Below are 57,671 nucleotides of genomic sequence, written 5' to 3'. Positions count from 1 at the left end.
CTCATCTTGCCGGTGGCTGGTCTTCTGGTGGGCTATCTTTCTGACAGAAACCGATTTGCCATTGCTTCGGTATTCTTCTTCTTTTCCCTCATGGCGCTCATTACCTTCGGTACGGACTTACTCCAGTTTTCCGCTGTACTCAATTTGTTTTTGGGAAGCGTAGCATTTTTATTCCTGGATGCTGCCTGTCTGGACAAATGGCTGGTTACCGACCTGCCTGACAGTTCAGATTCCACACAGCCCATCTCTTCCCGTTTGCAATATATGGCAAGTGCCATCCACAGTGTCCGGGAAGATACCAATGCCATTGCTGCACTGCTCCCCCAGGAAGAGCTAACACGAGACATTACCAGAGAAGTCTGCGAAACCGTCTGTGGCAGTTGCCGGAGCAAGCTGCGCTGCTGGGAATCGGAATATGAAGAGACCCTCGCCGGATTCCGAAAGATGGAATCCCACACCGGTGCGGATCTGCCTCCCGTTCCGCCAGAGCTCGCCCACTGCAGCCGCACAGAACGACTCCGTGCTCTATTCTCCCGGCATGCCGCAGACCACCGTAAGGCACGTTTTTTAGCAGCACGTACTGCCGAGAGCCGCACAGTACTTTTGGAACAGCTGGCTGCCGCTGAAGATCTGCTGACATCGACCAGCTGCCAGCTGCATGTTCGATACAGCAGTGAACTGAGCGAATCTGTCCGCCGCCGCCTCATACGCTATGGCTATCCCTGTGACTCCGCTGCTGTGTATTACACTAACTCAGAACGAATGATCATCGAAATGTGCTGCCAGAATCACGAACTGGACGGCTGTCTGCCTACCATCCGGCATATTCTCTCAGAATCCCTGAATCTGACCCTGGAAGAACTCGATCCCATTTATTCTGGAGACTGTGTCCGGTATCGGCTGTGTCAACGTCCGAAATACCGTCTGGAACACTATTCCTCTGCACTCCATGCCCACCAGGAGACGATCTCCGGCGATACTGCCATTGCATTTACGGACAATGCTGGAAATCCTTATCTGGTTCTGTCCGACGGCATGGGCACCGGAAAAAACGCTGCCGTGGAATCTCGCATGACAACAGAGATGTTTCGAAAATTTATCAGCGGCGGCGTTTCCGGCACAGCTGCTGTCCGGATGATGAACGGACTTCTGCTGACAAAATCCCCTCAGGAAACCTTTGCCACCTTAGATGTAGCACAGTTTGACCTGGATGCCGGCGAACTGACCATGATGAAATCCGGTGCTGCCGCCACACTCATTCGCCATGCTGGGAAGGTTTCTCGCATCAGTGCCCAGACCTTTCCCCTGGGATTGGAGCCGGAGGGAGAAACCGCTGTCCGCCATGTTTCCCTTTATCCAGATGATATCATTCTGATGCTGTCCGATGGAGTCAGCGAGGATGCCTACCCTCTGATCCGGCAGCTTTTGGAAAGTAGCAGTGACCTGGAGCAAATCGTTACTGAAATTTGCCAGAAAGCGGATATTTTTGCAGGCGGCAACCGGCGCGATGATGTCACTGTGTGCGCTGCAAGACTTTTACCATCATAAACAAAACCAGTATTTGCAAACCTATTCTTTCGATTTGTACATATTGCATAAATTCAAGATTGAAAACTGGGCGTTTATATAAATTTTACTGGATGGTACAAAAAAAACTTGCATTGTATTCCTATTTATGTTAAAATATGAATAGAAAACAAAAGGAGGGTATGCCATGCTTTCAACGCAGAAATCCACCGCAAATGATTTTCCGCTTTACCTATTCCACCAAGGAAAAAATTTTGAGGCACATAAATTCTTCGGTGCGCACCCGTTTCGGCGCGGCCGGGGACAGTTTTATCGCTTTCGTGTATGGGCACCCAAGGCAAAAAGCATCTCTGTCATCGGCTCATTCAACAACTGGGATCGCACCTGTAATCCCATGACGAAGATCTCGGATACCGTATGGGAAGCAGAAATACCGCGTCTGAAACAATTTGACAGCTATAAGTATAGTATTGAGACAGAAGAAGGACAAATTCTGGATAAGGCTGATCCTTACGCATCACACTATGAAAGACGTCCGGGAACAGCTTCTAAACTGTTTGAAAGTATGTACACGTGGCAGGATCAGGCGTGGTACGCTGAAAAAAAGAAACATAGTCCCTATAAGAGTCCCATGAACATCTATGAGGTCAATATCTCTTCCTGGAAGCGAGACCCGGAGGAAGAATTCCCTAGCTACATCGGCTTCGCACAGGAAATCATCCCTTACCTTAAAAAGATGTCTTATACACACATTGAATTCATGCCGCTGACGGAATATCCCTTTGACGGTTCCTGGGGATATCAGGTGACGGGTTATTTTGCGCCTACATCCAGACACGGCACACCGGATGATTTCCGCCAGATGATCGACATGTTCCATCAGGCAGGCATTGGTGTTATTCTCGACTGGGTACCAGCACACTTCCCCAAAGATCCTATGGGACTTTGTGAATTTGACGGATCCTATTGCTACGAATATGCCGATCCGCTGAAAATGGAACACAAGGGCTGGGGTACACGTGTCTTTGACTACGGAAAAGGTGAGGTCTGCTCGTTCCTGATCTCCAGTGCCTGCTGTTGGCTGGAAGACTTCCATCTGGATGGTCTCCGTGTGGATGCAGTAGCATCCATGCTCTATCTGGACTACGACCGGCGTGACGGCGAATGGCGTGCCAATGTCTATGGCGGTCACGAAAATCTGGAAGCAGTCGATTTCCTGCGGCATCTGAACGAGGCGGCATTCTCTCGTAATCCGGACATTCTTATGATTGCAGAAGAATCTACAGCATGGCCTCTCGTGACCAAGCCTACAGATATCGGCGGTCTGGGCTTCAACTTTAAATGGAACATGGGTTGGATGAACGACATGCTCAGTTATATTTCGCTGGATCCCATCTACCGTGCTTTCAACCATGACAAGTTGACGTTTTCCTTCTTCTATTGCTTCTCGGAGAATTACATACTGCCCATTTCGCATGACGAGATCGTCTATGGCAAATGCTCTATGCTCCAGAAAATGAGTGGTCAGAACGAACCGGAGAAATTCTCTTCTTACCGTGCATTCCTAGGCTATATGATGGCACATCCCGGAAAGAAACTGCTCTTTATGGGACAAGAATTTGCACAGAAAAATGAGTGGAATTTCGAAACACAGCTGGATTGGGAGCTCCTGGAACAACCAGCCCATCAGCAGATGGAACTGTTCTCCCAGGATCTGAACAAATTTTATCTGGAAAATTCGCCACTGTGGCAGGATGATGATTCGTGGCAGGGATTCAGCTGGATCTCTCACGATGACTATCAGCAGAGCGTCATCGCATTCCGCCGGATCGATGATGATGAAAATGAAATCATCGCTGTCTGCAACTTCTGCCCGGTACAGCGCAATGACTATAAGATCGGCGTTCCCAAAGAAGGACGCTATCAGGTGGTATTCAATACAGACGCAGCAAGCTATGGCGGCAGCGGCGTGACAGAAAAGAAATTTGAGTCACTCCCTATTGCAATGCACGGTTTCGAACAGTGCATCTCTATGACGCTGGCACCTCTGTCTGTCATCTACCTCAAATATGTTCCTGTGAAAAAGCATGCACCTCGCAAGGCAGCAGCTGCAAAAACAACGGAAAAGCCCAGAAAAACTGGAACAGCAAAAAAAGCAGCAGTTCGTCCTGCAAACGGCACTGCTTCATCATAATTCAGACTTTCTTATTCATCTGGAATGTGAATTTATTTTAGGAGGAGTATCATGAAGATCAAGAAAAAATGCGTCGCCATGCTGCTGGCGGGCGGTCAGGGCAGCCGTTTGTATGCACTGACACAAAAAGTAGCAAAGCCTGCAATCCCCTATGGCGGTAAAAATCGTTTCATCGACTTTCCGCTGTCCAACTGCATCAATTCCGGTATCGACACCGTCGGTGTACTGACACAGTACCAGCCTTTGGTGCTCAACGAGTATATCGGAAATGGTCAGCCCTGGGATCTGGACAAAATGCATGGCGGCGTCCACGTGCTTCCGCCTTATCAGACTGCTGCTGGTGCTTCCTGGTATGAAGGCACTGCGAATGCAATCTATCAGAACATGGCATTCATTGAGCGATATGATCCGGAATATGTCATTGTTCTAGGCGGCGACCATATCTACAAGATGGACTATTCCAAGATGCTGGATCATCACATTGCCAACGAAGCAGACAGCACCATTGCGGTGATTGATGTACCTCGTTCTGAGGCTTCCCGTTTCGGCATCATGACCTGTGATGAAAAGGGTCGAGTAGTCGACTTCACCGAAAAGCCGAAAGAACCCAAGTCTACGCTGGCTTCTATGGGCATCTATGTCTTTACCTGGAGCAAGCTCCGTAAATATCTTATCGAAAATGAAAATGCCAACACCGGCTCTAAGGATTTCGGTAAGGATATTATTCCTTCCATGCTGAGTAACAACGAGCGCCTTTTTGCCTACGAATTCGAAGGGTATTGGAGAGACGTCGGCACCTTAGACAGCTTGTGGGAAGCAAATATGGATCTGCTCAGTCCTAACGTTCCTTTAGATCTGTACGATCCGGATTGGAAGGTATACTCCCGTCACAACAACATGCCGCCCCAGTATATCGGTGAAAATGCCCATATCGAAAACTCCATGATCACAGAGGGCAGCGTGGTAGACGGAACAGTTGATTTCTCCGTCATTTCTTCTGGTGTCACCATTGAAGAAGGTGCATCTGTCAAGTACAGCATCATTATGCCCGGCACCATTATTAAAAAGGGCGCTGTGGTAGAATATGCCATCATCGGTGAAAACTGCGTCATCGAATCAGATGCAGTCATCGGCATGAGCCCGGAATCTGTTCCGAACCGTGACGATTGGGGCATCGCCGTTACTGGACACAACATCACCGTTTCTTCCGGCAAGCGTGTACTTCCGAAAGAAATTATTTCCGAAAATTTGTAAAGGCGGTGGCAACAATGAGTATCAATCAGAATGTATTAGGATTAATTTTCGCAAGTATCAACGATTCGGCAGTGATCGATTTAACGAAGCTGCGTACGATGGGTTCCATCCCCTATGGCGGTCGTTATCGTCTGGTAGACTTTCCGCTCTCCAATATGGTAAACTCCGGCATCTCTGAAGTAGGTGTCATTACAAAGTCCAATTACGGTTCTCTGCTGGATCATCTTGGCTCCGGCCGTGAGTGGGATCTGGCAAGAAAAAAAGGCGGTCTGCATCTGCTTCCACCTTTCAGCCAGTCCAACGGCGGTACATATCAGGGGCGTTTGGAAGCACTGAGCAATATCTGGAGCTTTGTGGAACATACTCGTGCAAAATATGTGGTTCTGGCAAACAGTGATGTGATCACAACGATAGATTTCAATGACGCTTTGAAACAGCACCAGGAAACGGATGCAGATATTACGGTCATCTATGCAAAGGGTCTGTACAACCGTGACAAGAGCACTAATGGCTGTATTCTTCAGATCGACGAAGAAAACACCATCAAGGAAGTGCTCACCAATCCTATGATGTCCGGTGAATGCAACATCTCCTTGGATATGTTCATCATGAACACAGAATTCCTGAAGCAGGTAGTTCTGGAAGCGATCAGCAAAAATCAGAAGAGTCTCATCCGCAATGTACTCCAGGCACGGAAGGATGAATTCCTGTTCAAGGCGTACGAGCATAAGGGCAGCTTCTACAAGATCGACAGCCTGGAGGCATATTATAAGGCAAATCTGGCACTGCTGGATACTAAGACAAGAAACAGTATTTTCTCCAGCGAAGCCCCCATTTATACCAAGGTTGGCGACAATGCACCGGTAAAATACGGCCTGGAATCCACTGTAAAGAATTCTCTGGTGGCTGACGGCTGTATGATCGAAGGCACAGTGGAAAACTGTGTTCTGTTCCGCGGCGTAAAGATCGGAAAGGGTGCTGTTGTCCGCAACTGTGTACTGATGCAGAGCACGGAGATCGGCGAAGACTGCAATATTGATTCCATTATAGCTGACAAAAATGTGACCATTTCTGACAATCGTGTACTGACCGGTTCTGCGGATTATCCGCTGTATCTCGGCAAGAAAGCAAAAATCTAAGATAATCTAAAAAAGTGTGCTGCCGTACAGAGCCGCTCTCCACAGATTCCAAACAATCTGTGCAACGGTTCTTGCGGCAGTTTGCTATGAAAGGAAGATCATACCATTGAAAATACTTTTCGCTGCCAGTGAGGCTCTCCCCTTTGCTGCTTCCGGCGGACTCGCTGATGTTGTGGGTTCTTTGCCGGCTGCCATCAGCCAGAATGAGGAAATGGATTGTCGGGTCGTTATGCCGCTTTACCGTTCCATCCAACCGGATGTACGCAACCAAATGACATTTCTGACCGATATTACCGTAGAGGTCGGTTGGCGGAAACAATATTGCGGCATCTATACCATAAAAGTCGGCAAGGTGACCTATTATCTGCTGGACAATCCCTATTATTATATGCGTGACGGCATGTATGGCTTCTACGACGACTGCGAACGGTTCGTCTTTTTCAGCCGTGCCATATTGGAGATCTTACCTGCCATTGATTTCAAACCGGATATCATCCACTGCAATGACTGGCAGACTGCTATGGTGCCGGTATTTTACCAGATACTGTACAAATATCACCAGGAATACGAAAATATCCGCATCATCTACACCATCCACAATATTCAGTATCAGGGTGTCTACGGCAAGGAAGTCATTACGGAGCTGATGGGCATCCCCACTTATCACACCAATCTGTTGGAATTTGACGGCATGGTGAATCTTATGAAGGGTGCATTTGAAACTGCGGATTGCATTACAACCGTCAGCCCCACATATGCAAAGGAGATACTCGACCCGTGGTACTCCTACGGCATGGATCGTGCGCTGGTACGGCGGCAGGATCCTATTGTGGGGATTCTCAATGGCATTGATGTGGAAGGATATAATCCAGAAACAGATCCGAATATTCCGAAAAACTACACCGTATCCAAAATGGCTGGCAAAAAGGAATGCTGCAAGAAGCTGCTGGCGGAATGCGGCCTTACAGCAGGTGACGCACCGGTCATTGGCATTGTGACACGATTTGTGGCACACAAGGGCATTCAGTTGGTACAACAAAGCTTCCAGGAAATGCTCCAGTTGGGCTGCCGCTTTGTGGTTCTGGGCAGCGGCGAAAAGTTATATGAGGATTTCTTCCGGGAAATGCAGGATGCCTATCCGGAACAGGTTCATGTGACCCTGGGATTTGTTCCGGCAATGGCACGGCGGATCTATGCCGGTGCAGACATGTTCCTCATGCCGTCTCAGAACGAGCCCTGCGGTCTGGCGCAGATGGTGGCAATGCGGTATGGGACTATTCCCATTGTCCGGGAAACCGGCGGTCTGAAGGATTCTGTCTTTGACGCAGGCGGCGAGGACGGTAATGGCTTTACCTTCAAGACATATGATGCCTACGACATGCTGGATGCCGTGAAGCGTGCTTGTGCGCTCTTTGAGGACAAGCGCAAGTGGAATGCCCTGGTGCGCCATGCTATGAAGTGTGATTACAGCTGGAATGTTTCGGCGAAGAAGTATATGGAGTTGTATCGGTCGTTGGTGTGAGTTTGCAGAATTGACACAAAAAGGAGTTTGCAATGTATCAGGAAAAATCAAGAAAATACGGTGTTATCGGCATGATATACTGGGTCATATACATGCTGGGACTGTTGGGATCGGGAATCTTATATTCACATGAACTGCCCTTTCAAGTTCCCTATATCACGCTGATCGTATTGGCAATCGGCATTGCATTTGTCATGGACAAAAAGAAAATGCTTTGCAGTCTGGGCTTTTCCAAAAAGCATATTAAAGCAGACAGTATCATTGCAGTTTCTGCCTGCGTTATCACATACATTTTCAGCGTTTTTGTAAGCGAATATTCCCCATGGACACTTTTGAAAACCTCTCTTTATTATCTGCTGTATATTGGTGCTGTGGAAGAAATTGCATTCAGAGGGTTGATTCAAAATTATCTATTCGGATGGAAATGTAACCGAACGGTACTGTTTCTCATTGGCGCAGCGTTTTTCTCGCTGAGTCACCTGCCTTTTCAGATGTTTGCCAATAACAATGTATCCCTTTCGTATCTAACAATTGCATGGCCTAATTTAATTTACACGTTTTTCTTTCATCTGCTGTTATGCTTTATTGCAAATAAGAGAAAAAATATTCTGATTCCCATTGCACTGCATTATATCTCTAATTATATTGACAGCACAATTCTCACTGTGCTTTTCTGCATTTGTTATACAGCGCTGGTTATCGGACATCTGATTTCTTTCATCTCTTCACGGAAGAATCAAAGAAAAAAGCGCCAAACGATTACCGAAACTCTCGGAAAATAACGCAAAAAACGGGACGAAAAACCATCGTCCCGTTTCCTGTATACATGATCATAAAATAGTTTACTGCTCCGCAGCAACCTTTTTCAGGGCTTTCGCCAGCTGATCCGGGCAGGATGTGGGGCGGCTGCCGCATTTGATATTTTCCAAACGCTTGATTACCTCGTCCACCGGCATCCCCTGCACCAATGCGCCGATGCCCTGGGTATTGCCGCTGCATCCGCCGATAAACTGTACTTTTTCCACAATGCCGTCCTCTACGTCGATCTGGATCATTCTGGAACAGACACCATGGGGTGTGTATGTATACTGCATGTCTTTCACGCTCCGTTTTTTGGATTTGCCGCCAGTGCGACTTTTCTATAGTATAACACAGTATGGCCGAAAAAGCAAGTGGGGAAATTCAGAACGAAAGGATGAAACCTATGAAACACAAAACGAAACAGAATCGATTCATGCTATGTCTTTGTGGAATACTGATGGCGTTTGGTGTATTCTGCTGGGTTTATTTCGGTGAAATACAACGTACGGCATCCTATACAGACCTGGTAACAACGTCTGGAACAATTACAGCAGTAGAACCTCTTTATCATGAAATCATTCCTTTCTTTCAAACACAGCCCTATGGGCACCGCATCACATTGGACAATGGCACATCCTACCGTGATATTCCCTTTGCCGAATGGCAGACCTCTGTAGCATACTTGCAAATCGGCGAAAAAGTAACGCTGCAATGTGCACCAGAGAAACAGAATCAGATCTATACAATGAAAAGTAATTCTGCCGTCTATTTCACATATGACAGCATTACAGCAGACTTTGCAGCCAATCGCAAAGACGGAATATGGCTGGGTATTGCTTTTGCTGCGGCGGGAACTCTATTGGCTTTCCTGTACTTCCTGCCGGAATGGCGTCGGCAAAAGCGGCAGCAAGAACGACATAACAGACGATATGCCATCTGGAGAGAAAAGCAGCGCAAAAGAAAATCATAGACAACACCGCACAAAGAGTGCCTAACGGTTTTGTGCGGTGTTGCCCATAAGAACCTGCTTGACAAGCACGGTAAATTTTGATAAAATAAAACAAGAACCGGAGCTGCATCTTGAGAGCCTTTTCAGCATCTTTTCGCACGACCAGATACTGAACAAAATTTGACAAATCGGACAGCTCGGAAAGGAACGAAACACTATGGCTTATGTAATTGGCGTTGACTGCGGTACTAGCGGTACCAAAACAGTATTATTCCGGGAGGATGGCACGGTAATGGCAAGTGCTACCGTGGAGTATCCCATGTATCAGCCCCAGAATGGCTATGCAGAACAAGATCCCATGGACTGGAAAAATGCCATGATCCAGACCATTCAGACAGTTGTCACAAAGAGCGGCGTACAGAAAGAAGATGTCAAGGGCATTGGTATTTCGGGACAGATGCATGGCCTGGTCATGCTGGACAGCGACAACAATGTCCTACGGAAATCCATTATCTGGTGTGACCAGCGTACCGCTGCGGAAGTAGACGAAATGAACCGTGTGGTCGGACAGGACAAACTTATGGAGATCACCGCAAATCCGGCCCTGACAGGCTGGACTGCTGCAAAGATTCTCTGGGTTCGCAACAATGAACCGGATATCTATGAGAAGTGCAGACATATTTTGTTGCCCAAGGACTATCTCCGTCTGATTCTCACCGGCGAGTATGCTACTGAGGTATCGGACGCATCCGGTATGCAGCTGCTGGACGTGGCAAACCGCTGCTGGTCAGATGAACTGTTGGGACTGCTGCAAATTGATAAAAGCCTGCTGGGCAAGGTTTATGAGTCCTGCGAAGTTACCGGCAAGCTGACAAAGGAAATGGCAGATCTGCTGGGTCTGTGCAAAGGTACTGTGGTTGTTGGCGGTGCTGGAGACAACGCGGCAGCGGCTGTGGGAACCGGCGTTGTCAAGGACGGCAAGGCATTCACCACCATCGGTACTTCCGGCGTCGTATTTGCACACACATCCGCAATGGCTATGGATCCCAAGGGGCGTGTACACACCTGCTGCGCAGCAGTTCCGGGCAGCTGGCATGTCATGGGCGTTACCCAGGGCGCTGGTCTGTCTCTGAAATGGTTTCGGGACAACTTCTGTGCAGCAGAAAAGCAGACTGCTTCTCTCATGGGTGTTGACGAGTATTATCTCATGGACAAGGAGGCAGAACAGGTACCGGTCGGCGCAAACCGTCTGCTCTATCTGCCATACCTCATGGGCGAGCGCACACCGCATCTAGATCCAAACGCACGCGGCGTATTCTTCGGTCTGTCAGCAATGCACACTAAGCGAGATATGCTCCGTGCAGTACTGGAAGGCGTTACTTATTCCCTGCGTGACTGCGTGGAAGTATTCCGGGAAATGGGCATCTCCGTGGACGATATGATGGCATGCGGCGGCGGCGGTACTTCTCCCCTGTGGCGCAGTATGCTGGCAGATCTGTACAACTGCCCAGTAAAGACCGTGGCTTCTAAGGAAGGTCCGTCTCTGGGTGTGGCAATCCTGGCTTCTGTGGGCGCTGGCATCTATGACAGTGTACCCCAGGCTTGCGAGGCAATTGTCAAAACAGACAAAACACAAAATCCTCAGGCGGAAAATGTACCGGTATATGAGTCGTACTATCAGCTGTATCGGGAAATCTATCCGGCACTCAAGGCGCAGTTCGGGAAACTGGCTGAGTTGGCGTAAAAATGTATCAGAAATTGAGTCGTACTTTTGCGCTTCCCCTGATTTTGAGTTACTTGATCCTGCTTTCGGCGTGCCACTCTCAAGCATCTGTTCCTGCAACAACACAAACTATGGAATCCACTACAGAACATGTGGTACAAGAATATACTGCTTCTCACCTTTCCAAAGAAGAAACGGAAGCATTTGCCAAGGAAGTAAAACAAGAACTGTTCAATGGAGACTGGAAAAACTTGTCACAAAAAATCAAGTATCCCATTTGCATTGACGATACTGTCTACAACAGCAGTGATGAACTTCTGGCAAATGCAGAACAGATTCAAACCAATTTTGTTCCAGAATTCTGGAACAATCTGGAGGAGGAAACCTGCGTAGATATGTTCAATAATTCAGAAGGAATTATGCTCGGACGTGGGCAGATATGGCTGGCATCAATCATACATGAAAATGGAACAAAGGAATTGCTCATTATTTCCATCAATAATGATGGGTTTTAAAAAAGAACAATAGTAAAAGACGATACCAGTGCACTATGCGCTGTATCGTCTTTTTCAAAGGAGGTATTCCCATGCAAAAAGTCATCTCCGTTGCAACCATGCGTGCCAGCGATGCCGCTGAAATTGCCAGCGGTACGGACAGCAAAATCCTTATGTACCGTGCCGGACTGGGATTATTCCGCAGCCACGACTGGCACGGCAGCATTGACATTGTGGCAGGCAGCGGCAACAACGCCGGAGACGGCTATGTGTTGGCGCTGCTGCTCCATGACGCCGGTATCCCCTGCCGGATCATACTGACCAGCGAAAAATTTTCCCCGGACGGCGCTTACTACTTTGAAAAGTGCCGGAGCGCTGATATTCCGGTCACAAGAGAAATTGATTTTTCCCACACAGATATTATCGTAGACTGCCTGCTGGGCACAGGATTTCAGGGGGAACTGCGTCCCAACCTGCGGCAGGTAGTGGAACAGATCAACGCTGCCCATGCTTTTGTCATCAGCGTGGACATCAACAGCGGTATGAACGGCGACACCGGAGAGGGGCTCTGTGTCCGGTCTGATCTGACCGTTTCCATTGGTATGCTGAAAACCGGACATCTGCTGGGGATGGCAAGGAATTCCATCCAAAAGCTGTATAACTACGACATTGGCATTCCCTGCATCGGAGCATATGTACCGCTATATGCACCAAATGAAATACCGGAAGAATACAGCGCCGATTTTTCTTTCCCAGCACAATTTGATGAGGTAATGGATTCTGTGGGAATTCCCGACGACTCATCGGAAAAACGACTACAGGCTTATGCCCATTCGATCTGGGAACGGATCCGATTTTTCCAGGTAACAGACAGCTGATCGTCTGCTTTTCTTTCATATTACTTTCAAAGCAAAAAGCGCTGGTACTGGATGTGTACCAACGCTTTTTCTGTTATTTGCGTGAAAATGCAATTCTTACTCTGCGGACACAGTAGTTGACCCCTCGACAGCATCCGCTGCCGCCTGTGCCAGCCGTTCGTATGCCTGCTCATAGAAATATTCTTGCGCATTGATCAATGGTTCTTCCGCAGGCTCACGGCGATACGAACCGTCGGGCTGCTGCACACGTGCCTTCACGTTGTCTGTCATCATCAAATCAAACATATCCAGAATCCGCTGTTTGATGGATGCATCATAAATGGGCGCTGCAACTTCCACACGGCGGCGTGTATTCCGAGTCATCCAGTCTGCCGATGCAATATACACCTTACAGTTCTCATGCGCACCGAAAATATAGATCCGGGTGTGCTCCAGGAATCGTCCTACAATGCTGCGGATGGTCACATTTTCGGTTTCCTCCGGCACACCGGCAATAAGGCAGCTGATGCCACGGATAATCATCTCAATCTTTACCCCTGCCTTGGATGCCTCAATCAGCTTTTCAATCAGATACTTATCTGTCAGGGAGTTGATTTTGATGCCGATATATGCCGGTTGTCCAGCCTTTGCCAGCTCGGTTTGTTCGTTGATCATATCTGCCAGCTTGTTTTGCAGGCACTTCGGTGCAACCAGCAAATGCTCGGTATGCTCCACAGTCTGTCCCAGACACAGTGCTTGGAACACCCGATTTGCCTCCAGACCAATGTCATGATTCCCCGTCATCAGAGAATAGTCCGTGTAAATTGCCGAAGTCTTTTCGTTATAATTGCCTGTGCCCACCTGAGTGATATAGGAAATTTCCGTACCTGCCTTCTTGGTGATCAGGCATAGCTTACTGTGTACCTTGAGGTTATCCAAACCATAAATGATCCGGCAGCCGGCATCTTCCAGACGGCGAGACCATTCAATATTGTTTTCCTCATCAAACCGGGCGCGCAGTTCTACCAATACCACAACATCCTTGCCATTCTCTGCCGCCTCGATCAACGCTTCTACAATCTTGCTGTTGGATGCCACACGGTACAGCGTCATCTTAATGGAAACTACTTGCGGATCTCTTCCGGCTTCGTTCAAGAGTGTCAAAAACGGTCGGATGCTCTCATAGGGGAACGCCAGGAAACGATCCTGTTCCTCTACCTGCTCAATCATTCGTTTAGACGAATCACGCCATACCGGTTCCTGAGGCACACGGCGCTGGTAGAACAAGCACTTGTTATGACGCAGCATATCCCGCACTACGGAGAGCACAGACAAATTCAAAGGTGCTTCCGAATAGAACACCTGTTCTTCTGTCAAATTCAGATAGCCGCACAAGGTCTGGATCACTGTGGTATCCATCAACCGGGAAAATTCCAGCTTAATAGGACAGAGTTTCTTCCGTTCCCGGATCAACTGTTCCATTGCTTCACGATAATCGCACTCTTCTTCCGTGCGCTCGTCCGGTTCAATATCGGCGTTACGGATAATTCGAATGAGAGACTTACTCTTAATCGTGTGCCTGGAAAAGATCTCTGGTACAAAATGCAGGATCAATTCTTCCGCCAGAATAAAGCGGTTCTTTCCCGTAGGAAGAGAAACGATCTTCGGAAATACACCACTGCTGCAAGGTACGATCCCCAGCTTCTGCGTGCCTTTTTTCTCTAATACCACCACTGCATAGATGGACTTGTTCTGCAAAAACGGAAACGGTTGTTTTTTGCTAATAATCTGAGACGAAAGCAGCGGTTCGATTTCTGCCTTAAAATACGCCTCCAGCCAGGCAGCTTCTTCCATCGTGATCGTGTGGAAGTCCACAATATCCACACCCTGCATGCTCAATTCTGCACGCAGATCCTCATAAGTATCATCCTTGTCACGCAGCAGTTCCCGCACATGCGCATAAATCGCTTTCAGCTGCTCTTTACAGGTCATATTGGTTTTGTTTTCTCGGAACTCCGGATCCTCACACATCTGATCATAAATGGATCCGCAGCGAACCATGAAAAATTCATCCAAATTGCTCTGAAAAATCGACAAAAACGACAGCCGTTCACAAAGCGGATTTCGTTCGTCTTTCGCCTCCTCCAGAACACGCTGGTTGAACTTCAGCCAGGACAGTTCCCGATTATCATAGCATTTTGACTTCATATCAATTCCTCCAAATTTATTTCAAGCAATACCGCGCAAAGCCGACAGGCGGTCTTCGTGCGGTGTTGCCTCCAATCCATTCTATGTATGAATCTTTTTGTACACCTCATTGCATAGGCATTCTCATACTATGCTAATTATATTATAAAAGATTCGTTCTCTTTTTGACATCTTATTGATGTAAATTATGTGTTACCTTTTTGTTAATCTACATGCAATTAGATTTAACCAGAACTTTACATGCCGTTCGAATATCTGCACTTGTATAACCAGAGGAAAATGCTGTATAATAAGGATAGAATTGAACTAAGGATCAGGAGTTTGCTTATGAAATACGCAGTCATTGATATCGGATCAAATACCGTCCGGCTGGCAGTTTACACTACAGACGGAAAGACATTTCACCCTTTGTTTTCTCAAAAATATACCGCTAGTCTCGCCGGGTATGTCCAAAACGACATTTTAACTCAGGAAGGCATCCAGAAGGCATGCAGTGTACTTCTGGGCTGCCGCACTCTCCTGGAGCAGTTCCAGCTGGAACAAACGTTCGTCTTTGCAACGGCTTCTCTCCGCAATATCCAGAATACACGGGAGGCGGTGGATCAGATCTTCCTGATGACCGGTTATTCCGTCGATGTTCTGTCAGGACAGGCAGAAGCCTATCTGGACTATTATGGCGTCCGCTATGATGCACCCATGGAAAAAGGGCTGCTCTTTGACATTGGCGGCGGCAGTACAGAGATCGTCACAGTGGCACATGACGGTCCCGGCATTATTGAAAGTTTGCCCATTGGCTCTCTAACGCTTTCCAAAGCTTATGTGGAAAAGGTATTTCCCCGGCAAAAAGAACGAGAAGTCGTTCAGGAACGAATCCGAAAAGAACTGAAAAAACGAAAGCTGAATCATCTGCCGGCTTTCCCCAATCTCTGCGGTGTTGGCGGTACGGCACGCACAGTTCTGAGGCTTGCTCAGGCACAGCAGGAGTTGCCAGAAACGCAGCGGATTCTGACAACATCACAATTTCGCACCCTGGAAAAGACACTCTGGAAAAAAGATGCGGCAGCACGGGAACTGCTGCTGCAAAACTGCCCTGACCGCCTGCACACCATTTATACTGGTATGCTGATCCTGGATGCACTGGTACAACTGACAAAATGCGAGTCCATCTATATCAGCAAATATGGTATCCGGGAAGGGTATCTGCGGCGAGAGCTGTCGAAAAAGAAAAATGAACAGCCGAGAGCCGACAAAGCGTAATCAGAATAGAAACAAATGTGCATTTCTCACCAGGTTCCGGCAAAGAAATGCACATTTGTTTTCATTTTAGCAATTGATTATGACAGAACAGGAAGTACATTCTCCAAGTGCACCAAGAATTTCAACAATACCATTGCATCGTTGGAAGTCAGATCACCTGTTGCATCGCAGTCCGCATTCTGTCCAGCCTGTTCATTTAGGGTAACAGAACCGCTTACCGCCCGATTCAGCAGAACAGCATCAGTGATATCCACTCTACCGTCCAAGTTCACATCGCCGTAAAGCACATTTACATCCGATGTAACATTTGTACTGCTATCAGTGGAAGCTGCTGAAACAGAGGATGTTGTGGTAATAGACTCACCAGTTGTAGCAGCTGTCGTTGTACCGGTTGTTTCAGAAGCTCTCGTGCCGTCTGGCTCTTCGCCCCAAACAAGCTCGCCATTGGTATAAGCGGTAATTTTTTCTGTAATTGCCGCTGCATCGTTGTCATCTTCAAAGCTGATCAGATCGCTGTAGCTGTAATCATTGCTGGAATCCCATGTGGTTTCATAGGTGTCTGGATTCATCTTGTTCAACAGACCAAACTGATATACACGGCTGCCATAGAAATTACAGTTTTCCCATGCAATTTCGATGTAGTACATGCCGTTGTCATCGTACTGCACAGGCTCTGAAATTGTGGCATGGGTTTGATTATTCGTCATAGCACTTTCTGCATCGTAGTCCACTCGTGTTTCCACCATAGAAATATCCTCACCAATAGCAGTCAGCTCATCAATGTTGAAGTAATATCGTACCCGCAGGTCATTACAGAACTGCGGCGGATCAATGGTACGGTTATGGACAACGATCTTGATCTGGAGTCCCGCATCATTTTCCTGTGCCTTTCCGGCAGTGACGTAGAAACCAGTGGGAGTACTTTCGTCCACATCATAGCCGTTCTTGGCATTTTGTGACATATCGAAATCTTCGATAACGGCATTTTTATCCGCCAGTTCCTTGCCTTCAGCACCGTAGAAATGATACAATCCGGCAAGATCGCCGCAGAATCCAGCGTTGTAGTCATCCGTGACTTCATTATAAATATAATCGCTTGTAACATCATTATGATAATCCTTCAGATCCGGACCGCCGACCAGTGCACCCCAGAGGGTATGCGTTTGGGGATCCGGTTCATCCATACTCTGAGTAGAAGAACAGGAAGCAGCTCTGTGGTGGGGATGGGTCGCATAACTATTCTCATAGCCAACCTCATAAGCATATCCCATGGGATTATCGCCGAGAATGTATTCCATCTGATCCTTTGCCCACTCTGCAAAGGTCATGTCTCCTGTTTCCTTGGCATAAACCATAGCACAGAGACCGGCAGCTGTGTTATACCGTGCACTGCCGTAGTCGGAGACAACAGCAAATCCAGCCGGAGATTTTGCAATCCATGCACCGTCTGCTTCCGGCAAATCTTTGATCTCTGAAGCAGTAATTGTCGTATTCCAGAGCTGATCATCCATACCGAAGTATTTGTGAGATGTAACCGGCACATCAAAATCTGCTTCAGCCGCATCCGCTTCACTCATACCTGACCAGAACTCCAGATTCCAGCGGAAAATATACCAATCTCTGGAAATATTAGTAACAGGAGCAAGCTTTGCAAAAACGCCGCCCCAGACAGTATCCCAACAGTGTACCCAGATGTTCTGCCAGCAGTTTCCGGTGTCGGAGATGATACGCTTCATATAACCAGTGTATGGATGCGCACCCATTTCACCGGTGACAGATTCATCCACGGCAATGATATCGTTGATATAGTCATAATCCTCGGTACAGTAATAGAGCCATACTGCTGCCCAGGCCAGTTCGTCATAGTCATAGCTGGAGGTGTAGAAACCGCCGTCATAGCCAAGGCTGTCTACCACAAGTGTGGAATCCCCTGTCTCATGGTGGGTCTCCACAGAAAAATCATAGAGCGCAAGGGCATAATCCAGACACTTCTGTGCATATTCCGGATCAGTATCCTTGAAGTTCAGATAATTCACTGCCAATGAAGCGGCAGCACCTGCGGTCTGATCTGACGCCGGTGTCTCTGTGGTAGCGAAGTATGCCGGACGCTTTACAGCACAGGAGGAAGTTGCAACATAAGTATCATCTACCTGCAATTCCGGAGCACACCAATAGTTGTGGTCGTTGTTACCCTCGCCTACCTGATAGCAGTACGCTACTACATTGCCCTCATCATCCAGGAAGGTTGCTTTCAGGAAATAATCGTTAACCCAGCGCAGTTCATCCTCTACATGCTGCTGCAAGCCGGTTTCAATGTAAGCATCACGGAATTCATAATAGCCCCAGCCCACAGTGGAAGCAGAATAGCTGCCCGGCAGGCCAAACTTGACATGATCGCCGGCATCGTGCCAGCCACCGGTCAGATCCACACAGCCGTCACCGTCCGGGTCCAGATATTCTCGATTGGCGTCAATAAATTCCTGGCTCATGTTGGTTCCCACATAGAGACCCTCTGCGGCACTTGCACCGCCATCACCCTTGCCGCTGTCCTCACTTGCCTTTCCGCCATCAAGACTTTCCATGGGCACCAGAGGGATCATACCATCCTTTACATGACAGTTTCCGCGCCAGGAATAATATCCGTCATCTGCCACCTCATCGCCGCACTTGTTGGCATCATAAAAGCAGAGCGCCAACTGGAGTGCTTCGGCAAAATTGTCGTAATTATTGGGATTCTCCTCGTCAATGAATGCAGCGTTAACCGGAAGTGCTGCCGAGGATACCAGCATCACACCGCTGAGAAGTCCGGCAGAAATGCGCCGGATCAGTTTTGAAATTTTTTTCATGAATTTTTCCTTTCTATTTCATTCTGAATTCGATCAAAAATGATCTGATATCCATTACAGCCATCCTTAATGGCACGATTCACTCGGCTAATAGTTGCTGTACTAGCACCAGTCTCTTCCACAATGTCGTGGAACACATGTCCACTATGCAGCATTTTAGCCACCTGAAGCCGCTGTGCCATGGCATTCAGCTCCTGATAGGTACAGAGGTCTTTAAAAAAAGCATAGCATTCGTCCGCTGTACGCAATGCCAGAATCGCTTCGAACAAAGCTTCCTGATCTGCCTCCTGTCGTTCTTTCTTCATGCGCAATCACCACGTCCTTCCTATTCTGTTTGCTGTTCTTATTGTACCATATCCCACAGATAATGTAAATAGTGCACAGGAAATTCCCTCATATTTCGGCAAAATCGCCAGAAAATACAATTTCTTTTTGTCAAATTGACAATATAGAAAAAACAGACGATGCTGTGCGGAACTCCACACTGCACGTCTGTTTTTCATGAAAGCTTACTTTTCTCTCTTTTTCTGATAAATCTTAGATATCCTGCAAAGCGTCATATCCGGTTTCGCCAGTACGGATCTTTACAACATCTTCTACATCGTATACAAAGATCTTGCCATCACCGATCTGACCGGTATATAGGACCTTCTTCACAGCGTCGATGATCTTCTGCGGCGGAATCTTTGCCACGACAGCTTCTACTTTGACCTTCTTGAGAAGCTTTGTACCCTCGGTCTTGACACCACGATAATAGGACGAGTTGCCTTTCTGCGAGCCATAGCCCATAACATGTGTTACGGTTACACCGTTCACGCCCATAGATGCCAGTGTTGTCTGAAGCGCATCCAATTTATCCGGATTGCACATGATGGAGATCTTGGTGAGCTTCGCCTTATCACCGTTTGCCGGCTTCAGGATCATTTCAGATTCCGGAATGGTAACGCCGGTTGCAGCTGCATCAGCAGCATCCGAAGCCATGGATACAGTGGACGGCATAAAGTCTGCATAAGCGGACGGCAGATTGTGCTCGGTTGCATCCAGGCCAAGTACTTCTTCTTCTGCGGAAACACGCAGACCTATGGTTTTTTTAATGATCAAGAATGTGATAGTGATTGTAACAGCAGTCCATGCCAGGATACAGATCATACCCAGCAGCTGGCTGCCCAACAGCGAGAAGCCGCCGCCGTAAAAGAGACCTTTACAAGAGTCATTGCCCGGAACAGAAGTGGTTGCAAACAGACCAACTGCAATCACGCCCCACATACCATTGAGACAATGTACTGCAACGGCACCAACCGGGTCATCAATATGCAGTACATGATCCAAGAACCAAACACCGAAGCATACCAGCAGACCGGAAACAATACCAACACCAATAGAACCAACTGCATCCATAACATCGCATCCGGCAGTAATACCAACCAAACCTGCCAGAGAAGCATTCAGACACATGGAAACATCCGGCTTGCCATATTTCAGCCAAGTGAAAATCATGCAGACAAAAGTTGCTATTGCCGGTGCAATTGTTGTGGTCAGGAAGATGGAACCCAACTGACCCACGGAGGTCGCTGCTGCGCCATTAAACCCATACCAACCAAACCACAGGATAAATACGCCCAATGCGCCGATCGTCAAGGAGTGACCTGGAATTGCATTGGCTTTCACCTTGCCATCCTTTGTCTTGGTAAACTTACCAATACGTGCGCCCAGAATTGCCGCACCGATCAATGCAGAAAGACCGCCAACCATGTGGATCGCACCAGAACCAGCAAAGTCATGATACGGTGTAGCCAACTGGGTCAGCCAGCCGCCGCCCCATACCCAGTGCGCTTCTACTGGATAAATTACTGCCGAAATAACAGCAGAATAAATACAGTAGGAAATGAATTTGGTACGCTCAGCCATAGCACCAGAAACAATGGTTGCCGTAGTTGCGCAGAATACAAGGTTAAATACAAAGCTGGACCAGTCAAAATTTGCATAATCCGAGAAAATGTCAAATCCCGGCTTGCCAATCAAGCCCACCAGATCTTCGCCGCACAGAAGTCCGAAACCGATCAGGATAAATACCACTGTACCGATACAGAAATCCATGAGGTTTTTCATAATAATATTGCCGGCATTCTTTGCTCTGGTAAATCCAGCCTCTACCATTGCAAAGCCGCACTGCATAAAGAATACCAATGCCGCACCGACCAAGAACCAGACGCCGTATACTTCGCCGCCTATCATTTCCAGAATTGTTGTTTCATCCATGATAATGCACCTCTCCATGATGTTATTTCCTCAGCAAACAGCGGTACCTTTCTGCTGCCGGGTATGCAAAACAAAAAACAGCAAAGGCTTTGGGCGTCAAACGCACCAGCACCTTTGCTGTTCGTGTTATTAGTATAGCGGATTTTTTGGCTTTTGTCAAGCGGTTTTTGCAGATTTTCACCGTCTGGGATACCAATTTCTTCAAAAATAAATCTTTTTTGCGGATTCACTTTTCATAAAACGAAATCATGTTCCAAATCACTGCACAAAAAAACCGGCAAAAAATTTATTACGGTTTCTTTCCGCCAAAGGAATCAGCAAGAAGCTGTGCAGTCTTTGCCAGATAAGGTACATCTGTCTCTGCCAGCTTTCCGTCATCGCAGGCTGCGGCAACCTTCGGATCCAGAGGTACACGTTCCAGCACCGGCACATTGGTACTGTCTATCGCATCATCCGATCCGAACAGTGGGATCTCCTTTCCGCAATCAGGACATTTCAGAAAACGCATATTCTCCACCATGCCCAGAACCGGAATATCCATGCGCTGCGCCATAGCAACTGCTTTCTGTACGATCATGGAAACAAGGGACTGAGGCGTGGACACAATAATAATTCCGTCCAGAGGCAGGCTCTGGAATACTGTCAGCGGCACATCGCCGGTTCCCGGCGGCATGTCCACGAACATAAAGTCCACATCGCCCCACTTGACATCTTCCCAGAACTGCTTTACCACGCCGGAGATCACAGGACCGCGCCAGAATACGGGATCGGTCTCATTTTCCAGCAGCAGGTTCAGGGACATGACCTTTGTGCCATCCTGTGCCAGGTGCGGCAGCAGGCATTCATCCTCTGTCTGGGCGTGGTCATGGATTCCGAAAATCTTTGGGATGGACGGACCGGTAATATCTGCATCCAGCACAGCCGTCTCATAGCCCAGACGGCGTGTCTGGATAGCAAGAAGGCTGGTCACGAGAGATTTTCCCACGCCGCCTTTTCCGCCCACAACGCCGATAACCCTGCGGATTCCTTTGGTATTTTGTACAGCACGCTCATTCTGTTCCTTGTCCTGACAGCCTTCGCTGGTAGAACAGGAACTGCACTGGTGATTACATTCTGCCATATCTTAAACTCCTTTTCTTTGATTTACATAATCCTCTTTAGATAGAGTTACATAGGTTTCACCTTCATATTCAAAACTGATATTTGAATATCTATCCGATGCTTTCACGGCATAATCATTAAGATCCCTTTTGAAAGAAGTATTCGGACCCATACAAATTTCCAAGTAATCTATACATTCTGAATATTTTTTTGAGGGAAGAAATTTTAACGTTATGATTGTACTGACATCCATATTATCCACTTTGGAGAATATTTCAGAAAGCATATCATATTCTTCTTCATAGTTCCATTTTTCGCCTCCTTCATTATTTACCAGTACATAAATTGAGATCGACGGATTAAACCCGCGTTTTTCGTTTTCCGACTCCACATAGTCTTCTATGTCAAAAGATTGCTCTCTGACACGTTGTGCATAAATATCGTCATCTTCAAAACTACATAAAGGAACAGTCATATATGTGTGAAGATAAAAGTCCTCAAAAACGGTTTCCAATTGATCTTGCAGATCTTCTTCAATTTGTTCTGAAACACAGGCACCATAATAGCCTTCGAATGCAATTTCTCCTTCCTCCGTGAACAACGCTTCAAACCGGATATCATGATTTTCTTTTGGAGAACATACACCGTAAAAAGTAGATTCACGGTTCTGCCAGACATCATCGCAGAAAAATTCTTCATCATATTTCTCTTCTAAGGCTTTTGTGATTGTCCGTTTTAATGCTTTTTTGGAATAGATAAGTTTACACCCGGTAAAACTTCCTGCCATTGCTATCATGAATGCACTCAGAGTAAATAAAGATACAATACGCTTTATTTTTCGCATAATTTTTCCTCAAATTTAGCATGTTCTGTTTTATTATTCATCATCCTACCGATGACCAACATTCAGAACACTGCAAGCCACGCAAATTCTGTTATCCTTTCTGCAAATGACATTCCATCAAACCGAATTCCTTCGTCATGAAGTATTATACCACATTATCGTGAAAAAAGCAAGGCATAATTTTTTCAGTCCAGCTGCACGGGCACCGCTTCATCCAATACAATACTATCTGGTGTTACCACACAGTCCATTGCCATGATCTTCACCCCTGCCCGACCTGCCTCTCGGAGTGCCTCGCCAAATGCCGGATGAGTCGTATCATTGGGGCGTAAAGCTATCATCTCTTTCATCTGGATCACGAACAGGACATAGGCTTCATAGCCGTCTTTTCTACACTGTATCAATTCACGAAGATGTTTCACGCCACGGTCTGTCGGCGCATCGGGAAACATGGCAATACCCTTTTCCTCGAGAGTAACGCCTTTCACCTCCAGAAACGCCTTTCTGTCTCCGTCCGTGACAAAAAAATCGAAGCGTGAATTGCCGTACGTTACTTCCCGGCGAATCACGGCATCAGAAGAAAAGAGTGTGCCTTTTTTTCTAAGCCACTCCTCAGCAGCTGCATTGGGGATCTGGGAATCCATATTGATGAGCAGCGGCACAGCACCGTCACGCTGTTTTTCCACAGCAATCAGGTCATATTTTGTTTTGCGGCTGGGGTTGTCTGCAACGGAGAGATACACTGTACTGCCGGGCAGCAGAAGTTCCTTGCATCGACCTGTATTTTTGACGTGAACGGTTTCCGGTACGCCGTCTATCTCCACATGGGCAATGAAACGGTTGGGACGTTCCAGAAAAACGCCGCTGATGATTTGTTTGTATTTCATACATTACTTTCCTTTTTTCATCATAACATCATAGCAAAGAAAATCACCGTTTTCAGTCTCAATGACATGAAAATCCATTACAGAATATCCTCTTTTCAGATAAATTCTTTTGGCCGGCAGAGATGCATCCAACACAATCTCATCATATGTCTCCAAAATCCTTTTCTCTGCATAGTCCAGCATTTCACGTCCAAAACCACAGCCCTGATACTGCGGCAATACGAACAAACGGCATATCTCATTCTTTTTGATGGTTACTGTGCCCACAGCATGGTTCGACGCATCATAGCACAACATGACCATATTATCCTGAATATCACTGCGGATATTCGTTTCCTTATGATGAGCAAGGAAAAAGTCCACTGCGCCTTGGGCATAGTAGCGGGGATAGATTGCTTGAATCGTACGCACAGTGATATCCCTGACAGTTTCCAGATTGATAGGTTCCGCTTTTCTAATGCTCATATTTTTCACTTCCTGTTTTCATTTCCCCCAGCTGCCAGAACGCCACCGCACTGGCAGCTGCAACATTCAGGGAATCCACTCCATGGGACATGGGGATGCGCACGATATAATCACAATGGGAAATGGTATGGGCAGCAAGCCCGTCGCCCTCTGTTCCCAGCACAACGGCAAGCTTTTCCTCTGCCATAAGCCTTGGGTCATCTATGGAAATGGAATCATCGCTCAATGCCATGGCTGCGGTGCGAAAACCCAACTTGTGCAGGGATTCGATGTCCGTATCTCTTCCCAGGTATGTCCACGGGATCTGAAACACTGTACCCATGCTCACCCTTGCAGCACGTCGGTACAAGGGATCGCTGCATCCGGGCGTCAGCAAGATCGCATCCATATGCAGTGCCGCTGCCGAACGAAAAATAGCACCCGCATTGGTGGGATTCACCACATTTTCCAGAACGGCGATCCGGCGTGCATCTTTGCAGACCGTCTCCACTGTGGGCATATCGGAACGCCGCATGGCACAAAGCGCACCTCGGGTCAGCTGAAAACCAGTGAGCCTGGTCAACACCTCCGGCTCAGCAGTAAACACAGGAATATCGCCACATCGAGAGATAATTTCCTGTGCTTCCCCTGCAATATGCTTTCGCTCCAACAGCAGAGAAACCGGCGCATATCCGGCATCCAGAGCACGCAGGATAACCTTGGGACTTTCGGCGATAAATAGGCCTCCTTCTGGTTCGTAATAATGACGCAGTTGGGATTCGGTACACCGGGCGTAGATATCCAATTCCGGTGCGGCGAAGTCGGTGATCTCAATGATGTTTGGCATAATATCTCCTTTACTCTATATGAAAATGATATTGAACTTCTCTAAGTGCTCTTCCGCCAATCATATCATCCAAATAATTATCGCTAAGATGAAACCCAACTCTTTCATAAAATTTTCTTGCCCTTTCATTTTCTTCAAGCACCCATAAAAATATATCATGATATCCAAGAAGTTTCAATTCATGGATCACTGCATAAATCAGTTTTTTTCCGTATCCTTTCCCCATATATTCTGGCAGAAGATAAATGGATATAATTTCGCCAAAGTTTTCGAAATCATGAAATCTGGATTTCCCGAAACTGGATGTTCCGATAAAAGTGTCGTTTTCCACTATCACAAGCGTTTCTCTATCATCCTTGTCTATGCTTGAAGCCCATCTTCCGGCAGGAATACTTTTCAGAAAACTTTCTGGAATGATATTTTGATATGCAAACTTCCAGCTCTCCTCATAAATACGGCTAATTGCCAATCGATCATCCGTTGATTTCATTTTTCTGATTTCCATAGAATCCTCCTTCCCAATCATCATTCTTAAAACAATGACATCTGCACATACTTCTCCGGCAGCTCATGCAGATACCGAAAACATGCACCCATATCATACACAATACCATTCGCACAGCATTTCTCCTGAAAAAGTATCGTCAATTCCTGCCACCGATCACTTTGCAATTGATAAGCATTGCCATATCTTCGGCAATAGCGTTCTTTCAAACCGGGAAAATGCCGGTCAAGCGCTGCATAAAAATACTCCCTGTCCCCTTCACGCAAAGTCATGCCCATGCCGAAGCAAATGATGCCATAGACCTTCGCTTGAATACAATAGTTCAGAATGCCCTCCAGATTTTCCCTGGTATCATTGATATACGGCAGAATCGGTGACAGCCAGACAATGGTAGGAATACCGTTTTCATGAAAAATGCGTAGAGCTTCAAAGCGCTCTCTGGTAGTACTGACATTGGGCTCCAGAATTCGACAAAGGCTCTCGTCATAGGTGGTCAGTGTCATCTGTACCACACACTTTGCCTTTTCGTGAATACTCTTGAGTAAATCCAAATCCCGGAGAATGCGAATGGATTTCGTGAGGATCGAAACACCAAAGCCATAATGATCAATGATCTCCAGGCACTTCCTTGTGAGGCGAAGATTTTCCTCACAGTGCATATACGGATCGCACATAGCACCTGTGCCAATCATACATTTTTTCCGTTTGGAACGCAGCGCTTTTTCCAGCAGTTCCGGCGCATTTTGTTTGACTTCAATATCTTCAAAAGCATGGGTGAATCCATAACAGCTGCTGCGGCTGTCGCAGTAGATGCAGCCGTGGGTACAGCCGCGGTACAGGTTCATGCCGTTCTGAGCGGAGAGAATGCCTTTGGCGTTAACAAAGTGCATGGGAGCCTCCTTTGTGTGCGTTTGTATCGGTTCATTTTATTTTAACACATTTCCACGAGATATGCAAGAGCAATACCGCATAAGAAAAAAGCAGGCGCATGTACACCTGCTTCCTGTTTTTTCTCACCCGGGGACACCAGCCAAAACAAGCTGTCAGCGTTCCCCTGTTTCTATAAACTCCATTAGCTGTTCCATGCTTTCAAAATCGTCATAATCGCCGACGATACCGGTGCGGTGATACACGATCCCTTTTGCTTCATTCCGCTCCAGACAGTCCAGAAGATGTTCTATGCCATATTTTCTGGCAAATTCCGTGAAGGCCAAAGGTTTCACTTTGCCCAGAAGTCCTTTCCGACAATCTGTATTGTCACAGACGAAGCAATGAGAGACGCTTTTTTCCAAGGCACATTTTCGATTTTCACACCAATCCTTATCTAAACAATTTTCCGCATGGCAGCCATTACAATTTGCATTTTTGGCACAAAGGCAACACGCCAGTCCACACCTTGCAATACCCAATTCACGTTTCATGTCACGTACCTCCTATCTCTTTCATTAATGCAACCCGATGTATATATGAATCTCCGCATTTTCAAAGTCAGCATTCTGATACTCTTCAAAATCGCAGACAAAAGAACGTTTGAGTTTCATTTGCCAGAGTTCCTGCCAGAACTGCTGCACCGCCGTTACCATGTGACCTTTGACAATGAATTTCGCATACGTCCCTGCCGGAATTTTTCGCACAGAAAAACGCTCCGGCACATCTACACCGCTGACTTCACAGGCAACCATCACTGTATACTCACCCTTTTCCGCATCGGCATAATCGGTATAAATCCCCAGTGCCTTGTCCCCTATCTTGCCGGGAATCGTCGATTGTCCGTCCGGGGAATAGAATTTGTTCCAGAGTCCGCCGATGACCTGTCCCATGTCGGGCGCAGTGTTACTGGTGCGGGCACAGTAGCCTGCAACGGTCTTTTCATTCAGATGTACAATTTCATAATTCATGGTAGATTCCTCATTTCATTTTGATGCTTTGAGTATACCACAGATAATGCGACATCTGTATGTCATATTTGAAATCATTTCTTTTTCAATTCTGCAATTGCTGCATAATGTTTGATGGAAAATTCCTCCGGTGCCATTTCCTCCAGCATTTTACAATGCTCCTGTTCCCATGCGGCAATTTCCGGTGCGGAAAGAGATGCCCCAACACCACGGCAGGCTTTCATTCTCCCGTTCCAGCTTTCCCGGGTAAAGGGCACATCCAGCAGATATTCTGCATGATACTCCAGGGAAAACCGTTCCTCATAACACGCAGGAATGAAAATGGGGTGCATTGTTTCCTCGGCACCGCTCCAGACGGGATTATATTTCAGCACAAGTGCTTCGCTTGCGCCGGCAATTTCATCTGCAAAGGGCAGCCATGCCATATACAGCACGCAAATACGCCCATCTGCTTTTAACATCCGATACAGATTTGGCATAACTTTTTCATGGTCAAAATACCAAAAGCACTGACAAGCAGTAATGACATCAAAGGAATTGTCGGGAAAATCTAGTTTTTTCGCCGGAATAGCATAATAATCAATGTCCATCCCCTGAGATAATTCCCTTGCCTGGACAATCTGATTCTCCGATATGTCTGTGCCTATCCACTTAGCACCATAACAGTACATATTTCTCGGCAGAACACCTGTCCCAGTACCCATATCCAGAACTGTCTGACCTTTGATGCCGAGTCCACGTTCTGCAATTTTCTCGTAGAACATCCGAGGGTAAATATCACGGAATCTTGCATAATCCGCAGAAGTTCTGCCCCAGTCAAAAGCCTCTCCGCCGTCTATGTTTTTATTCGTAATGTCCATGTTTTTCTCCTGGTTCATATTTTTCCATCATCCGCTTCAATAGTTCCCCAAATTCCTTCCGGTATACCTCCGGCGAAATGATCTCCGCATGCGCCCCAAAGGTCAGAATATACTGATAAAACGATGGCACATCCGACCAGGTGAAGCGGAGCAGCGCATTACCATCTTCATCAAACTGAGGGAGTTCTGTACCGAACTCTTCAATGACCCGCCACTTCACCGATTTATCAAACCATACTACCGCTTCAATTTCGCCTTCGGTATACAGCAACTTGTCGCAAACATACACCGGAACATCCCGATTTTCGCATGGCTCACCGGTACATTTCAGATTTGCCATTCTTGTGAGCTTGAACATACGGTAATCCTGACGCAAAGTACAGTAACCCCACACATACCAATTAGACCATTGAAAAATCAGGTGGTACGGCTCCACTTTACGCTGGCTGTCACCGCCAGGTGCATAATAAGAGAAACTGATTTTTTCTCCCTGTTCCATGGCTGCCTGAATTAGCTCGATCTTATCTGAAACAGCAGATTTGTCCCATGAAGAAAGATCAATCATCAGATGGTTGTCAGCATTTCTAATGGCAGATCGTCCAACTGAAAGCTTTTCCATAAGCTGCCGATAGCGGTTGGTTCCGCTGATACTATCCAGACCTTGCAGTCCGGCAAGGATAGACTTCATATCCGCAGAAGAAAGCAGAGTGCGGTCAAGCCGAAATCCTTCCATAATGGAAATCCCCCCACCCTGTCCTTGGGTCGTAACAATGGGAATTCCAGCTTTGCTGATATCCTCAATGTCTCGGACAATGGTACGCCGGGATACTTCAAAGGTTTCCGCAAGTTCCCTGGCTGTTACCTTGTCTTTTTGTAGGAGAATGGAGAGAATGCCGATGAGACGGTCAATTTTCATATGGACTTCACCCCTGTATTCACATTCCGCAAACTGTCCGTATCCAACCAGTCACCCCATCCGGCAGTCTATCATCCGCAGGTGTTCCATTATCAAAAATGAGATCATGCTGGAACCAGTTGATCATACAATGCTGCCCCATTTCTATGCCATAGAACACAGAAGAAATACCGCCGTCTCCGTTATATACCCACTCTGGAAAGAAACAAATACAATGCTCCATCTGCATGAGCTTTTCCACACGAGGCGCTACGTATTCCTGGAAATTTACCAATTCATCATGCTTTCCATGAGCAACAATGAGACGGGTGCCATCTCTGGAAATGCGATCCAGCACGGCATCATCGGGAATGTAAGATGATGCAATGGGAATAGCTCCATCATAATATCCGGCATAATCTTCCAGAAACTGCCAGGTGAAATAACCGCCGGCAGATGCACCCATGACAAATTTCTTTCCCACATTCCGGGTGTGTTCTGCACAGAAACGGTCAAAGATCGCCTGAACCGGTGCGGAGTATGTCTTTTCCCAGGTCCCCGTAAGAGTACCATCCGCAAGCCGTTTCTCATTGGCGAGGGGTACAATGAGATACGCACCGCCCATGGCATTCTGATATTTCGGTGAGGCGAACTGTTCCGCACCGCAGCACATGATACAGCCTTCCTCCATGAGAGAATTGCTTGCGCCGTGAAGCCACATGAGAACGGGATATTTCCCGGCAGGATCAGCACCGTGCTTCACGGGGTCATAGACATAGTACCGAATGTTTCCGGTCTCTGCACAGGGATAAACATATCGGTCAAACAGGTCAAAGTAAATTTTACTTTTGAACGTATTGGAATAGCTGATAAACTCTCCGTCTTTCAGATATTTCGCCCATTCCGGTATAGCAGTCTTGTTTTGTTCTAATTGTCTAAAATCAGGCAGTGCCATAGGCTTACTCCTTTCATCTTAAAGCCTGTTTAGCAACTTTTTTCATTCGTTTTTGGTGACTTTGTCATTTTCTACATTGAAACCAACGAAAATCCACTCAAAAATCTACACAGAAAAAGTTACTAAACAAGTTCTTACAATTCTATCAAATGCTCATTTTGAAAACAATAAATATTCTCTTTCTTAAATCCGTACAATGAACCTGCAACACAGATATGCGGTTCAAAAGTAAAGGCGTTTACCGAAGAAAGCTTCGTCCGATTTCCTTTTTCAATATAGATTCTATCGTCTTTATTCGTTTCAATAGAATGCCCCAGATTCCCCATAAAATCAAGATTCACAAAGCCTTTTTTGGTTATCAGTGCATTGATATGGTAATACAATTCTTCAAAGGTTGTTTCAGCACACAAAAATTCACGCATCGCATAATGCAGTTCTTCTTCCATTTGCAAACCATTTCGCCATTCTGCATTTGCAATTTTATCAATGTCAGTCACAACGATACCGTTTTGTATGATAATTGTTCTTGTGTAGTCTCCCCATATGTTATTATTCTGAGGACTCAGGTCAATCGTAATAATATCATCCCCCTGGATCAAGGCGTCAGGAGTCTGATACTCTCTGCCTGAAACAGACACTGTCATTTCTTTACCGCTGAACACAAACGCCCCTATATCCCAATACCAAAATGAATCTGCACCATGCGCAAGCAAATACTTCTCACAAAGCGTCCTGACTTCCAACAATGTCATTCCCGGTTTTATGACTGAACAAATATAGCTGATTGTATTCCTGTTTAAATTTTGCATGTCACATATTGTCATTGAAGTATACCTCCGTGATAGCATCTGACCTATTCTTTGTTTCAGTATACCATAAAATCCGACTGAAATCAATGCTGTTTTCAGCATTTTCCTTGCGGAAAGATATTTTTTATGCTATAATAACAGTAAATTTTTAAGGCAACACCACACAAAAATTATGTGGTATTGCCTTAATTAGAGGACGATATGAGCTATTTTTCCAAAGCAGCTGAAAGCATGACACACAGTTGTCACATTTCCCATGATATACTTATTCTATCAAAATAAAAAGGAGTCAAAACACTATGAAATTAGATGGATTCGGAATTTTTGTGCAAAACATGCCCATCATGATACGCTTTTACAGAGATGTACTGGGATTTGCCATCCAGGAAAACGAAAATACCTCCAATGTATATCTTGTCAAGGACGATACCCTATTTTTGCTATACAGCAGAAATGATTTCGAACAAATGACAAGCCGTAAATTTGGTTATGCAAATGGTATCAACGGACACTATGAAATCGCACTTAGCGTGGAAAATTATGCAGCTGTAGACAAAACTTTTGCAGAAGTCACAGCAAAAGGTGCTGTACCTGTAATGAACCCCATCACGGAGCCGTGGGGACAGCGTACATGCTATATTGCTGACCCTGAGGGAAATCTCATCGAAATCGGCTCTTTTCAAAAATGAGGTACAATATGGAACAAATTGAACAGATCATACAACAAGGTCTTGCCAACCTGCAATACAACTGGCTAGACGAATATCTCCTCTCCAAAGCTGGTGTCACCAGAAACTTGCAGTCAGATTGGAACTGGATCCGCTACTGCATTGCAGACAAACTATTTACAGCAGTGTGCCTGGACTGGGAACAGAATCCGGTGTATATTACCCTGAAACTCGAACCGGCAGAAGGCGATTTTCTCCGACAACAATACGAAGACATCCTCCCCGGCTATTACATGAACAAGCTGCACTGGAATTCCATCAAAGCAGACGGCACCATTCCTGCAGAATTGCTGAAAGAAATGCTGGACAAGTCCTATTCCCTTGTTCTTGGCAGTTTTAGCAAAAAGAAACAGCACGAAATTACTGGAAATGTGCAAACATATGACGTGTAAAACCATCGAGTATTCTTTGTGCTGTGTTCCTTAAGATGATTCAGCAAAGAAGAGCATATTTTCTTTAAAGTCCGCTTATAAAAATATCCCCGAAATTCAGAAAATAAATTTGCATGTCAAAGCAATACCTCACAAAAATACTTCGGCAGCTTTCTTTATTTCAATCAATACGCTTTCATCTTTTTCAACGGGGACATGGTCTGTGTTATGGCTGCAAATCAAAGGATAAATCTGCTGCACATTCATATAATGCAGCAGACAAATTGCTGTTTCATAGGCTTTTTGCGGTTTTCCGGAACCGCCGCCTACTAATAAAACCACGCCCTTTTTTCGCTTGAGCTGCGGTTCTTTGTGCAGAAACTGTTTCGCTGAAAAATATTGTTGCAGCCGACTGCCCAGATCCAGCAGTTTTCCCGTTAACTCCGAAAAATAAATGGGAGATGCAATAATGACATTATCACATGTCTCAAGATAACGGTAAACCTCTTGCATCTCATCATCTATAATACAGCCATATTGCTCCCTGCATTTGCAGCAATCAATGCAGGGAGCAATATTTGCCGTATAAGCGTTAACAATTTTATATTCTCCATGCAGTTGTTCTGTCAGTTTCTGAATGAGAAAAGCTGTATCACCATTTTTCCGTGGAGAGCCATTGAGAATCAGTGTTTTCATTATAATCACGCCCCATTTTTATTTTTCCAATAATCTGAAAAAGTTTCGTTTGCACTCAATCACATTTTCTTTTCTCAGCTTGCTGATCTCAAGAAAATCTGCAAGTTCCTACCTGTCATAGGAAATAGTAAAGCTGCTGCTGTCATATTATTTCGCCTGAATCATCAAATATGTCATCAGTTTTTCTCTCAGGACTTCCAGATATTTCTTCATGATAAATCTCTGATTGTTAAGAATTCAACATTCGTAATATGAGGATGTAAAATCCAGATTTATACTTTAAAAATAGAACGCACAAAATTGTACATATGTGGGCGAATGGTGTAACCGCCATGATCGCCGCCGCCAACATAATTCCAGACATGCGTTACGCCGTTATGGTTCATGGTGTCATGATAACTGGCAGGCGTTGACCAGACCACCTGATCATTGGAACCGGCGCTGACCATGAGCAAATAAGGTGAAAGACCGTTGAATTTCAATTCGCTGTCTGGTATCAGATCTGTCGTGAGTCCCGGTGCAGGACACATGGCACCCACATATCCGAACAGATCCGGGCGGCTGAATCCGATATACAGCGATTCTCTTCCGCCCATGGAAAAGCCCGTAATCGCTGTGTTTTTCCTGTCTGTCAGAATGGAATAATTCTGCTCCATATAGGGCATGATTTCCTCGGTCAGCAGATGGATAAAATTATCATACGCCGCATTGTTTTTTTCGTTTAATCCATCACATACGTCCTGGGTATCGCTGGCATAGATATCCGGAAAGACCACGATCATCTCCTCCGCTTCCCCTGCGGCAATGGCGTTGCCAATGATCTGACGCAGTTTCAGAGATGCATCTCCGGCATCCAGCAATGCATCTTCATTGCCCCAATATCCATGAAGCACATAGAGCACTGGATATTGCTTACTGGTTGTATACCCTGCCGGAAGCAGTACATTAAAGTTCTTGTTCCGTTGGCAGACTTCCGAATAAATCGTCTTTTTTTCGTATGTTCCGTATGCAACGCCTGATTTTTCTTCGGTCGCATCGTCTGGCTCTTTTTCCACTATTGCTGTGTTGATCTGTTTCATATATTCCTCTGGTGTTATTTCCGTTTGTGGGAGTTCCGCATCGGTAAAAACATTGATTTTTGCCAGAAGGAAATCCTGGAGCTGAACTATGTCATCTGCATCAGGTGTTCCATTCTGATCCACATCTGCCGCAACGCTTGTAAAATTATCCCCGAAACCATTTGCAACGCCGTTTCTGGTAAGGGCAAGATCCATACCATTCACAATTCCATCCCTGTTCACATCACCTAGAATGAAATCCAGTTCTGCCGGTCCTTCGATTTCAGTTCCGGCAACTGCACCGATTACTTCATCCACATAAAAATTCACCAGCTGTTTTGTGCTTTCTACTATAAGCCGTATGTTAGAGGCGTCCGCAGGAATGGTAAAATGCTTATTGAAAAGCTGCACATACTCACCCCTGACGGCAGTTTTTGAATCCACGTTTATATACTGCGTTTTCCCGTCTTTATCCGTATATTGCATGGTGAGCGAAAACTTCTCTGTGCATTTTCCATCCAGATATTTTACATCTGCACTAAAGCTATAGGTCTCCCCTGTATGAAATGCCGAAGTATCCAGTACCTTCTCTGCACCATTCCATACAGCAGTTCTCCCAGAAACAAGAAGTGCATTGGTTCCCACATAGGGTGTTCTGCCGCTGAGCTGCACCTGACCGACACCTCTCGCTGTCCATCCACAATTGGAATCTTCAAATGTATCATGGAAGTAATATCCATTTTCATCCGGATCATCGGACAATGTAACAACAAAGGTGGAAACACTCTCCGCCGGTAACTGCGCCCAGAAGTTATTTTCCCCTGCTTCTATGCTTACTGTTTTGGCAAGATTTTCAGTGGCAGAAGTGCGATAACGATCAACATTCCCGATGGTTTCACCCTGTATCACAAAATTCTGGCTGCAATCTTCCGAACCGCTGTTGATTGCCACAACAGTGACCTGATCTGCATCATTTTTATAGGCAGAAATATAGACATTCTCCGCCGGAGATTCCGTTGCATCGATCCGGATATCCCCCGGTCTGACATATTTGGAATACTGTGCCATGCAGTAACCTCGCTTACTGATCGTTCCGTCCTCTTTCATAGGGCCATAACTCCGGCGAAGATACCACCATACATAGGCATTCATATTGCCCACAACAAGACCGTTATGCATATTCTCTGCCACCTGAATAGATTCCGGCCAGCGGTCAGAGGAATCTGCGTCACTGTTGGGCACATAAACCTCTGTCATCCAGATTTCTTTCCCGGACTGCTCCAATGCTGGAAAATCCATATTGTCACGACTGGTCCCATAGAAATGCGTTCCAAAAAGATCGGTATTTGCCGATGCTTTTTCACTGTCCAGGATCTTGTTGTAATACTCCTTGTTATAAGAAAAAGTCTCCGGTGACATAACACGGCAGTCAATCTGATCTGCATAGTTCTCCAGAAAATCCAAGCATTCGTCTGACGTCCACCATGTCCAGTCATGACCATAATCCGGTTCATTTTGAATGGAAATGGCATACAGTTCCACACCGTTGTCTCTCATATAGTGCACAAAATCATTCAGATGCTGCGCATATTCCGCATATTTGTCATGACGGAGACGCTTCTGATTTTCCTGGGTGACAACAGTACCATCCCACCACTGGGTATAGGTTCTAGTAAAGGTTTCCGTCATGCTGTCAGGAGGATTCCACGGTGATGCAAATACCACAGCACCTTTTGCAATCGCAGCCTTTGCTGTCGGCACAGCCTTATACCACTGTTCCCTGTCCTCGTTGACGAAGATCCGCAGTACTGTGAATCCCAATTGATCATCACCGTTGTCAAATGCCGTTGCCTGCTGTTCTTCCGTCAGATCTTTTCCCGTCCATTCCGGATGGTTAATGGCACCAAATCCACGGATGGTCTGATATTCTACTGAAGTATCAATGATACAATTGTCTGCAGCTGAGGTGGTCATAGCTGGCAGCAGGGATGCTGTCCCCAGCATCATTGTACCGGCTGCCAGAACAGCCATTACGGATTTTCTGGTTTTTTGAAAGAAATTGCCCATCATGTCACCTCATTTATTCTGTGCAGGGAAGTACACTGACCAGATGTACCAGAAATTTCAGCAAAAGCAGTGCGTCATTTCCATCAAGTGCCTGATTATTATCGCAGTCCGCATTGCGCATAGCTGCATCGCTCAGCTGTACCGAACCGGCAGTTGCTTTGTTCAGGAGTACTGCGTCTGTAATATCCACTCTTCCGTCTATATTGACATCACCATAGAGAATTACTGTTTCAGGAGATGTTGCAGTGGAACTGGTTTTATCAGATGATTTTGATGTAGTTTCAGTGAAACCAGTGTCCTCTGTGCCAGTTTTAGATGTAGATGTTGCAGTTTGCGATGTTGTTTCTATATCCGGCTGCTTTGTTTCTGTAGCCGACGTGGACTGTGTTGCTGTCGTCGAGACTGTCTCTGTCTGGCTGCCGGAACTTGTTGCAGTACGTTGCTCTGTTGCAGAGGTTTTTGCCGTAGAGACTGTCGATTTTTCCGTTGTTGTGGTTGTAGACTGCATTTGCTCTGTCAGCTTTGCGAGGACAAAATAATTGGTATTATTGCCATTTCCACCGTTCATGCCAAGCGTCATAGTTTCACCGGAACGCAGGGCTTTGGCATAAATCACATAGGTCAGATCATTAGAAGACAAGACGGTATCCTCTGTCTTTTCCCAGCCTTTCAGCCAGTCCGGAAGAACCGGGACAACACGAGAATCCATAGCAACAAATACCGTAATATCATCGCCTGCCTGGAATGTTCCCAGATCAGAGGTATACAGTTTGGAATCGCAGGCAGTTCTGACAGCCTCTGTCCCTACGAGGACTGACGGAACACTGGTTGCAGTTATGTCACGATCGCCGAACAAAACAGAACCTTCACCAAATTCCTCATAGATCGACCAATCAGAGCCGTTCTCCTTATCATTGACCACAAGATTCTGGATCAGCTTGCCGTTCAGCGGCGGCAGTGAAACGGCAGCATCACCGAAATCTCCGTCTACAATAAAATTATCCAGATACAAAGTACTTGCCAAAGCTGCATTCGCTTTCAGTTCAATTTTGTTCTCGCCTTCGATCAATGAGATCTCCTGCGTAATCGTTTTCCAATCGCTGAGAGACGTGCCTTTCGAAAGCGACAGCGTCTTTACCTTTGTGCCGTTGACATACAGGTCAACCGTATTGATATCCGCTGTCACTGCATACCGCAATGTCATCTGGAATGTACCTGCTTTCTGTGTTGCCACCGTATCCTTTACCGCTGCGGAGGCATTGGTACCGAATTTCAGAAAACCCTGCCCCTGATAACCGGTAATACCGCTGTTACATCCGTTTGTTACATTTCCCTCGATATTCTTTGTATCAAAAAATTCCCCTTCATATTGCCGTGCGCCCTCATAGAAATCCGGCGCTGCAGGTTCCACAAGAGTGGCTGTCTGATACGAAGTCAGACGATTGGTTTCACTGCCGGAGCAGTTTACTATAATATCAACAGGGCCATTGTGCTTAACCGTAAGCGTATACGTGCCGTCACTGCTGAAGTTTCCTGTGATCTGGCTTGCTGTCTGATTGACGCCTCTGTCTTGATATGTAAATGTCGGTTCAGAGGAACAACCATAAAACTTGAATGTATTTGTTTTCAGCGTCGTCGGATCATCTTCATCGTAGTTATTCACATAGAGGTCAATATGATTGCTGTATTCGTTGATCAGTGCAGATGCACGCTCAGAAAATGTCACTTCCATTTGCTTGCAGGTGTTGTATTGCAGTGAAAGGAATCCCCCAGCCGGTGCACCGTTTTTGTCTGGATTGTATGTCACCCATGTGTTTTCGTTTCTGCCAGCGTAGCAGTTGCCCCAATAATCCGAAGTGTACAGCTGATTGAATTCCTCCTGCTTCGCTTCGATAGTGGGCCAGCGTGACGGGATTTCTGATTGCTTCACCTGAACGGGAATGGATTTTGCCAGATCATCCTTGAGTGCATACACCGTGGGAATCGTCTGATATGTACCCGTACTCTTATACAGAATGGTATTGTCTTTCAGATTTCCGTCATTGCTCATGCGATACAAGCCCTCGAACAGCGTTGGATATGTGCTGTACGGTTCATCCCACGTTTTCCCAGCTCCGTCGGCAACATCCTGAATGACCACAAGCTTCGTATTGCTCACAACTTCTTTCCGGTCAGGAATGCGGATCATTCCATCCTGTACCTTCCGGAAAACATCTAGCATCACATTCTGATACTGATCGTACATCTCCCACTCTCGGACACGATAACCCTCACTGTCTGTCATTCCCCACGTTTCTTTAAAATCATCTGCCCAGACAAGTTCTGGACCGTCAATGACAGTAGCACCGTTTTTCACCATACGTTCCAGAAAGATCGGCAGACCAGTGACGACTCTGTACTGCTCCTTGGAAGGCAGCGCTTCTGTACCATCGCTGGAACGGTCTGTCCAGCCTGTTTCATCATACCGTACACCAAAATTCCCACAATAACCGGAGATGTAATAGCCGTATACCAGACTTTCCATATCAGCAATATAACTGCCCTGGGTATATTTCTCTTCCAGAATGAAATTGTCGGAATACTGACGGCATGCCTCTTCCCACTCCGGCACCTGTTTGAGCATGGCAAGGGGATTGATCTTCGGACTCCACTGATTTCCACACCAGCTCACGTCCAGATAGCCGCCGTATTTATTGCACAATTTCAGCAACGCAGCAAAGTGTCTGTAGCGGTCAGCGCATGTGATGGGAAAATCCTCCTGTTCAAATCCCCAGAACTGTTCGCAATAGTTATAGCCGATAAAGTTGGGATAATCCCGGAAAAACTCCCCGAATATGGTGCTGTCCAGATCATAGTCCGCAGCATAATCCGGAAAATGACACTGTCCGCCGCTGGACGGCTGGATCATTGTCCAGACCTCCTTATCAGCACAGGTTCTCAGCCAGGATTTGGCGGTTTCATAACCATCCTGGATCATGAGCCATTTATGATTATCCCGATCCCAATTGATGGAAAGGGAAATGTTGAACACCACATAAGGCAAAACATCCTCCGGAATCAGGTCAATGATCTTTGCCGGGTCTGCATAGTTCCAGGAGTCAATGTGCACGATCCACATGGGATGTTCATTGGAGACCGGACGGCGGAAGCTGCCTGCTGCGGATGCAGTAAAAGGCTCCGCCTCCAGAGAAAGGTTTTCCAGTGTCTGTACAACCGCATTGGAATCCGCATTCTTGATACTGCTTGCACCAGGCTTGCAGCACAAATCTGCTATCCAGTTCATTTGTACATATTATACATTTTTCTTTTTGTATCGTCAACTCACATTATGCGTTTTAAGTGGACAAAATGAAGATGTTTCTCTTAACATGGGAACTTCGCTGCGGTATAATGAAAACAACTTCACCGAGAAAATGGAGATGGTACACTTGAGACGAAAAATATTTGGCATAATTGCCGCACAAGCTGCAGACATGGAACAGCGTGAGATTCTATATGGGGTCATGGAACAAGCCCAGCTCATGAACATTGACATTGTGATACTTTCCAACATCTACAATCCCAATGAGCCAAACGCCGCACTTCGTTGTGAAAATGCGATCTACGACCTGATCCTGTCTCATGCATTTGACGGATTCATTCTGATCTCCGAAGTCATTATCAACACTGAGCTTCAGCAGCAAATCATACAGAATCTAACCAGGCAGCAAAACTTACCTATTGTTGCCATCGGCACACCTCTTCCTGATTTCGTGCTGCCGAATTTCCAGTTCATCAACACAAATGATGTGCATGATATGGAAGATATCACAAACCATCTGATCGAGGTACACGGATTCACCAACATCGACATGCTCACCGGGCACTCGTTCATTCAAGCATCCCATCTTCGTGTGGAAGGATATCGGAACGCCCTTACTGTGCATGGTATTCCTTTCCATGAAAACAAAGTCCATTTCGGGGATTTCTGGATGAATTCGGGACAGGAACTGGCGATGCAATATATTCAGAAGGAACTTCCCCTGCCGGAAGCAATTCTGTGTGCCAATGATCATATGGCATACGGACTGCTGAACACCTTTCTGGACAATGGCATCAACGTGCCCCATGATGTCACCGTCGTGGGATATGAATACATCCGGGAGCGTTTCAGTCACGCGCCCATCCTGACGACATATCAAAGAAACCGCAAAGGACTGGGAACGGCAGCTGTCCAGTTTCTTTCCGAAAAGCTTGCAAGCGGAAGTTACCCAGAAGTTCCGGAACTTACCGGGAAAATGATACACGGAAACAGCTGTTCCTGCGGCATTGCACCAAAACATCTGAATGCGGAATTAAAGGAAATACATGCAAAGGAAGTACACAGTTTTCTAAATCTGTTCAGTCAGTTTGACCGCTGCTTGGCAGAATGCAGCAATATTTACGATCTGCTCCATGTCTGCCGTGATTTTCGATATCTGTTACAGCATGTGGACGAAATGTATCTCTGCCTATATGACAGTTGGTACGAAAGCGCCGCAAATGCCGATACTATGGTATGTTATAGTATTTTTTCGGATCGGCAGGCCCTTTCCCTGCACCAGTCCAAATTTGCAAAGCTTTTTGACGACGAGCCTGCTGCATATTATTTAAACCCACTGTTTTTCTCCAGAAAAACCTTAGGATATGTGATCTTGAAATGCAGCACACCCGATGCCTATGATAACACGTTCCGGAACTGGCTGAAATCCGTTGCAAACGGACTAGAAGTCTTACATATGAAAAATGACATCCAATATCTGACGAAATGCCAAAATCTTTCCGGACAGCGGGATTCCCTGACAAACCTATACAATGCAAAAGGAATGGAATCGGTTTACCGCTCCCTCAAAAGAACAGGAAACACAGATTTTACTTATGTGCTTTTGAAAATATGCATTTTTGAGAATGCCTTTCCCAATGTCGATCAGAAAATTTCCGCTATTTTGGATGCTGCTGAAGCAGTAAAGGAATTCTGCGGAAGTAAAGATATTTGCGAAAGGATCAGTGATACCGTTTTTGCCTGCTTTGTCTATGGAAAAGGTTCAAATGCAGAACTGTTAGCCGACAGACTTTCCTCAATTTTTCTGCAAAGGAAGGATTACATCAAAAACTATGGCATGGATTCCTATCTCTGTCTGGCGGTCCAGTGCGATCAAGACAGCACCAGATCCAAACTGCTTGCTTTTTCCACATCTCATCTGGATGCAAAGTTGAAGTTGCTCTCGGAAAATCGCAGCTTGCCGTATTACCAAGAGATGCTGCAAATCAGAAATACCATCTATATTGCGCCAGAAAAAACCGTTTCGATGGAAAGCATATGTCAAGCACACGCATTTAGTTGTGGACATCTGCGTGTTCTTTATAAAAACTGTTTTGGCATCAGCATCCATCAGGACTGCATCCGCGCCAGAATTGCAAAAGCAAAGTATCTGCTGTGTACAACCGATCAGAATGTCCGACATATCGCTGAACAATGCGGTTATCAAGATGAAAAATACTTCTTGAGGCAGTTTTCAAAAATAACAGGATATACACCAAAGCAATATCGGTATCTTAAATGAAAATTTTTTCTTGGCTTGCTATAACAGTCGTAAACGTATGAGCATCTGAGTACAATATAAATCAAGGGCAGCATGTATTTTTTTGATTTGGCACTAATCGTATAACATTCAGTTGATTTCACAAAGCCTAATTTGTATGTCAATCTTTGTGAAACAATATTATTTGAAGAGCAAGCCCATACAGGTCTTTTATGCTGCTTATGATATAATGAATCATACTTTCTGCTACAAAAGAAAAAACAGACCGCATTTTGTGTGCAGTCTGCCTGTTTTCTACTATGTTTGCTCTTGATTCGATAGTTATTACAGCTTACCAAGAACGAATCCACAATAAATCAGAATTTTCCGTTCAAGAACAATCGCAGTAATATAAAACATCACTGAAATCGCAGTTTTTCAGCTTCTCACTATTTATGAAGAAATGACAAATCCCTGCATCTCCCCACATAATATTTTCATAATCATTTCCGTTGATTCTTTCAAAATCACTCCTCATCTGCAAAAGCTGAAAATTATACTTTTCCTGCTCCTCTTCTGATTCACGAGGATCATACTGGCAGAAATACGAAGAACCGCCGATTTTATGACCATGCGCTGAATTCCCCTTATACACAGCTTCATCTAAAACTGTAGAAGGAAGATGCAGTTTAAAATACAGATCATATAGATCCTCTATATTTTCACCAGATATTTCGTTGAAATATTCGCAGAATTTCTCTTGGTATTTTTTCGAATCCTTAGGAACTGCTGCCATCAATCCAATAAATTCAACGCCAAACTCACCTTTCAAAGGGAAAAACTCCTTTTCCACATCATTGAATTCAGTAATTGGCGGTTCGATAACAGTTTCAGAAATATGATCATAATATACGACCCTGTAGCCTTTATTGTTTTTGGCATTCATACCCCAGGTGTCGTCTGCACTGATCCAAAACTGAATCATGCCCTTTTTCGGAAAGCACTCTATCCCTCTTATATCACTGCAATTGATCTGCATTAGAAATCTCAGCTGATTTCCGTCACCGTCAAGCGGAATTTCAGCTTCCGATGGGAAATATGGGATGCCTCCGATTTTGCTTTCAAATACGGATGATGTTTTCTCTTTTAATGCAAAACGTATAGAATACTGTTTTTCAAGTTCATCAAGAGCTTTTTCAGCAGCATATTTTGTGTACTGCATTGCTTGTTCCTCAGTCATATAAATCTCCTTTGAATCTAAATTTGTCACTTTTGTTAAATTCCGATTTATCGTCCCAGCCACACCAAACCGACCTGAACTACTTCCATTATACCACATTCTCTACCAAATTGCAAAGAAAAAACAGACCACATTTTTTGTGCAGTCTGCTTGTTTTCTACTATGTTTGCTCTTGATTCTGTAGTCATTACAGCCTATCAAGAACAGATTCACAATAAATCAGAACTAATTTATATCCACCACTCGGGAGTTATCTCACCAAGCTTGATAATGCGTTCCGTAGCATAGTCGAGCATAATCTCGATGTCCTTATAAGTATCAGGCATGAGCTGCACCATAAGCTCACGACAAGCTCCACATGGTGCACCGTTAGATCCGTCAGGCAGGATTGCCAGTACTTTGTCAATCTCCTGCTCACCATTGGTAATCATATTGAATATTGCATTTCTCTCAGCACAAATACCAAGAGTCGAGCAAGTGTCAATACATACTCCCGTGTATATCTTTCCCGACCGTGAAAGAATTGCCGCAGACACTTCTCCACAAGTTACATACTCCGAGATTCTGCGTTCATTCAGAACTGCTTTTGCAGCTTTGTACATTTTCGTCCAAATCTTCTCCATGTTGTCCCTCCTGTAAAATTCCGATTTATCGTCCCAGCCGCATCGAACCGACCTGAACCATCTCCATTATACCACACTCTCCGCAAAATTGCAAAGAAAAAGCAGACCGCATTTTTTGTGCAGTCTGCCTGTTTTTATGATATATACTCTTTATTCAGCAATTAGTGCAGGTTGGTATAGCCCATGAGGAATTCATCCACTTCCCGTGCGGCTTCTCTGCCCTCACGAATTGCCCATACCACCAGAGACTGGCCACGGTGCATGTCACCGGCTGTGAACACACGATCCACATTGGTGCGGTAATGCCCTGCCTCCGTTGCAACATTGGTGCGAGGCGTCAGTTCTACGCCGAAAGCATCTGTGACATATGCCTGTGCTCCCAGGAATCCAGCTGCGATCAGTACCAGATCTGCATCCAGGATCTGCTCACTGCCTACAATTTCCTCCATGCGCATCCGTCCGGTTTTCGGATCATGCACCGACTGAAGCTTGATGGTCTCCACCGCACGGACATGGTTCTTGTCGTCCTTGATGAAGCGCTTTACTGTGGTCTGATAGATCCGGGGATCATGACCAAAGACAGCGATTGCCTCCTCCTGACCATAGTCTGTCTTGCAGACACGGGGCCACTCCGGCCAGGAGTTGTTTTCTGCACGGCTGTCCGGCAGCTTCGGCATCATTTCCAGCTGTACCACGGATTTGCAGCCGTGACGAATGGCTGTGCCGACACAGTCGTTACCCGTATCGCCGCCGCCGATGACGATGACATTTTTATACTTAGCACTGATATAGTAACCATCTGACAGGTTGGAATTGATCAGACTCTTTGTGGTCGCTTTCAGGAAATCCACTGCATAGTAGATGCCATCTGCATCCCGTCCCTCTGCTGTGATATTCCGGGGATTGGAAGAACCGCACGCCAGGACAACTGCATCATATTCTTTCAACAGCTGCGCAGCGGTGATATCTTTTCCCACGTCCACGCCTGTGCGGAACTCCACGCCTTCGGCTTCCATCATATCCACACGGCGCTGTACCACAGTTTTTTCCAGCTTCATATTGGGGATACCATACATCAGCAAGCCGCCCACACGGTCTTCCCGTTCAAATACAGTAACATGATGTCCACGCTTATTCAGCTGCAATGCAGCTGCCAGACCTGATGGGCCAGAGCCGACAATAGCAACACGCTTTCCTGTGCGTACCTTGGGCGGATTGGGCTTGATGTGTCCGCTGGCAAATGCTTTTTCAATAATGGCATATTCATTTTCCTTGACTGTCACCGGATCGTCATAGAGACCGCAGGTACATGCTTTTTCGCAGAGTGCCGGGCAGACACGGGAGGTGAATTCCGGGAAGCAGTTTGTCAGCAGCAGACGATCCGCTGCTTCATCCCAGAAGCCCTTGTATACCAGATCATTCCACTCCGGGCACAGATTGTTCAGCGGACATCCAGAAACCATGCCAAAGATCGGCTTTCCTGCCTGACAGAACGGAACGCCGCATTCCATACAGCGTGCACCCTGCTTCTGACGCTCTTCGTCCGAAAGGGGCGTGTGGAATTCACGATAGGTCTTGATTCGTTCCAGCGGCTCCTGTCCCGCATTTTCGACTCTCTCATATTCGAGAAATCCAGTTGATTTTCCCATGATCGTTCCTCCTGTTAATTTCTCGTATTGGCATAGAATGCCTCGATCTGTGCTTCTTCCCGGCTCATGCCCTCTGCCTGGAACACTGCAATGCTGTCCAGCATCTTTGCATAATCATGCGGTACGATCTTCTTGAACTGGGGCAGATAACCCTCGAAGTCCGCCAGAATCTCCTTGCCAAGTGCCGAATCTGTCCATGCCACATGCTCTTCAATGAGACCACGAAGCTGTGCGATATCCCCCGGTCTTGTGACGCTGCTGAAACCAACGAGTGACTTGTTCAGCTTGGTGTACAGGTCGTTTTCCCGATCCAGAACATAGGCAATACCGCCGCTCATACCAGCTGCAAAGTTCTTGCCCACTTCGCCCAGGATTACTGCGCAGCCGCCGGTCATATATTCGCAGCCATGCTCGCCCACTCCTTCAACAACAACGGAGGCGCCGGAATTTCTGACGCAGAAGCGCTCACCGGCAACGCCGTTGATGAACGCCTTACCGCTGGTTGCACCGAAGAGTGCCACATTACCGATAATGATATTTTCATCTTCCTTGAACTGGGAACCCTTGGGCGGGAACACTGCCAGCTTACCGCCGGAAAGTCCCTTTCCGAAGTAGTCATTGCTGTCACCTTCCAGTGCAAGAGTCAGACCCTTCGGAATAAATGCACCGAAGCTCTGTCCGCCTGCGCCGATACAATGTACCACATAGGTATCATCGTCCAGGGTGTTATAATATTTCCGGGTGATCTCTGCACCGAACAGCGTACCCAGTGCACGATTCAGGTTGCTGACATTGATGCTGATCTCCTTGTGCTTCTTCTTTGCCAGCGCTTCCTTCATCTCCGGAATGATCACGGTTTCATCAATGGTTTCGCCCAGCTTGAAATCGAATACATCTTCCGGTACAAAATGCATTTTTATATCACTTTCCGGATTTGCGTAAGGATTGGTCAGAATCCGGGACATGTCGATCTTGCTCTCACGGCTGCCTGCCGGGTACTGCTTCTGTACCAGCAGATCAGAACGACCAATGAGTTCGTCTACAGTGTGAATGCCCAATTTAGCCATATACTCCCGCATTTCCTGCGCAATAAACCGCATGAAGTTGATGACATATTCCGGCTTTCCGTGAAACCGTTTCCGCAGTTCCGGATTCTGAGTGGCAACACCTGCCGGACAGGTATCCAGATTGCAGACACGCATCATAACGCAGCCCATAGTTACCAGCGGTGCTGTCGCAAAGCCATATTCTTCTGCACCCAGCAGTGCAGCAATAACTACGTCACGACCGGTCATCATTTTACCGTCTGTTTCAATTACGACCTTGGAACGCAGATTGTTTTGGATCAGAGTCTGATGCGTTTCTGCCAGTCCCAGTTCCCAAGGCAGACCCGCATTGTGAATAGAGCTGCTGGGAGCTGCGCCAGTACCGCCGTCATAGCCGGAAATCAGGATGACACCTGCGCCTGCCTTTGCAACGCCGGCAGCAATGGTGCCAACACCGGCTTCAGATACCAGTTTTACGGAAATTCTCGCCTTTTTATTGGCGTTTTTCAGGTCATAGATGAGCTGCGCCAGATCCTCGATGGAGTAGATATCATGGTGCGGCGGCGGAGAGATCAGGGCAACACCCGGTGTAGAATGTCTTGTCTTTGCGATCCAGGGGTATACCTTCTTTGCCGGCAGATGACCGCCCTCGCCGGGCTTTGCACCCTGTGCCATCTTGATCTGAATTTCCTTTGCAGAAGTCAGATACTTGGATGTTACGCCGAACCGTCCGGATGCCACCTGCTTGATAGCAGAGCACTTATCGACTGCGCTGCCGGAAGTGACGATGCGCTCCAGATCTTCACCGCCCTCACCGCTATTGGATTTGCCGCCGATACGGTTCATGGCGATCGCCATACATTCATGAGCCTCCTGGGAAATAGAACCGTAGGACATCGCCCCCGTCTTGAAGCGGCGCATAATAGATTCGACGCTCTCTACCTCTTCCATGGGGATGCCGCCATCCTCTGCAAACTGGAAATCCAATGTGCTGCGGAGTGTCACATGCCGGTCTTCTGCATTGACACATGCAGAATACTGCTTGAACAGATTATAGTCATCCCGCCAGGTTGCCTGTTGAAGCAGATGGATGGTTTCCGGATTGTACAGATGATCCTCCTGGTTGCTGCGGGCTTTGTGCCAGCCTACACTGCGCAGTCCCTCATCCATGCCCAAATCGTTAGGATCAAATGCGTTCTCATGCATTTCCATGCTGCGCTTTGCAATATCATCCAAATCAATACCGCCCACACGGCTGACAGTATCCGGGAAGAATTCCTGCATCACGCTTTCGCTGATGCCCAGTGCCTCAAAGATCTTGGATCCCTGATAGGACTGGATGGTGGAAATACCCATCTTCGATGCGATCTTAACGATACCAGAAACGACTGCATCGATATATGCCATGCTTGCCTGGGAATAATCCTTATCCACCAAACCACGGTTGATCATATCGTACAGGGAATCCAGCGCCAAATACGGATTGACGGCACTTGCACCGAAGCCCAGAAGCGTTGCAAAATGATGCACTTCACAAGGCTCTGCTGTCTCAATAATGAGAGAGATAGCGGTGTTCTTTCGCGTCTTGACCAGGTAGGTCTCCAGCGCTGCAACTGCCAGCAGTGACGGGATTGCCAGGTGATCCCGGTCTACACCACGGTCAGTCAGGATCAAGATAGTAGCACCGTTTGCATGGGCTGCCTCTGCCTGCACATATAGATGTTCAATGGCATCGTGCAGAGGTACATCCTTGGTATAGAGCATAGAAATATCAGCAGTTTTCAAGCCTTCAATCTTCATATCACGGATCTTCATGAGATCCAGATTGGTCAGAATGGGGTTATTCACTTTCAGAACACGACAGTTGCGCTCATCTTCTTCCAGAATATTACCAGCAACACCCAGATATACTGTTGTATCCGTGATTACCGATTCCCGGATGGAGTCAATCGGCGGATTGGTTACCTGTGCGAACAGCTGCTTGAAATAATCGAACAGAGGCGGATTTTTTCTGGACATTGCCGGAATGGGTGTATCTGTACCCATCGCAGAGGTCGGCTCGCCGCCATTCAGTGCCATGGGCACCATCACATGATACAGAGAATCATAATCATAGCCAAAAGCACGCTGGAGGCACAGCAATTCTTTTCCGCCATGACGGAAGGGACGCTTGTTGGGAATGGTCAGTTCCCGCAGCTCAAACAAATTATGATCCAGCCACTCGCCGTAGGGCTGACGCTTTGCATAGTAATTTTTCAGGGTATCATCATCAATGAGCTTGCCCTGCACTGTATCCACCAAGAGCATTTTACCTGGATGGAGACGTTCTTTCTTGATGATCTTCTCTGCCGGGATATCATCCAGTGCGCCGACCTCAGAGGAAAGGATCAGATAGCCGTCATCTGTGACATAATACCGGGACGGACGCAGACCATTTCGGTCGAGCACTGCACCCATCACATCGCCATCTGTGAAAATAATAGAAGCAGGACCGTCCCAGGGTTCCATCATAGTTGCATAATACTGATAAAACGCACGCTTTTCCCGACTCATGGTAGGGATATGCTGCCACGGCTCAGGGATAGTCATCATTACCGCCAGAGGCAGATCCATACCAGACATGGTCATAAATTCCAGAGTATTATCCAAACGTGCCGAGTCGGAACCAGTTACATCCAGCATAGGCAGGATGTCATTCATGCGGTCATCCAGAGCTTTACAGTGGAGGATGGATTCTCGGCTGAGCATTTTATCCACGTTACCTGTAATGGTATTGATCTCACCATTATGTACCATCATGCGGTTCGGATGAGAACGCTGCCAGCTAGGGTTGGTGTTAGTACTGAAACGAGAGTGAACGATACCGATTGCAGAATGATAATCCGGACTGTTCAGATCATCATAAAACAGACGAAGCTGATTTACCAGGAACATACCTTTATATACAATGGTACGGCTGGAGCAGGAAACCACATAGGTCTCCTTATTCCGCTTTTCAAAGACCATCCGGGCAATATAGAGCTTCCGGTCGAATTCCAGACCCTTGGCGCAGTCCTCTGGCTTTTTGATGAATGCCTGCATAATATGAGGCATACTATCCAATGCCTTTGTACCCAGTACGTCCGGGTTTACCGGTACTTCACGCCATCCGAGGAATTCCAACTTTTCTTCTTTCAGTACATCCTCGAAGGTCTGTATAGCCTTCTGATACTTTTCCTCCGACTGAGGGAAGAAAAACATACCGATACCATATTCCCGCTTATCTCCGATGGGAATACCAGCTTCTTTTGCTACCTTTGAAAAATAGGTATGCGAGATCTGGAGCAGAATGCCGACGCCATCGCCAGTCTTACCCTCGGCATCCTTACCAGCTCTATGCTCCAGCGTTTCTACAATACGCAGTGCGCTGTCAACAACTTTGCGGTCAGTTTCGCCGCTCATATTAACAACTGCACCGATACCGCAATTTTCATGTTCAAAACGTGGATCATACAGACCATTCTTTGCGAATGGTTCCTGTGTTCTGTAATTATCCATGGTCACTTCTCCCTTGCTTTGATTTCGTGTATCCTGCACTTCGGCAGGATATCACAGCCGCAAAAAACAAAAAAGCGCCTACAGAACAGAAACTGAACAGTTCCATTCTGTAAGCGCCATTGCTTCTTTCTATAACAGACTCATATCACGAGCCTTTTGATTAATTTTATTATAGCGTATTCCGACAAGTTTGTCAATAGGGAAATTGGATTTTTTTCGAATGAAATAAGATTATTCTCGATTTTATTTTTTTAATAATAAGAATTTGAGCTGTATTTTTTTGAAAACGTCAGTACCGGAATACTTTTGAAAGTTTCTCTGTCAGAAACTGAATATAAATAAGAACCTGCCTTTGCAAAAAATGTGCTCGAAGTTTCGAATATAGTTTTGATAAGAACAAGTTCTTATTCTACCTGAAGTTCGACCGCATCCTCATAAGTTATACCGTTTAGCACAAATCTTACGCTAATGGTCGTTTTGCCAGGAGAAATAGCCGTATAGCTGCCATTATTTCCCACACTGACACATGCCGGATTACTGCTGTGCCACTCCACATCAGCTTGCCCCGCAGCATCATATGCAATACCCAGCGTTCCACGATCTTGTGCATGAAGAATAGAGGTAGGATAGCTAGTGATCGTAATATACGGCTGATTCACCGTCACCGTACAGTTGACATAATATGTCATGCCCAACGTGACTGTTGCCGTCAATGTCACATTGTCTCCTGCTGCTTTTGCGACATAATTGCCGTTATTGTCGATCTGTACAATGCCTGAATCAGAAGATTTCCATTTTACATCCGCTACACCTGGCACGCCACTCAGGGGAATGGTTCCACTTTCGCCAGGATATAAGCTTAAATTCGGCGGAGAAGCAATGGACAGTGCAGTTACCGTCACTTCGCACTGACTATGATAGGATGTTCCATTGGCATCTGTCACAGTTGCAGTAATGACTGCATTTCCCTGTGCACTGGCTTTCACGATACCGTCATTGCCGCATGTGGCAACTCCCGGATTATTAGAAGAAAATTGTACCTTTGCACCGGAAAGATTTGTGCTTGCAGTCAATGTTGCTGTTTGTCCGGCATAGAGTGACAACGACTGCTGACTCAGACTGAGCGACGGTTTTTGTACCGTCACAGTACAAGAATCGCTGTAAGAACTCCCTTTATAAGTCATGAAGACAGTAATGACAGCATCGCCGCCTGTAAGCGCTTTGATATTGCCATTGCCGTCCACAGAAACGCATCCCGGATTGCTGGATTTCCAGCTGACAGATTCTCCCGACGGCGAAACTGTACAGGAAAGTTTCACCGTTTCACCTACATTCAGTACACGCCCTGGAGCGCTGAGGGATACACTTCCGGTAATGTGTTCCTGAACGCTGACACTGCACTCTGCCTTATAAGTAGTTCCCTGGTATGTCATAGAAGCAGTGATCACAGCAGAACCTGCGCCATGTGCCACGACAGCTCCATCTGCAACACTGGCAACGCTGCTGTTAGAGCTGGACCATGTCACTGTGCCTCCCGTAGAATTCACCGCAGACAAACGGTAGGTATCTCCTACCGCCAGACTCAGACTGGATGCACTGATGGAAATATCGGTGCCCAGTACTGTGATGCCATAAGAAGTACTCAGTCCCTCATAAGTCACGCTAACCTGCTTTTCACCGCTTCTGCTCAGATCACAGCTTGCCTGGAAACCGCTGGAGATCATCTCAGTCAGCCGATTACTATATACTACCATAAGTCTCAGACCGCTTGTATTCAACGTTTCCCCAGTATAATATGTCAGCTTTGAGGGATAGGCAGAAATCGTAATGGATTCCACCTCTGGTTTTTTTACAGTCACCTGAAATGCCGCTGTCTTTCCGCCGCTGTTTGTTTTGGCGGTAATGACAGCCGTTCCTTCTGCAACAGCTTTTACCAAACCGTTTTCGCTGACAGATGCCACAGTGGGATTGCTGGATGACCAGTTTACCACTTTGTCGCTGGCATTCTCCGGCTGAATGACAGAAATAAGCTGGAAGGAGTCTCCTGCTGTCATGGTACGAGTGCTTTCGTTCAGCGTGATCCCCGTAGGCATGACAGACGCTTTTCCGATGCTGACCACCAATACGATCTTATCGCCGGACAATTTCTTCTGACCGGCTTCAGGAATCTGCGATATCACACAATCCTTCGGCACGGTATCGCTGTAAGCTGTATGTACTGTATAAGTCAGATGGCTTTCCGTCAACGCCTTGATTGCTTCCTCTTTTGTTTTACCGACCACATTGGGAATCGTCACGGGTTCCTTGCCCTTGCTGATCACAAGCTTTACCGTTTCCCCTTGCTGCAAGGTTTCTGCTGCTTCGGGGGATTGAGAAATGACCATGCCATGCGTTACAATATCGCTATATGCCGTCTCTATTTTTACTTTAAAACCCTGATCTTCCAGCATAGATTCCGCCACTGCCTGAGAACGGTTCAACACATCCGGCACAGCTGCCGTTGCACTGCCCATGCTGACAGTCAGTGTAACAACGCCAGAAGATACCACAGAAACGCCGGCAGGCGGCATCTGTGAGATGACAACACCGCTTTCCACTTCATCACTGTAAGCTTCGCTGACTGCAACCCTGAGATCCTGTTTTCCCAAAGTCTGTGATGCTTTCTTTTGTTCCATACCAGTCACATCCGGGATCTCCACGATCTCCGCATCCGGCTCAGCATTGACTGTCAGTACGACCACATCACCCGGCATCGCCGCTTCACCCGATTTCAGATCCTGTGCCAAAACGATTCCGGATTCCTTATCCTGCTCCATATCATAGCCAATTGTCACCACAAGTCCCAGCTTCAGCAGAGTCTCCCGTGCTTTTTCCTGGGGCATCCCCAACACATCCGGCATGGTAAACGCTGCACAGCCGGAGCTGACCGTCAATGATACCGGTGCATTCAGTTCGCTTTCCTCTCCCGGTTCGGGACTCTGCGCAATGACAAGTCCTTGTTCATACAGTTCACTGCTTTCATAAATCACTTCTGAAACCGTCAAGCCCTGATTCCGCAGAGTCTCTGTTGCGTCTTCTTCAGTCTGGCAGAAAACATTTTCTACCCGAATGGTCTGTCCGCCCTTAGAAACCATTACCTCAACTGTATTTTGATTCATAAGCTTCTGTTTTGGCAGCAGACTCTGATACAGAATGGCATCCTCTGCCACCGTATCACTGTATTCCCGAGAAGTCACAGCGATCTGCATTCCGCATTGTTCCATGGCTTCCACTGCCTCAGAAAAGGTCTTGTCCGACAAATCAGGCATTTCTATCATCTGTGTTTCAGTCTCTTCGTCCGGGTTAGTACCTTGAGAGACGGTCAGTGTCACGATTTCCCCCAGGTCATATTCAGATCCTGGATCAATATCCTGAGAGATCACAGCACCCTCTGCAATAACCGAACTATACACCTCTTCTGTATTGACAGAATAACCTGCCTGTTCCAGTTCACTGATCGCCATTTCTTCATACATGCCTGTCACATTGGGAACCAGATTATTTTCCACACCGGTACTGATCTCCATGCCCACTACAGTATTTTGCAGCACATAAGAGCCGCTGCCCTTATTCTGGCTCATGACGATTTGCTCCGGCACAATAGTGGAGGACTGTGCACCGATCACTCTTGCCAGAAGTACGCTGGAACTGAGCTTATCCGCACCATCGTCCAGCTTAGAGTTGATGACAGCCGGTACACGCACCATTTCTGTCGGGATATCAGCAGATTCATACTGTACATGAAGCATGGTGCCAACAACACCCAGTGCCACTGCACCTGCCGCAACAGTCGGCAGACCGATCTTCGCCCAGAGAGGCCACTTCAAAAAGTCCACACGCTTGATCTTTCCCAGACGGCGAAAAGGCTTTGTTTCCGCAGTCAATTCCGCCAGAAAAGTTTCCATATCTGGTGTCCGGTCTTCGATCCGCACATTCAGAGCATTCATCAGTGCAATCTGTTGGATCTCCGTCAGATCTGTTTCAAAAGTATTGATATCTTTCAAAGGATCTTTCTTCTTGTTTTCACAATATACCCGGCGTTCTAATGCATCTGGCGGCGTAATACCCGTAATTGCTTTATAAATGGTAGCAGCAATAGCATAAACGTCAGTATAAGCCCCTTGTTCTCCCCGGCTGCGATACTGCTCCTCTGGAGAATAGCCTTCTTTGATAATGACCGTCAAACTCCGGCTATGGGATGTTGTAGCATATCGTGCCGCACCAAAGTCAATAAGCTTTGCTTCGCCATCCTCCGTGACCATGATATTATCCGGTGCAATGTCCCGGTGTACAATACCACTTTTATGTACCGCCTCCAGAGAATACATGACTGGCATCAGCAGCGACAACACCTCCTGTGCAGGAAGCGTTCCGCTGCGCCTGATCTTTTCCGCAAGGGTTTCTCCCTCCAGATATTCCATGACGATATAGGCGGTGTTATTCTCCATAAAACTGTCATAGACCTTGACGATACCTGTTTCATGGCTGAATTTTGCCAAGCGCTTTGCCTCATCCACAAAACGCTCCATACCCTGCTGAAACTGCTCCGCCTTATTGCCATTATAGACGCTGACCGCAGTTTGTCCTACCATACGAGTGGAAAATTCGCTGGGAAGATATTCCTTTATTGCTACCTTGACAGACAAGATCGGATCCCAGCCGATGTATGTCACACCAAATCCGCCGAACCCCAGTACTTTTCCGATGGTATAGCGTTCCCGCAGAATTGACCCCGGCTCCATATGCAATGGTTCTTCTACCGGCGTATTCTCCACGTAACCGCAGTGAGGACAAACGGTAAACTCTTTTCCATAAGACCGAAAGCACCCCAGACACTGCTTTTCTTCCTTGCCTTGCTTCATCCTCTCACTCCTTTATGTATAGTATACCGCTAGTGATTTTCTCTGGCACTGACGAAAAAATTTCTTGATAAACGGAACAGTAATGCTCCAATGCTGTCTGATGCAGCGGCATTGTACTGCTCTGATTCTGCACCATGAGTGTCTCTTGTCCCTCTTCAGAAAGCATATAAGAGAGCATCTGTCCTGCCGCCTTTTTCTCTGCATTGCTGCCCCCGGAAATACTCCAGGTAAAATCGAACTGACATGGAATTCCATCTGCTGCAGCTTCTGCATCCACCGGAATAACTACTGACTGTCCCGGAATGGAAGAAATGATAGGGAGATAGTCTGCACTGTCGGAAAAATAATACGTCGTACTGCGTTCCAGAAAAGCAGATGCATCCATGGTTTCTGTCAGGACTGCATCCGGGAAAAGTCTGTAAAAAACTTCGCTGTCCGCAGACTGCACAACAGCATCCAGAACGGAATATGTTTCGCTGCTATTCTGCAAATACATTTCCTGTCCCGAGACCGATAACAGAGAAGTGCCATCCTCCGGAAATGTATCTTCGCACAGGCTCTGATTCACATAGAGTACCGGCATACGGAAACCCAGAGGAATTTTCTTTTCCTCTGATGTATATGCCCTGATCTCTTTTGAAAAATTACATTCCACAAGGGTATCCGCATCCAGCTTTCCTGTCAGATCCACGCAGTCCGCACAGAATTCTTCAGACAGATCTGTACTCTCAAACAATATGGGAACAGCAGCGTTTTCCTCCCGGTGTTCCAGCATTTCCTGCATTTCTACAGCACTTTTACCCATTACTTCCACTTCTATCTGGGGATAGAATTCCTGAAATTGCTCCGCCACAGATTCCATTGCATCCTGCTTCGCTGCATCCAAAGTGCTGACACCAGTTTTTTGATAACAAACAGTGACAGATGCAGCAGGAAGATACTGGTTCCAGAAGCGCACACCCAGAACAGACGCCGCAGTACAGACCACAACACCGCATCCAACAATGGTCACAAAACGGCGGCATTTCCGGCGTTTCTGATCCACCTCCGGAGAATGCACTTTTTTCTGCTGAAGCAGCGCTTTTTCCATGTCTCCGATGGATTGAAACCGCAGGACCGGATTCATTGCCATAGCCTTCATGACTACATTGCTCAGGTATTCCGGGATCTTTGGATCCAATACATGAGGAGGCTGTACGGTATCCTCAATAGCACGGTTTGTGGACTCATCCGGTTTTATGCCAGTCAGCATCATATACATCATAGCACCCAATGCATAAATATCTGTCCAAGGACCCTGGGTATTGACCTTATTATACTGCTCCACAGGTGCAAAACCCGGTTTTACAACAACTGTCATTTTCCGATCCTCATCCAGAGAAAACCGAGCTGCGCCAAAGTCAAACAGCTTGATATTGCCGTCCGGAGAGACCATAATATTATCCGGTGCAATGTCACGATGAATAATTCCCTTTTTGTGAATATCTTTCAGTGCATGGCAGATCATCTCCACCAGATGCACAGTTTCTGCCACAGACAGTTTTCCATCGTGTGCCTTCAAGTAGTCATCCAGACAGATACCGTCCAGATATTCCATGACGATATAGGCAGTATTGTTTTCCTCGAAATATTCATAGACATTGACAATATTGGGATGAGAACTGAACTGCGCCATATTCTGGGCCTCTTCAATAAACCGGGTAAAGCCAAATTCATACTGTTTCTTCCGTTTTCCGGCAAATAATATCACATCCGACGTTCCCGGTACACGATTGACGATACCGCTAGGATAATACTCTTTGATGGCAACAGTGATCTCAAACTTCGTGTCCCACGCCAGATAAGTGATACCAAATCCACCATGACCAATTCCCATCCCCACAATATACCGATCCGCAAGCTTCATACCCGGCTGGAGATAAAATAACTCCTTTGCACTTCCGCCCTCGACATAGCCGCAGTGAGGACAGATCTCATAGACATCCTCATATTCATGAAAACAATTGTTACAACGCTTCTGCATGTTTCATACCCCTCATAGAAAGATCACGCTTCTTTGAACGAATCCCATGTAAAGTTTTCATTGCAGAACGGAATAAAAAGCAATTCGCATTCGCCCAGCTGGATCTTATCGTAGGCATGCAGCGTCTCGTATTCCAGGATCAGATCATCGTTGAGATAGGTCAATCCCTTACTTTCCCCTGCTTGCAAAATAAAGATTCGTTTTTTCGGCTCATAGATCAAAATAGCATGGGTATTCCGGGAAATACTGTCCTCATCCTCCAGGGAAATATCCATCATGGGAGAACGGCCGATGAGATTCTTTCCAGCAATCAGATTAAAACTCTGACCAAAATAAGCACCCTTTATGCAGACAAGCCACCCTACCACCGGTTCATCATCGCTAAGGTCGCTGTAAATGGCAATGGTCTTTGAAGAATCTGCCTGTTTTTCTCGCACAGGTGTTTTCACCTGAGAAATCGGCGTAACCGGCTGTTCCTGAGAAGCCGGCTCTACCGGGATCTCAGGCTGCGGTGCTGCAGGTTTCGGCTGTTCCGCTGGAGCAGATATATTCTGTACTGGTGTGGACTCTGTACCATGGCGTGTCACTGCTTTTTTTGCATTCATAGGCATCGACGCTGCCGGCTGTACCGGTGTCGGCGCAGGTTCCTCTTCCTCAAAATCCATCAGTGCAATGGTATGATTCACCTGATTATATGGATTTGGTGCAGCTCCGCTTCCAGGAATACCGGATGGTGTCTGCGGTACATTTGGCTTGTCCTTGTGAAATCCGAAGCCAAACAGCGGCTTCTTCTGCTTTTCTTTTTTTCCTTTTTTCCCGGAAGGAGCCGCTGTGGGCATTACTGGCTGAGGTGCTGTGGATGCAGCACTAGCAGATGCACCGCAGTGCGGACACTGTTCATATTTCATCGCATCAAAAAAATGCCCATTGGCACAGCGAAGCACCTTGTTTTGCTGAGGCGTCGGCGTACCAGCAGCCTGAGGCGGAAGAGGCTTTCCGCAGTTTGTACAGAATACACTACCATCCTGGATCAGCGCCTGACAATACTGACAATACATATGAATCTCTCCTAGTATAATAATGATATAGTCAAAAGACGGTTCTGAGATAGACAACC

At 46.5% G+C, this 57,671-nt stretch carries 42 protein-coding genes (1 of these 42 running past the window's edge); 14 read left to right on the top strand and 28 right to left on the bottom strand.

The features are described from left to right. From QZ375_RS03050 to QZ375_RS03025, 6 genes are all read left to right on the top strand, one after another. Positions 1–1,548 carry the 3' portion of a SpoIIE family protein phosphatase gene (locus tag QZ375_RS03050; RefSeq protein ID WP_295215055.1) on the top strand. Its footprint begins 696 nt before the window's first position, so the window shows 1,548 of its 2,244 coding nt (coding positions 697–2,244); its start codon lies beyond the left edge, outside the window; it ends in the stop codon at positions 1,546–1,548. A gap of 166 nt (positions 1,549–1,714) precedes the next feature. Continuing rightward, positions 1,715–3,721 (top strand): 1,4-alpha-glucan branching protein GlgB, encoded by a 2,007-nt coding sequence (gene glgB / locus QZ375_RS03045; protein WP_295215052.1) that lies wholly within the window; start codon positions 1,715–1,717, stop codon positions 3,719–3,721. A gap of 51 nt (positions 3,722–3,772) precedes the next feature. Beyond that, a complete protein-coding gene (locus tag QZ375_RS03040; protein ID WP_295215049.1) occupies positions 3,773–4,975 on the top strand; it encodes a glucose-1-phosphate adenylyltransferase in 1,203 nt (400 codons plus the stop codon). 14 nt (positions 4,976–4,989) lie between these two features. Further along, entirely contained in the window at positions 4,990–6,114 is a 1,125-nt protein-coding gene (gene glgD, locus QZ375_RS03035) for a glucose-1-phosphate adenylyltransferase subunit GlgD (RefSeq protein ID WP_295215046.1), read from the top strand. Between the two features lie 106 nt (positions 6,115–6,220). Next, positions 6,221–7,636 carry a glycogen synthase GlgA gene (glgA, locus tag QZ375_RS03030; RefSeq protein ID WP_295215044.1) on the top strand — a complete coding sequence of 472 codons (1,416 nt, stop codon included), beginning with the start codon at positions 6,221–6,223 and terminating at the stop codon, positions 7,634–7,636. A 32-nt stretch (positions 7,637–7,668) separates the two neighbouring features. After that, entirely contained in the window at positions 7,669–8,418 is a 750-nt protein-coding gene (locus QZ375_RS03025) for a CPBP family intramembrane glutamic endopeptidase (protein ID WP_295215042.1), read from the top strand. 60 nt (positions 8,419–8,478) lie between these two features. On the opposite strand, the gene QZ375_RS03020 is transcribed toward QZ375_RS03025, so the two are convergent. Next, positions 8,479–8,730, bottom strand: a complete 252-nt coding sequence (locus QZ375_RS03020) for a TIGR03905 family TSCPD domain-containing protein (protein WP_295215039.1) — start codon at positions 8,728–8,730, stop codon at positions 8,479–8,481. Between the two features lie 110 nt (positions 8,731–8,840). Here QZ375_RS03020 and QZ375_RS03015 point away from each other — a divergent pair, with 110 nt between their 5' ends. From QZ375_RS03015 to QZ375_RS03000, 4 genes are all read left to right on the top strand, one after another. After that, the gene (locus QZ375_RS03015) at positions 8,841–9,407 is read left to right on the top strand and encodes a hypothetical protein (RefSeq protein WP_295215036.1); all 567 of its coding nucleotides are present in this window, start codon (positions 8,841–8,843) and stop codon (positions 9,405–9,407) included. A gap of 196 nt (positions 9,408–9,603) precedes the next feature. Then, positions 9,604–11,130 (top strand): xylulokinase, encoded by a 1,527-nt coding sequence (gene xylB / locus QZ375_RS03010; protein ID WP_295215035.1) that lies wholly within the window; start codon positions 9,604–9,606, stop codon positions 11,128–11,130. Positions 11,131–11,132: 2 nt separating this feature from the next. Then, complete coding sequence (locus QZ375_RS03005; protein ID WP_295215033.1) at positions 11,133–11,624, top strand: hypothetical protein; 492 nt, start codon at positions 11,133–11,135, stop codon at positions 11,622–11,624. Positions 11,625–11,695: 71 nt separating this feature from the next. After that, positions 11,696–12,481 (top strand): NAD(P)H-hydrate epimerase, encoded by a 786-nt coding sequence (locus QZ375_RS03000; RefSeq protein ID WP_295215030.1) that lies wholly within the window; start codon positions 11,696–11,698, stop codon positions 12,479–12,481. Positions 12,482–12,577: 96 nt separating this feature from the next. On the opposite strand, the gene ppk1 is transcribed toward QZ375_RS03000, so the two are convergent. Further along, the gene (gene ppk1, locus QZ375_RS02995; protein ID WP_295215027.1) at positions 12,578–14,668 is read right to left on the bottom strand and encodes a polyphosphate kinase 1; all 2,091 of its coding nucleotides are present in this window, start codon (positions 14,666–14,668) and stop codon (positions 12,578–12,580) included. 327 nt (positions 14,669–14,995) lie between these two features. On the opposite strand from ppk1, the gene QZ375_RS02990 reads away from it, so the two are divergent. Continuing rightward, positions 14,996–15,925, top strand: a complete 930-nt coding sequence (locus tag QZ375_RS02990; protein WP_295215026.1) for a phosphatase — start codon at positions 14,996–14,998, stop codon at positions 15,923–15,925. A gap of 77 nt (positions 15,926–16,002) precedes the next feature. On the opposite strand, the gene QZ375_RS02985 is transcribed toward QZ375_RS02990, so the two are convergent. The 16 genes from QZ375_RS02985 to QZ375_RS02910 all read right to left on the bottom strand — a co-directional run bounded on the left by QZ375_RS02985 (position 16,003) and on the right by QZ375_RS02910 (position 31,090). Beyond that, a complete protein-coding gene (locus tag QZ375_RS02985) occupies positions 16,003–18,771 on the bottom strand; it encodes a glycoside hydrolase family 9 protein (RefSeq protein WP_295215023.1) in 2,769 nt (922 codons plus the stop codon). Then, positions 18,768–19,076: a YerC/YecD family TrpR-related protein gene (locus tag QZ375_RS02980; RefSeq protein ID WP_295215021.1), complete on the bottom strand. Its 309-nt coding sequence runs from the start codon at positions 19,074–19,076 to the stop codon at positions 18,768–18,770. Before QZ375_RS02980 ends, QZ375_RS02985 begins: the two co-directional genes overlap by 4 nt. Positions 19,077–19,308: 232 nt before the next feature. Further along, complete coding sequence (locus tag QZ375_RS02975; RefSeq protein ID WP_295215019.1) at positions 19,309–21,048, bottom strand: ammonium transporter; 1,740 nt, start codon at positions 21,046–21,048, stop codon at positions 19,309–19,311. A 271-nt stretch (positions 21,049–21,319) separates the two neighbouring features. After that, the gene (locus QZ375_RS02970) at positions 21,320–22,150 is read right to left on the bottom strand and encodes an Mrp/NBP35 family ATP-binding protein (protein ID WP_295215016.1); all 831 of its coding nucleotides are present in this window, start codon (positions 22,148–22,150) and stop codon (positions 21,320–21,322) included. A gap of 3 nt (positions 22,151–22,153) precedes the next feature. Further along, entirely contained in the window at positions 22,154–22,975 is an 822-nt protein-coding gene (locus QZ375_RS02965) for a hypothetical protein (RefSeq protein ID WP_295215012.1), read from the bottom strand. Between the two features lie 185 nt (positions 22,976–23,160). Continuing rightward, complete coding sequence (gene sfsA / locus QZ375_RS02960) at positions 23,161–23,862, bottom strand: DNA/RNA nuclease SfsA (protein WP_295215009.1); 702 nt, start codon at positions 23,860–23,862, stop codon at positions 23,161–23,163. A 3-nt stretch (positions 23,863–23,865) separates the two neighbouring features. After that, on the bottom strand, positions 23,866–24,327 hold the full coding sequence (locus QZ375_RS02955) for a GNAT family N-acetyltransferase (protein WP_295215006.1): 462 nt from the start codon (positions 24,325–24,327) through the stop codon (positions 23,866–23,868). Further along, entirely contained in the window at positions 24,317–25,153 is an 837-nt protein-coding gene (locus QZ375_RS02950; RefSeq protein WP_295215003.1) for an RNA methyltransferase, read from the bottom strand. The genes QZ375_RS02955 and QZ375_RS02950 overlap by 11 nt, the downstream gene beginning before the upstream one ends. Before the next feature lie 10 nt (positions 25,154–25,163). Next, a complete protein-coding gene (locus tag QZ375_RS02945) occupies positions 25,164–25,658 on the bottom strand; it encodes a GNAT family N-acetyltransferase (RefSeq protein WP_295215000.1) in 495 nt (164 codons plus the stop codon). A 26-nt stretch (positions 25,659–25,684) separates the two neighbouring features. Then, positions 25,685–26,548 (bottom strand): radical SAM protein, encoded by an 864-nt coding sequence (locus QZ375_RS02940; protein WP_295214997.1) that lies wholly within the window; start codon positions 26,546–26,548, stop codon positions 25,685–25,687. 153 nt (positions 26,549–26,701) lie between these two features. Further along, a complete protein-coding gene (locus QZ375_RS02935; RefSeq protein ID WP_295214994.1) occupies positions 26,702–27,079 on the bottom strand; it encodes a DUF3795 domain-containing protein in 378 nt (125 codons plus the stop codon). A gap of 24 nt (positions 27,080–27,103) precedes the next feature. Further along, entirely contained in the window at positions 27,104–27,556 is a 453-nt protein-coding gene (locus QZ375_RS02930) for a GyrI-like domain-containing protein (protein ID WP_295214991.1), read from the bottom strand. Positions 27,557–27,630: 74 nt separating this feature from the next. After that, positions 27,631–28,416, bottom strand: a complete 786-nt coding sequence (locus QZ375_RS02925; protein ID WP_295214988.1) for a class I SAM-dependent methyltransferase — start codon at positions 28,414–28,416, stop codon at positions 27,631–27,633. Further along, on the bottom strand, positions 28,400–29,332 hold the full coding sequence (locus QZ375_RS02920) for a YafY family protein (protein WP_295214986.1): 933 nt from the start codon (positions 29,330–29,332) through the stop codon (positions 28,400–28,402). Before QZ375_RS02920 ends, QZ375_RS02925 begins: the two co-directional genes overlap by 17 nt. 19 nt (positions 29,333–29,351) lie before the next feature. Continuing rightward, positions 29,352–30,266 carry a hypothetical protein gene (locus tag QZ375_RS02915; RefSeq protein ID WP_295214983.1) on the bottom strand — a complete coding sequence of 305 codons (915 nt, stop codon included), beginning with the start codon at positions 30,264–30,266 and terminating at the stop codon, positions 29,352–29,354. Between the two features lie 134 nt (positions 30,267–30,400). After that, positions 30,401–31,090 carry a M24 family metallopeptidase gene (locus QZ375_RS02910; RefSeq protein WP_295214981.1) on the bottom strand — a complete coding sequence of 230 codons (690 nt, stop codon included), beginning with the start codon at positions 31,088–31,090 and terminating at the stop codon, positions 30,401–30,403. Positions 31,091–31,374: 284 nt separating this feature from the next. Between QZ375_RS02910 and QZ375_RS02905 the strand changes: the two genes are divergently transcribed. Continuing rightward, complete coding sequence (locus QZ375_RS02905) at positions 31,375–31,764, top strand: VOC family protein (protein WP_295214978.1); 390 nt, start codon at positions 31,375–31,377, stop codon at positions 31,762–31,764. An 8-nt stretch (positions 31,765–31,772) separates the two neighbouring features. Next, positions 31,773–32,195 carry an MmcQ/YjbR family DNA-binding protein gene (locus tag QZ375_RS02900; protein WP_365728134.1) on the top strand — a complete coding sequence of 141 codons (423 nt, stop codon included), beginning with the start codon at positions 31,773–31,775 and terminating at the stop codon, positions 32,193–32,195. A 129-nt stretch (positions 32,196–32,324) separates the two neighbouring features. On the opposite strand, the gene QZ375_RS02895 is transcribed toward QZ375_RS02900, so the two are convergent. The 3 genes from QZ375_RS02895 to QZ375_RS02885 form a co-directional block, all read right to left on the bottom strand. Further along, positions 32,325–32,870, bottom strand: coding sequence for a flavodoxin family protein (locus tag QZ375_RS02895; protein ID WP_295214975.1), 546 nt, complete (start codon positions 32,868–32,870; stop codon positions 32,325–32,327). Between the two features lie 272 nt (positions 32,871–33,142). Beyond that, on the bottom strand, positions 33,143–35,995 hold the full coding sequence (locus QZ375_RS02890) for a carbohydrate binding domain-containing protein (RefSeq protein ID WP_295214972.1): 2,853 nt from the start codon (positions 35,993–35,995) through the stop codon (positions 33,143–33,145). 13 nt (positions 35,996–36,008) lie between these two features. Beyond that, the gene (locus QZ375_RS02885; RefSeq protein WP_295214969.1) at positions 36,009–39,278 is read right to left on the bottom strand and encodes a glycoside hydrolase family 98 domain-containing protein; all 3,270 of its coding nucleotides are present in this window, start codon (positions 39,276–39,278) and stop codon (positions 36,009–36,011) included. 145 nt (positions 39,279–39,423) lie between these two features. On the opposite strand from QZ375_RS02885, the gene QZ375_RS02880 reads away from it, so the two are divergent. Then, positions 39,424–41,577: a substrate-binding domain-containing protein gene (locus QZ375_RS02880; protein WP_295214966.1), complete on the top strand. Its 2,154-nt coding sequence runs from the start codon at positions 39,424–39,426 to the stop codon at positions 41,575–41,577. 349 nt (positions 41,578–41,926) lie between these two features. Here QZ375_RS02880 and QZ375_RS02875 read toward each other — a convergent pair whose 3' ends face one another. The 7 genes from QZ375_RS02875 to QZ375_RS02845 form a co-directional block, all read right to left on the bottom strand. Beyond that, on the bottom strand, positions 41,927–42,775 hold the full coding sequence (locus QZ375_RS02875; protein ID WP_295214963.1) for a YwqG family protein: 849 nt from the start codon (positions 42,773–42,775) through the stop codon (positions 41,927–41,929). A gap of 230 nt (positions 42,776–43,005) precedes the next feature. Beyond that, positions 43,006–43,398 (bottom strand): cytidine deaminase, encoded by a 393-nt coding sequence (locus tag QZ375_RS02870; protein ID WP_295214961.1) that lies wholly within the window; start codon positions 43,396–43,398, stop codon positions 43,006–43,008. A gap of 161 nt (positions 43,399–43,559) precedes the next feature. Beyond that, complete coding sequence (locus tag QZ375_RS02865; protein WP_295214959.1) at positions 43,560–45,047, bottom strand: glutamate synthase subunit beta; 1,488 nt, start codon at positions 45,045–45,047, stop codon at positions 43,560–43,562. 14 nt (positions 45,048–45,061) lie between these two features. Continuing rightward, a complete protein-coding gene (gene gltB / locus QZ375_RS02860; RefSeq protein ID WP_295214956.1) occupies positions 45,062–49,630 on the bottom strand; it encodes a glutamate synthase large subunit in 4,569 nt (1,522 codons plus the stop codon). 404 nt (positions 49,631–50,034) lie between these two features. Further along, a complete protein-coding gene (locus tag QZ375_RS02855) occupies positions 50,035–54,531 on the bottom strand; it encodes a PASTA domain-containing protein (protein WP_295214953.1) in 4,497 nt (1,498 codons plus the stop codon). Positions 54,532–54,535: 4 nt separating this feature from the next. After that, positions 54,536–56,554: a serine/threonine-protein kinase gene (locus QZ375_RS02850; RefSeq protein ID WP_295214949.1), complete on the bottom strand. Its 2,019-nt coding sequence runs from the start codon at positions 56,552–56,554 to the stop codon at positions 54,536–54,538. A gap of 23 nt (positions 56,555–56,577) precedes the next feature. Continuing rightward, on the bottom strand, positions 56,578–57,671 hold a 1,094-nt coding region (locus tag QZ375_RS02845), incomplete at its 5' end, for a zinc-ribbon domain-containing protein (protein WP_295214946.1).

It is taken from the genome of Ruminococcus sp. (assembly GCF_019417665.1).
Taxonomy (GTDB): Bacteria; Bacillota; Clostridia; order Oscillospirales; family Ruminococcaceae; genus Ruminococcus_C.
Note: the sequence above shows the minus strand (reverse complement) of the source record. Positions and strands in the feature narration are given on the sequence as shown.

Bases quoted from the DNA above. Each gene is read 5' to 3' on its own strand.
- glgD (WP_295215046.1), top strand. From the start codon at position 4,990: ATGAGTATCAATCAGAATGTATTAGGATTAATTTTCGCAAGTATCAAC.
- QZ375_RS02895 (WP_295214975.1), bottom strand. From the start codon at position 32,870: ATGAAAACACTGATTCTCAATGGCTCTCCACGGAAAAATGGTGATACA.
- QZ375_RS02875 (WP_295214963.1), bottom strand. From the start codon at position 42,775: ATGACTGAGGAACAAGCAATGCAGTACACAAAATATGCTGCTGAAAAA.
- QZ375_RS03040 (WP_295215049.1), top strand. From the start codon at position 3,773: ATGAAGATCAAGAAAAAATGCGTCGCCATGCTGCTGGCGGGCGGTCAG.
- QZ375_RS02985 (WP_295215023.1), bottom strand. From the start codon at position 18,771: ATGAAAAAAATTTCAAAACTGATCCGGCGCATTTCTGCCGGACTTCTC.
- QZ375_RS02900 (WP_365728134.1), top strand. From the start codon at position 31,773: ATGGAACAAATTGAACAGATCATACAACAAGGTCTTGCCAACCTGCAA.
- ppk1 (WP_295215027.1), bottom strand. From the start codon at position 14,668: ATGAAGTCAAAATGCTATGATAATCGGGAACTGTCCTGGCTGAAGTTC.
- QZ375_RS02855 (WP_295214953.1), bottom strand. From the start codon at position 54,531: ATGAAGCAAGGCAAGGAAGAAAAGCAGTGTCTGGGGTGCTTTCGGTCT.
- QZ375_RS02975 (WP_295215019.1), bottom strand. From the start codon at position 21,048: ATGGAGAGGTGCATTATCATGGATGAAACAACAATTCTGGAAATGATA.
- QZ375_RS02945 (WP_295215000.1), bottom strand. From the start codon at position 25,658: ATGGAAATCAGAAAAATGAAATCAACGGATGATCGATTGGCAATTAGC.
- QZ375_RS02935 (WP_295214994.1), bottom strand. From the start codon at position 27,079: ATGAAACGTGAATTGGGTATTGCAAGGTGTGGACTGGCGTGTTGCCTT.
- QZ375_RS02970 (WP_295215016.1), bottom strand. From the start codon at position 22,150: ATGGCAGAATGTAATCACCAGTGCAGTTCCTGTTCTACCAGCGAAGGC.
- QZ375_RS02925 (WP_295214988.1), bottom strand. From the start codon at position 28,416: ATGGACATTACGAATAAAAACATAGACGGCGGAGAGGCTTTTGACTGG.
- QZ375_RS02940 (WP_295214997.1), bottom strand. From the start codon at position 26,548: ATGCACTTTGTTAACGCCAAAGGCATTCTCTCCGCTCAGAACGGCATG.
- QZ375_RS02915 (WP_295214983.1), bottom strand. From the start codon at position 30,266: ATGGCACTGCCTGATTTTAGACAATTAGAACAAAACAAGACTGCTATA.
- QZ375_RS02920 (WP_295214986.1), bottom strand. From the start codon at position 29,332: ATGAAAATTGACCGTCTCATCGGCATTCTCTCCATTCTCCTACAAAAA.
- gltB (WP_295214956.1), bottom strand. From the start codon at position 49,630: ATGGATAATTACAGAACACAGGAACCATTCGCAAAGAATGGTCTGTAT.
- QZ375_RS03015 (WP_295215036.1), top strand. From the start codon at position 8,841: ATGAAACACAAAACGAAACAGAATCGATTCATGCTATGTCTTTGTGGA.
- QZ375_RS02980 (WP_295215021.1), bottom strand. From the start codon at position 19,076: ATGAAGAAAGAACGACAGGAGGCAGATCAGGAAGCTTTGTTCGAAGCG.
- sfsA (WP_295215009.1), bottom strand. From the start codon at position 23,862: ATGAAATACAAACAAATCATCAGCGGCGTTTTTCTGGAACGTCCCAAC.
- QZ375_RS02910 (WP_295214981.1), bottom strand. From the start codon at position 31,090: ATGACAATATGTGACATGCAAAATTTAAACAGGAATACAATCAGCTAT.
- QZ375_RS02850 (WP_295214949.1), bottom strand. From the start codon at position 56,554: ATGCAGAAGCGTTGTAACAATTGTTTTCATGAATATGAGGATGTCTAT.
- QZ375_RS03005 (WP_295215033.1), top strand. From the start codon at position 11,133: ATGTATCAGAAATTGAGTCGTACTTTTGCGCTTCCCCTGATTTTGAGT.
- QZ375_RS02890 (WP_295214972.1), bottom strand. From the start codon at position 35,995: ATGGGCAATTTCTTTCAAAAAACCAGAAAATCCGTAATGGCTGTTCTG.
- QZ375_RS02870 (WP_295214961.1), bottom strand. From the start codon at position 43,398: ATGGAGAAGATTTGGACGAAAATGTACAAAGCTGCAAAAGCAGTTCTG.
- QZ375_RS02905 (WP_295214978.1), top strand. From the start codon at position 31,375: ATGAAATTAGATGGATTCGGAATTTTTGTGCAAAACATGCCCATCATG.
- QZ375_RS02990 (WP_295215026.1), top strand. From the start codon at position 14,996: ATGAAATACGCAGTCATTGATATCGGATCAAATACCGTCCGGCTGGCA.
- QZ375_RS02885 (WP_295214969.1), bottom strand. From the start codon at position 39,278: ATGAACTGGATAGCAGATTTGTGCTGCAAGCCTGGTGCAAGCAGTATC.
- QZ375_RS02865 (WP_295214959.1), bottom strand. From the start codon at position 45,047: ATGGGAAAATCAACTGGATTTCTCGAATATGAGAGAGTCGAAAATGCG.
- QZ375_RS02930 (WP_295214991.1), bottom strand. From the start codon at position 27,556: ATGAATTATGAAATTGTACATCTGAATGAAAAGACCGTTGCAGGCTAC.
- glgB (WP_295215052.1), top strand. From the start codon at position 1,715: ATGCTTTCAACGCAGAAATCCACCGCAAATGATTTTCCGCTTTACCTA.
- QZ375_RS02955 (WP_295215006.1), bottom strand. From the start codon at position 24,327: ATGAGCATTAGAAAAGCGGAACCTATCAATCTGGAAACTGTCAGGGAT.
- QZ375_RS03025 (WP_295215042.1), top strand. From the start codon at position 7,669: ATGTATCAGGAAAAATCAAGAAAATACGGTGTTATCGGCATGATATAC.
- QZ375_RS03020 (WP_295215039.1), bottom strand. From the start codon at position 8,730: ATGCAGTATACATACACACCCCATGGTGTCTGTTCCAGAATGATCCAG.
- QZ375_RS03000 (WP_295215030.1), top strand. From the start codon at position 11,696: ATGCAAAAAGTCATCTCCGTTGCAACCATGCGTGCCAGCGATGCCGCT.
- xylB (WP_295215035.1), top strand. From the start codon at position 9,604: ATGGCTTATGTAATTGGCGTTGACTGCGGTACTAGCGGTACCAAAACA.
- QZ375_RS02965 (WP_295215012.1), bottom strand. From the start codon at position 22,975: ATGCGAAAAATAAAGCGTATTGTATCTTTATTTACTCTGAGTGCATTC.
- QZ375_RS02950 (WP_295215003.1), bottom strand. From the start codon at position 25,153: ATGCCAAACATCATTGAGATCACCGACTTCGCCGCACCGGAATTGGAT.